43 protein-coding genes (2 of these 43 cut by a window edge) are annotated in these 57,671 nt (G+C 32.9%); 15 read left to right on the top strand and 28 right to left on the bottom strand.

From position 1 onward, the window contains the following. Positions 1-1,092: the 5' portion of a hypothetical protein gene (locus HNQ03_RS00490; RefSeq protein ID WP_173777678.1), read on the bottom strand. The gene continues 84 nt to the left of window position 1, outside the view; only the first 1,092 of its 1,176 coding nucleotides appear in the window; it begins with the start codon at positions 1,090-1,092; the stop codon falls past the left edge of the window. Between the two features lie 374 nt (positions 1,093-1,466). Here HNQ03_RS00490 and HNQ03_RS00485 point away from each other — a divergent pair, with 374 nt between their 5' ends. Next, positions 1,467-2,120 carry a DUF4331 family protein gene (locus tag HNQ03_RS00485; protein WP_173777677.1) on the top strand — a complete coding sequence of 218 codons (654 nt, stop codon included), beginning with the start codon at positions 1,467-1,469 and terminating at the stop codon, positions 2,118-2,120. 28 nt (positions 2,121-2,148) lie between these two features. After that, complete coding sequence (locus tag HNQ03_RS00480; RefSeq protein WP_173777676.1) at positions 2,149-2,694, top strand: DUF4331 family protein; 546 nt, start codon at positions 2,149-2,151, stop codon at positions 2,692-2,694. Between the two features lie 307 nt (positions 2,695-3,001). Here HNQ03_RS00480 and HNQ03_RS00475 read toward each other — a convergent pair whose 3' ends face one another. The 7 genes from HNQ03_RS00475 to HNQ03_RS00445 all read right to left on the bottom strand — a co-directional run bounded on the left by HNQ03_RS00475 (position 3,002) and on the right by HNQ03_RS00445 (position 12,531). Continuing rightward, a complete protein-coding gene (locus HNQ03_RS00475) occupies positions 3,002-4,006 on the bottom strand; it encodes a hypothetical protein (RefSeq protein ID WP_173777675.1) in 1,005 nt (334 codons plus the stop codon). Positions 4,007-4,143: 137 nt separating this feature from the next. Next, complete coding sequence (locus HNQ03_RS00470; RefSeq protein ID WP_173777674.1) at positions 4,144-5,475, bottom strand: quinol:cytochrome C oxidoreductase; 1,332 nt, start codon at positions 5,473-5,475, stop codon at positions 4,144-4,146. A gap of 16 nt (positions 5,476-5,491) precedes the next feature. Then, positions 5,492-6,184 (bottom strand): c-type cytochrome, encoded by a 693-nt coding sequence (locus tag HNQ03_RS00465; RefSeq protein ID WP_173777673.1) that lies wholly within the window; start codon positions 6,182-6,184, stop codon positions 5,492-5,494. Then, the gene (locus HNQ03_RS00460) at positions 6,177-6,698 is read right to left on the bottom strand and encodes a DUF3341 domain-containing protein (RefSeq protein WP_173777672.1); all 522 of its coding nucleotides are present in this window, start codon (positions 6,696-6,698) and stop codon (positions 6,177-6,179) included. Before HNQ03_RS00460 ends, HNQ03_RS00465 begins: the two co-directional genes overlap by 8 nt. Beyond that, positions 6,685-8,079 carry an NrfD/PsrC family molybdoenzyme membrane anchor subunit gene (gene nrfD, locus HNQ03_RS00455; RefSeq protein WP_173777671.1) on the bottom strand — a complete coding sequence of 465 codons (1,395 nt, stop codon included), beginning with the start codon at positions 8,077-8,079 and terminating at the stop codon, positions 6,685-6,687. The genes HNQ03_RS00460 and nrfD overlap by 14 nt, the downstream gene beginning before the upstream one ends. A gap of 21 nt (positions 8,080-8,100) precedes the next feature. Beyond that, positions 8,101-11,151, bottom strand: coding sequence for a TAT-variant-translocated molybdopterin oxidoreductase (locus HNQ03_RS00450; protein WP_173777670.1), 3,051 nt, complete (start codon positions 11,149-11,151; stop codon positions 8,101-8,103). A 27-nt stretch (positions 11,152-11,178) separates the two neighbouring features. Then, entirely contained in the window at positions 11,179-12,531 is a 1,353-nt protein-coding gene (locus HNQ03_RS00445) for a c-type cytochrome (RefSeq protein WP_173777669.1), read from the bottom strand. A 197-nt stretch (positions 12,532-12,728) separates the two neighbouring features. On the opposite strand from HNQ03_RS00445, the gene HNQ03_RS00440 reads away from it, so the two are divergent. Together HNQ03_RS00440 and HNQ03_RS00435 are read left to right on the top strand one after the other, a co-directional pair. Beyond that, entirely contained in the window at positions 12,729-13,259 is a 531-nt protein-coding gene (locus tag HNQ03_RS00440; protein WP_173777668.1) for an SPOR domain-containing protein, read from the top strand. Between the two features lie 105 nt (positions 13,260-13,364). Continuing rightward, complete coding sequence (locus HNQ03_RS00435) at positions 13,365-15,617, top strand: CocE/NonD family hydrolase (RefSeq protein WP_173777667.1); 2,253 nt, start codon at positions 13,365-13,367, stop codon at positions 15,615-15,617. Between the two features lie 30 nt (positions 15,618-15,647). Here HNQ03_RS00435 and HNQ03_RS00430 read toward each other — a convergent pair whose 3' ends face one another. The 4 genes from HNQ03_RS00430 to HNQ03_RS00415 form a co-directional block, all read right to left on the bottom strand. Continuing rightward, positions 15,648-16,919 (bottom strand): DUF6080 domain-containing protein, encoded by a 1,272-nt coding sequence (locus HNQ03_RS00430; protein WP_382404967.1) that lies wholly within the window; start codon positions 16,917-16,919, stop codon positions 15,648-15,650. Positions 16,920-17,197: 278 nt separating this feature from the next. Further along, positions 17,198-18,739: a protein adenylyltransferase SelO gene (locus HNQ03_RS00425; RefSeq protein WP_173777665.1), complete on the bottom strand. Its 1,542-nt coding sequence runs from the start codon at positions 18,737-18,739 to the stop codon at positions 17,198-17,200. A 67-nt stretch (positions 18,740-18,806) separates the two neighbouring features. Next, the gene (locus HNQ03_RS00420; RefSeq protein ID WP_173777664.1) at positions 18,807-20,951 is read right to left on the bottom strand and encodes a TonB-dependent receptor domain-containing protein; all 2,145 of its coding nucleotides are present in this window, start codon (positions 20,949-20,951) and stop codon (positions 18,807-18,809) included. A 51-nt stretch (positions 20,952-21,002) separates the two neighbouring features. Beyond that, positions 21,003-23,129 carry an outer membrane beta-barrel family protein gene (locus tag HNQ03_RS00415; RefSeq protein WP_173777663.1) on the bottom strand — a complete coding sequence of 709 codons (2,127 nt, stop codon included), beginning with the start codon at positions 23,127-23,129 and terminating at the stop codon, positions 21,003-21,005. 185 nt (positions 23,130-23,314) lie between these two features. On the opposite strand from HNQ03_RS00415, the gene HNQ03_RS00410 reads away from it, so the two are divergent. The 3 genes from HNQ03_RS00410 (at position 23,315) to HNQ03_RS00400 (ending at position 25,904) form a co-directional block, all read left to right on the top strand. Beyond that, entirely contained in the window at positions 23,315-24,331 is a 1,017-nt protein-coding gene (locus HNQ03_RS00410; protein WP_173777662.1) for a sensor histidine kinase, read from the top strand. Between the two features lie 14 nt (positions 24,332-24,345). Beyond that, the gene (locus HNQ03_RS00405) at positions 24,346-25,026 is read left to right on the top strand and encodes a LytR/AlgR family response regulator transcription factor (RefSeq protein WP_173777661.1); all 681 of its coding nucleotides are present in this window, start codon (positions 24,346-24,348) and stop codon (positions 25,024-25,026) included. A 137-nt stretch (positions 25,027-25,163) separates the two neighbouring features. After that, the gene (locus tag HNQ03_RS00400) at positions 25,164-25,904 is read left to right on the top strand and encodes a class I SAM-dependent methyltransferase (protein ID WP_317170335.1); all 741 of its coding nucleotides are present in this window, start codon (positions 25,164-25,166) and stop codon (positions 25,902-25,904) included. Here the strand turns inward: HNQ03_RS00400 and HNQ03_RS00395 are convergent. The 6 genes from HNQ03_RS00395 to HNQ03_RS00370 all read right to left on the bottom strand — a co-directional run bounded on the left by HNQ03_RS00395 (position 25,897) and on the right by HNQ03_RS00370 (position 32,957). Next, positions 25,897-26,388 carry a hypothetical protein gene (locus HNQ03_RS00395; protein WP_173777659.1) on the bottom strand — a complete coding sequence of 164 codons (492 nt, stop codon included), beginning with the start codon at positions 26,386-26,388 and terminating at the stop codon, positions 25,897-25,899. The two genes, HNQ03_RS00400 and HNQ03_RS00395, sit on opposite strands and share 8 nt — an antisense overlap. Positions 26,389-26,416: 28 nt before the next feature. Then, the gene (locus tag HNQ03_RS00390) at positions 26,417-27,235 is read right to left on the bottom strand and encodes an FkbM family methyltransferase (protein ID WP_173777658.1); all 819 of its coding nucleotides are present in this window, start codon (positions 27,233-27,235) and stop codon (positions 26,417-26,419) included. Between the two features lie 204 nt (positions 27,236-27,439). Beyond that, a complete protein-coding gene (locus HNQ03_RS00385) occupies positions 27,440-28,225 on the bottom strand; it encodes a (Fe-S)-binding protein (protein ID WP_173777657.1) in 786 nt (261 codons plus the stop codon). Positions 28,226-28,313: 88 nt separating this feature from the next. Then, positions 28,314-29,642, bottom strand: a complete 1,329-nt coding sequence (locus HNQ03_RS00380; protein WP_173777656.1) for a (Fe-S)-binding protein — start codon at positions 29,640-29,642, stop codon at positions 28,314-28,316. Positions 29,643-29,653: 11 nt separating this feature from the next. Next, entirely contained in the window at positions 29,654-30,604 is a 951-nt protein-coding gene (locus tag HNQ03_RS00375; RefSeq protein WP_173777655.1) for an MlaD family protein, read from the bottom strand. 214 nt (positions 30,605-30,818) lie between these two features. Then, the gene (locus HNQ03_RS00370) at positions 30,819-32,957 is read right to left on the bottom strand and encodes a peptidylprolyl isomerase (RefSeq protein ID WP_173777654.1); all 2,139 of its coding nucleotides are present in this window, start codon (positions 32,955-32,957) and stop codon (positions 30,819-30,821) included. A gap of 265 nt (positions 32,958-33,222) precedes the next feature. Here HNQ03_RS00370 and lon point away from each other — a divergent pair, with 265 nt between their 5' ends. Continuing rightward, positions 33,223-35,628 (top strand): endopeptidase La, encoded by a 2,406-nt coding sequence (gene lon, locus HNQ03_RS00365; protein WP_173777653.1) that lies wholly within the window; start codon positions 33,223-33,225, stop codon positions 35,626-35,628. A gap of 256 nt (positions 35,629-35,884) precedes the next feature. Further along, positions 35,885-36,793, top strand: a complete 909-nt coding sequence (locus tag HNQ03_RS00360; RefSeq protein WP_173777652.1) for a DUF4349 domain-containing protein — start codon at positions 35,885-35,887, stop codon at positions 36,791-36,793. 190 nt (positions 36,794-36,983) lie between these two features. On the opposite strand, the gene HNQ03_RS00355 is transcribed toward HNQ03_RS00360, so the two are convergent. The 5 genes from HNQ03_RS00355 to HNQ03_RS00335 all read right to left on the bottom strand — a co-directional run bounded on the left by HNQ03_RS00355 (position 36,984) and on the right by HNQ03_RS00335 (position 42,985). Then, a complete protein-coding gene (locus HNQ03_RS00355; RefSeq protein WP_173777651.1) occupies positions 36,984-38,210 on the bottom strand; it encodes an aminotransferase class V-fold PLP-dependent enzyme in 1,227 nt (408 codons plus the stop codon). A 225-nt stretch (positions 38,211-38,435) separates the two neighbouring features. Continuing rightward, positions 38,436-39,086, bottom strand: a complete 651-nt coding sequence (locus HNQ03_RS00350; protein ID WP_173777650.1) for a 50S ribosomal protein L25/general stress protein Ctc — start codon at positions 39,084-39,086, stop codon at positions 38,436-38,438. Positions 39,087-39,258: 172 nt separating this feature from the next. Continuing rightward, positions 39,259-40,197 carry a ribose-phosphate pyrophosphokinase gene (locus HNQ03_RS00345; RefSeq protein ID WP_173777649.1) on the bottom strand — a complete coding sequence of 313 codons (939 nt, stop codon included), beginning with the start codon at positions 40,195-40,197 and terminating at the stop codon, positions 39,259-39,261. 94 nt (positions 40,198-40,291) lie between these two features. Then, the gene (locus HNQ03_RS00340) at positions 40,292-41,707 is read right to left on the bottom strand and encodes an SGNH/GDSL hydrolase family protein (RefSeq protein ID WP_173777648.1); all 1,416 of its coding nucleotides are present in this window, start codon (positions 41,705-41,707) and stop codon (positions 40,292-40,294) included. A gap of 12 nt (positions 41,708-41,719) precedes the next feature. After that, positions 41,720-42,985, bottom strand: coding sequence for an OmpP1/FadL family transporter (locus HNQ03_RS00335; protein ID WP_173777647.1), 1,266 nt, complete (start codon positions 42,983-42,985; stop codon positions 41,720-41,722). A gap of 272 nt (positions 42,986-43,257) precedes the next feature. Here HNQ03_RS00335 and HNQ03_RS00330 point away from each other — a divergent pair, with 272 nt between their 5' ends. From HNQ03_RS00330 to HNQ03_RS00320, 3 genes are read left to right on the top strand one after another with little or no spacing between them, the layout of a single operon-like run. Then, the gene (locus HNQ03_RS00330; protein WP_173777646.1) at positions 43,258-44,508 is read left to right on the top strand and encodes a PSP1 domain-containing protein; all 1,251 of its coding nucleotides are present in this window, start codon (positions 43,258-43,260) and stop codon (positions 44,506-44,508) included. Further along, complete coding sequence (locus tag HNQ03_RS00325) at positions 44,501-44,965, top strand: gliding motility lipoprotein GldH (protein WP_173777645.1); 465 nt, start codon at positions 44,501-44,503, stop codon at positions 44,963-44,965. Before HNQ03_RS00330 ends, HNQ03_RS00325 begins: the two co-directional genes overlap by 8 nt. A 5-nt stretch (positions 44,966-44,970) precedes the next feature. After that, complete coding sequence (locus HNQ03_RS00320) at positions 44,971-47,346, top strand: penicillin-binding protein 1A (RefSeq protein ID WP_173777644.1); 2,376 nt, start codon at positions 44,971-44,973, stop codon at positions 47,344-47,346. Between the two features lie 88 nt (positions 47,347-47,434). Here the strand turns inward: HNQ03_RS00320 and HNQ03_RS00315 are convergent, their stop codons facing one another. Both HNQ03_RS00315 and HNQ03_RS00310 read right to left on the bottom strand, forming a co-directional pair. Next, positions 47,435-48,124: a potassium channel family protein gene (locus tag HNQ03_RS00315; RefSeq protein WP_173777643.1), complete on the bottom strand. Its 690-nt coding sequence runs from the start codon at positions 48,122-48,124 to the stop codon at positions 47,435-47,437. 99 nt (positions 48,125-48,223) lie between these two features. Beyond that, the gene (locus HNQ03_RS00310) at positions 48,224-49,975 is read right to left on the bottom strand and encodes a TrkH family potassium uptake protein (RefSeq protein ID WP_173777642.1); all 1,752 of its coding nucleotides are present in this window, start codon (positions 49,973-49,975) and stop codon (positions 48,224-48,226) included. 126 nt (positions 49,976-50,101) lie between these two features. Between HNQ03_RS00310 and HNQ03_RS00305 the strand changes: the two genes are divergently transcribed. Beyond that, entirely contained in the window at positions 50,102-51,121 is a 1,020-nt protein-coding gene (locus HNQ03_RS00305) for a quinone-dependent dihydroorotate dehydrogenase (RefSeq protein ID WP_173777641.1), read from the top strand. Between the two features lie 23 nt (positions 51,122-51,144). On the opposite strand, the gene HNQ03_RS00300 is transcribed toward HNQ03_RS00305, so the two are convergent. Further along, positions 51,145-52,389 carry a DUF445 domain-containing protein gene (locus HNQ03_RS00300; RefSeq protein ID WP_173777640.1) on the bottom strand — a complete coding sequence of 415 codons (1,245 nt, stop codon included), beginning with the start codon at positions 52,387-52,389 and terminating at the stop codon, positions 51,145-51,147. 87 nt (positions 52,390-52,476) lie between these two features. Here HNQ03_RS00300 and msrB point away from each other — a divergent pair, with 87 nt between their 5' ends. After that, positions 52,477-52,932 carry a peptide-methionine (R)-S-oxide reductase MsrB gene (gene msrB, locus HNQ03_RS00295; protein WP_173777639.1) on the top strand — a complete coding sequence of 152 codons (456 nt, stop codon included), beginning with the start codon at positions 52,477-52,479 and terminating at the stop codon, positions 52,930-52,932. Between the two features lie 70 nt (positions 52,933-53,002). On the opposite strand, the gene HNQ03_RS00290 is transcribed toward msrB, so the two are convergent. Beyond that, positions 53,003-54,538 (bottom strand): M12 family metallo-peptidase, encoded by a 1,536-nt coding sequence (locus tag HNQ03_RS00290; protein WP_173777638.1) that lies wholly within the window; start codon positions 54,536-54,538, stop codon positions 53,003-53,005. Positions 54,539-54,667: 129 nt separating this feature from the next. Here HNQ03_RS00290 and HNQ03_RS00285 point away from each other — a divergent pair, with 129 nt between their 5' ends. Then, positions 54,668-54,850 (top strand): CPXCG motif-containing cysteine-rich protein, encoded by a 183-nt coding sequence (locus tag HNQ03_RS00285; RefSeq protein ID WP_173777637.1) that lies wholly within the window; start codon positions 54,668-54,670, stop codon positions 54,848-54,850. A 59-nt stretch (positions 54,851-54,909) separates the two neighbouring features. On the opposite strand, the gene HNQ03_RS00280 is transcribed toward HNQ03_RS00285, so the two are convergent. Beyond that, a protein-coding gene (locus tag HNQ03_RS00280) for a TonB-dependent receptor domain-containing protein (RefSeq protein WP_382404965.1) crosses the window boundary here: on the bottom strand, positions 54,910-57,671 show its 3' portion. 247 nt of this gene lie beyond the right edge of the window; only the last 2,762 of its 3,009 coding nucleotides appear in the window; its start codon lies off the right edge, out of view — the gene reads right to left on this strand; the stop codon is at positions 54,910-54,912.

The raw sequence follows: 57,671 nt of genomic DNA, 5'->3' as shown, positions 1-57,671 counted from the left end.
GTTTTTATCTGTCACGTCATATGTTGCATTTACGCTAGATGCGTTTGCTGACGTGGAGTTTGTTTTAATGTTTTTTACATTTAATTTTTTCACATTACCGAAACCACTATTTGCATTAGAGAAATTTTCAAATGTTCCCCAACTTGGATTTGCAGACGTGTCGTAAGCGTTTTTCAAATTTTGACTGCTCAAATTATTCAAGAAGTTTTGTACTGTAGTTTTTGGTTCGCCAGCAGTTTTAGGTTTCGCTGGGTCTTTCGGTACGGTTGTATTGTCAATAGGATTTTCTACGGTTGTACTTGTGGGATTTTCTGGGTTGGTAACTTCTACGGGATCTTCGTCAATTATTTGAATTCTTTGCATGGCTCTAGAATTTACGGCAACACCAACCTTCGTCATTTTATAGGTTTTCTTTGCTGTTTTTACTGTCACTGTTACATCTATTCTATCATCATATATTTTATCTGCAGGCAAATTTGCAAATTTGATAGTAAAGCCTTGAAAATTATTATCAATCATTAAATTTTTTGAACTCAAAACTTGAGATCCATTGCTTGTAACAACCATTGTTGTTTCTAAAGCTGCACCTTTGAAATCTACTGGATTTCCCGTATTATCTACCAACCTCGGAATTATCTGTAAAACCCGTGGTCCTAGAATGCTGTCTATAGCGCTAGGTCTGGTTGTAACGCTTAATGCAGAAGCAATAATTTCGTTTGGATCCTTTTCTATTGCTTTTATATCTTCAAATATATTAAGAACACCTAAAGATGGTGGACCAGAACTTGTCCAAAGGAAATTATTTTGAAGAGCAACTTGGTCTGCAAGTGCGAATATTTCTGGTACTTTTTTGCCAGCAAGAAGTTCTCGAAGAGATTTCATTTGTGCTTCCTCTCCTTCTGCTTGTACACCTAGAGTTTTTAAAATATAAAGTGCTTCATTAAATTTTGTTTGCTGCAATGTGTTGAGACTAGACGTCATATCATTGATACTAGCACGAAAATTTTGTGTAGAACTTGGGTCTACGCTATCCTTTTTGCAACTAATGGTGCAAGTAGCAAATATTATAAATAAAAGTAGAAATTTTTTCATAGCAAATTGTTTATACAAATTTACTAAATCCATTACATATTCTAGATTTTATTTTTATTTCCAAGGATTTTTAATTTAGCATAATGTTTAGGAATAGAAATTGAGAAATTTTTGCCAATCTAGAAAGAGTTATAATTTTAGAAAAAGTTTAAAAATATTTCTTAAAAAATTTGAATAGCTTAATTTAACAACTAATAAGTAGAATATCGTAATATAATTAATTTATTATATTGCAAATTGTATAGGTAAAAAATATTTTTTATTGGGGATAATTTTAATAAAGATTAAACTTCTGAAACTTTAATCACAATTAATAAAACCAATGGAAAGATGTATTCGTAAATGCTAATATTAACAACAATAAATTTTTAAACATGAAAAAAACAAAAATTATTTTAGGTTTATCGCTAGTAGCGATTTCGGGCCTGATCTTTATGTCTGCAGATCACATCGATGCTCCAGCTGTAACGGGAAGTGCAAATGATATCACAGATGTCTATGCTTTTCAAGGAGCAGATTCCAACAATTTGGTATTTGTAGTAAATGAGCAAGGGTTACTTTCTCCAAGTGCTTCTGCTTCTGCTAGCTTTAGTGAAAATGTTTTAACTGAAATAAACATTGATAACAACGGTGATAATGTAGAAGATCTTGTTATCCAAGCTATTAGAAAAGGGAATAAAATGTATTTCTTCGGACCAGTTGCTCCTGGAACTACTGGAACATCTAGTACTATTAAAACTGGATCTCCTTCTGGTAGTGTAGATATTTCTGCTTATGGTGCTGCGCCAAGTATTGCAACAGCAACAAATGGAATGAAATTTTTCGCTGGACCAAGAGACGATCCGTTTTTCTTTGATTTCACAAGGTTTACTGCAATTCTAGGTGGTTCTGCTACGAGTTTCAACAATCCTGGAACTGATACTTTTGCAGGTACAAATGTTTTAGCAACTGTAATAGAAGTACCAAAATCTTTGTTGGGATCTTCTTCAACTATTAATGTTTGGGCAGAAACTAAACAAAAACAATAATCTACACATACACTTTAAATCTAAATTTATGAAAAATAATATATTCAAGATCTTGGCATTATCACTTATGGCAACGGCAGTTTTTACCAGTTGTAATGATAATGATGAATTCATATCACAGCAAACTGATTTTTCTGGTACATTTGTACAAGCTGATCAAATGGGTCGCCCTGCAATAAATACAGTATTCATAGCATCTGGAGCTCCTAAAAATACTTTTAATACGACCATTCCATCTGCAATGGGAGCAGCATATCAGTCAGTTTTTCAAACTAGATTGATGAATTTGAACCCTGCCTATACTACAAATGCTCTTGGCCAAACTGCAGCGCAGTTCACAGGTTTATTAGCTACAGATGTATTAGGAGTTTCAAAAGTTGCACCAACTACATTTTTTGATGGTACCAATGTTTTAACTGGTCGTGCACTTGCTGATGATGTAATTGATACAGAATTATTACTAATTTTTGGTGGACCAGGAGGTACTTCAAATCCTGGCTTAACGAAAGATAATGTAAACTCAAATGATAAACCATTTTTGACTTCATTCCCTTATTTAGCTTCTGCATGGTAATATTTATTTAAACACTTTAATAAGTGTTTTTATCTAATAAAAATGAGCACTTCTTTGGAAGCGCTCATTTTTTTTTATTAGCCAATAAAGTAGTTCTGATTTCAAGATTTACTCTTCATCAACCTTTAATAATTTATCATAAATTTTTAACAGGAGATAGCTTGTATCGTAGATTTGAGATTGTTTAGTAGGTGTATAATAGATTTAATATTTTATTTTAAGGAATTTATACGATGCGCTTGCCTTTTATGATAGACAATTTTTTCCTTTCTGTTGAATGTCTACATCTTGTAGTTGGCTGGAAATGTCAATTTGCTTTTTCTTTAAGATCTTCTTTAAAATATTGGCTGAAAATGATTTGCAAATTAGGGAAGTCTATTTTCTCCCAATATTTTTCTTTGTAATTACTTTTGCTTTTTGAAAATTTTACGTCTTCTATTTTTTTGTTATTTCCGAAATCTATTTCTGTAGCGTGGAAATTGTTGTAAATTATTATTTGATTATAATCATCCTCCGTTTTGTGTTTCAATTTCAAATCTGTGATGGAACTAAAATCTATAATGTCTCGCAATTGTTTTTTGGAATTTTTTTCGAAAGATAAATTTAAAACGGTATTGAAATCATATAAGCGATAACCTAGAAAAGACAATTCTTTTTCTTTCAAAGAAGAACCACTTACTTGCATCACATCTTTTTCTCCTAATTTTAATTCTGCTATTTGTGCTTTATTGTTTTTATAGTCATCCAGATTTGTTATTTTTTTTAAATCTGGTGTTTCCATAAAATTTTTATAGTCCCATAATGAGGTTTTTTTATGAATATTTTCAGCAATGTCTAGAGTATAAATTCTGTATTGCAATACATTTGTACTTTTTAATTTGCCATTTTCTCTTTCAAAAACATAACTTACAATGCCATCTGCATAGCAGTTTAGTCTATTGTTTAAAGTAACATATGAAGTAAAGTTTCCTGTAACAATGATGTATTTTGCTTGATCTCCTTTTTTTATAACTACAGTTTCTATTTCTCTTATTCTATCATTTAATTTTATGATAGAATTTTCGAAAGCGGAGTAGGGAAGTTTTGCAATGGATTCGTTTTCATAAATGAGTTGATATTCTGCTTGATCTTTTGTGATTAGATTTTTATCAATTTTTCCTTCAATATCAGAATATGCTAAAATACTTCCATCTTTACCAAAAACAGATACTTTTGGTAATGGCTGATTGGTAGTTTTAGAAATAAATTGAATGGTTTGAGCATTCAAAATGTTGAAAAATATTATCAGCAGGATCGTAAGTATGGTTTTCATAGAATGAGGATTTTTAATTTTGTTCTAATTATTAGACAATTTTTTCTGTAGATGGTTGTCTGAAAAATCATTTAATAATGAAAAAAGACTGTTAAAATTAATTAACAGTCTTTTTATTTATAGATTTCTAAAATAGATTAGAAAGGATATTCATATATCTCTGATTCCTTCAAGTATGGATTTCCTGTTGGAATTAATTTCAATTTAGATAATGTTGTCATCACGATGAATGTAAATAATCCTATGAAGAAAAGAACAGAACCTATTGTTAAAATTAGTACTTCTGGTGTTTTCCAGTATGCTCCAACTGTTCCCGGCATTACCATATTGAAGTAATCTAAGATGTGACCTAGAATTACAATTACCGCGATAGTACAAACCACTTTGTAATTTCTTTTGATGCTAGAACTAACCAATACCAATAATGGTAAGAAGAAATTTGGAATTAACATTGGAAGATAAACCCAGTAATAATGTTCAAATCTTGCCATGAAATAGTTTACTTCTTCAGGTACATTTGCATACCAATACAACATGAATTGCGCGAACCAAGTGTATGTCCAAAGCATACTTGTTGCAAAAAGGAAAACTCCTAAATCATGTAAATGATTATCATTAAATTGTGGTAAGAATCCTTTCTTTTTAAGATAAACACTTATCAAGATAATTGCAGCAACTCCACTTGTAAGACAACTTACCATAGAATACCAAATATACATAGTAGAATACCAGTGAGGATCTATAGACATCAACCAATCCCATGCCCAAGCTGCAGAACAGAAACCGAAAAATACTAAATATCCAACTGCCCATCTGTATAGTATTTGATAATCTCTTAGGCTTTTAGTTTGATCTACTAATTTTGATTGTCTTCTCAATTTCCAGGTAAGGAAAGATGCTCCGACTACATAAAAAATTGTTCTAAAAGCGTAGAATGGTATGTTTAAGAATTTCTTTTTTTCAAATAAAATCACATCAAAATGATCTGAATTTGGATCTGTTAACGCAGGATCCATCCAGTGAAATAAATGTCCGTTGTGCGTAGCATTAAGAATCATTAAGATAATTAATATGGCACCACCATAAGGAATATATCCACTTATAGCTTCCATTACTCTAGTGATAATAATAGACCAACCAGCGTGTGAAACGTGTTGTATACTGTAAAAAAACATTGCAGCACAGCTTAATCCGAAGAAGAAAACTGCTACCAAGTGAATTGCAGCTAATGGTTGGTTGTGAATTTGCATTTTTGCATGTTCCAAGTGAGCTTCGTGATCTTGTGGACCAACTAGTTCGCTAGAATTAAGAGCAGATGTATGACCAGCGGTATGAACTGCTTCCATCATGTGTTCTACTTTTACATCATCTATGCTATGATTCATAAAATAACCAACAGCAAACAGCACCAAACCTGCAACGAGGAGTGCTATAGAAACTAATTTTAATTTAGATGAAAATTGATACATTTTTACTTCTTTTTAATTATTTAACTGCAGGTGTTTCTGTGGCTGTCGTTGCTACTGCTGCATTTGCTGGAGCTGCTGCATTTTTCTTAAACGCATTCATTACATACATTGCAACTCTCCATCTATCTCCTGCATTCAACATTCCTGCATAACTTCCCATTGCATTTCTTCCATTCATCATTACATAGTGTACAGATGCTACGGTTATATCTCTATCTGCATAAGCTGGAACTCCAGAATAGGCACCGCTTGTTACGATAGGACCTTGTCCATTTCCACCAACACCGTGGCAAGCACTACATGTTTTTTCATATAGTCCTTTTCCTCTTTCGATATCTTTAGCGAAATTTTTAGGATCTAATGGAGAATTTGTAATTGTTTTTGCAATATCATAGCCACCATTATATTGATCTGGTGTAAGTGCTTTGTCATTACTATCCTCTATTACCCCATCTTTGTTTCTAGAAACGGTACCATCAATAGGTCCGAGTCCAGTAGCACCATCGTTTCTTACAAATGCTGGAATTTCATTTTCATGTTTTGAGTACGCATCTTCAGCTTTCATCAAAGGATCATAAGCTACTGGGAAATACATATCTGGAAAATAAACTAATGGTGGATTTTGATTGGGTCCACAAGAATTTAATACCATTACTGTAATACTAAAGAGTGCTGTAAGTTTTATAATACTGTTCTTCATTTTACGCATCTTTTACGGTTATTTCTTCTACTCCTGTGTCTATCAAAACTTGTTTAATGCTTTCTACATCATCAGATATAAATTCCATCATAAATTTATCATCGGTAGTTCTTGGATCTGGATTTTGTGGTGCTGCACCAGGATACATTTTGTTTCTTGCTAAAAAAGTAAGAGACATCATGTGTGCTGCGCAAAATACCATTAATTCAAACATTGGAACTACGAAAGCTGGCATATTGTGAAACCAATCAAATGATGGTTTTCCACCAATATTTTGTGCCCAATCGTGATTCATTGTATAAAAAGTAATCAAACTTCCTACGGTGACTCCATATACTGCATAAATAAAAGCGGCATCTGAAATTCTTGTTTTCTTTAGTCCTAAAGCTTTGTCTAGACCATGCACTGGGAATGGTGTATAAACTTCATTGATGGATATACCCTTATCATTGAAAGCTTTTACTCCGTTCATCAAATCATCATCGTCGGCATATAGGCCGTATATAATTTTAGTGGTGTTCATCTCCTTCTTTTGCTTTATAAGTTTCTCCTGACATTTTCAAAATAGTCTTCAATTCTGCCTGTGCTATTACAGGGAATGTTCTTGCATATAGTAGGAATAATACAGAAAAGAATCCTATAGTTCCTAAAAATACTCCTACATCTATAATAGACGGCATAAACATTGTCCAAGAACTTGGTAGATAATCTCTAGAAAGATTGATAACAATAATATCAAATCTTTCAAACCACATTCCTATGTTTATAATTAATGCCAATATAAATGTTGCAATAATGTTTGTTCTTACTTTCTTGAACCAAAATAGAGCTGGGAATATTAAGTTACAAGAAATTAATGCCCAGAATGCCCACCAGTAAGGTCCTGTTGCTGCTCCTGGAGTAAGGTATGCAAAATCTTCAAATCTACTTCCAGAATACCAAGCGATAAAATATTCACAACCATAGGCTACAGTTACCATACCACCTGTAAGGATGATTACGATGTTCATAATTTCGATATGGTATATTGTGATATATTCTTCTAGGTGACAAACTTTTCTCGCTATTAAAAGTAAAGTTTGAACCATTGCAAATCCTGAAAAGATAGCTCCAGCTACAAAGTATGGTGGATATATCGTGGAGTGCCATCCTTTTATCACGGATGTAGCAAAGTCAAAAGATACTGTGGTATGTACAGAGAATACAAGTGGTGTAGCCAAGCCTGCAAGAACTAAAGAAAGTTCTTCAAATCTTTGCCAGTGTTTTGCCTTTCCTCCCCAGCCAAATGCTAGAAACGTATAGATTTGTCTTGTCCACGGTGTTTTCGCTCTGTCTCGGATCATAGCAAAATCTGGAATCAATCCCATAAACCAGAAAACGGTTGATACGGAAAAGTAGGTAGAAATTGCAAATACATCCCAAAGAAGTGGTGAGTTAAAATTCGTCCATAAAGAACCAAATTGGTTTGGTAATGGGAAAACCCAATATCCTACCCAAACTCTACCCATGTGTATTACTGGAAAGATAGCTGCTTGCACAACTGCAAAAATAGTCATTGCTTCTGCAGATCTGTTTACAGACATTCTCCATCTTTGTCTGAATAGTAATAATACAGCGGATATTAGTGTACCGGCATGACCAATACCTACCCACCAAACGAAATTGGTGATATCCCATCCCCAGTTGATGGTTCTATTAAGACCCCAAGCTCCAATACCTGTACCGATAGTGTAGGCTATACAGCCAAAACCGTAGATAAAAAGGGCTAAAGCAATATATAGTGAAACCCACCATAGTTTTCCTGCTCTTTCTTCTATAGGTCTTGCTATATCCTCTGTAATATCGTGATATGTTTTGTGACCAATAATTAAAGGTTCCCTTATCGGGGCTTCGTAATGTGACATCTGTTACCTTATTATTATTTTTTAAACTTCTTTTTCTTCTGTTCTATTTCTTACTTTGGTGTGGTAGAAAACGTTTGGTTTTGTACCTATCTCTTCTAGCAAAGTATATCTTCTATTGCTTGCATAAAGTTTTCTAACTCCCGAAGCTTTATCATTCATATCTCCAAATTGTAGAGCATTAGTAGGACAAGCTTGTGCGCAGGCAGTATTGAATTCTCCATCCGGTACAACTCTACCGTCTTTTTTAGCTTCCAAAATAGTGAATTGCGTTCTTTGTATACACATTGAACATTTTTCCATTACACCTCTTGTTCTTACTACAACGTCTGGATTTAATACCATTCTGCTGTAGTCATTATTCATTGTGTAATCAAATTTATCATTTAATTGGTAGTTAAACCAATTGAATCTTCTTACTTTATATGGACAGTTGTTTGCACAATATCTTGTACCAATACATCTGTTGTAAGCCATTTGATTTTGACCTTGCTTACCATGTGAAGTAGCCGCAACTGGACAAACTGTTTCGCAAGGTGCGTGGTTACAATGTTGACACATTACCGGTTGGAAAATCACATCTGGATTTTCTGCTGGCTCTATCAAAATATCATATAACTCTGGAACGTTTAAATTTCTTTCAACCTGTTCCTTTGTTTCAATTTTTTCTTTTGCAGAGTAGTATCTATCTATACGCAACCAGTACATATCTCTAGACATTCTTACTTCTTCTTTCCCTACAACGGCAACGTTATTTTCTGCTTGACAAGCTACAACACATGCTCCACAACCAGTACAAGAATTTAAATCTACAGATAAATTGAAATGTGGACCATCTTGATCATCAAACATTCCCCAAAGATCTATTTTTCCAGCTGGCATATCACCATTAATGGTTTGATATTCCAACGGTTTATTCCATCCATGCTTATGGTCATCAAAAGGTACATTAATGAATTCTGCTAAAGGAACTTCCTTTGCTATTTCATATCTACCCATTAATGTATTTTGTAATTGGATACCTGCAAACTCATGCTCACCAGAGACTTTTTCTAAATTTACATTGGTAAGTGCTAAATTGGTCCCATCAAAAATAGGATAAGCGTTTATACCTGTATCTGCTGTTTTACCTGAATCTTTTTTACCATATCCAAGCGCTAATCCCAAAGAACCTTTTGCTTGTCCTGGCTGAATATATACAGGTACATTTTCTAATTTTACTCCGTTTACGGTTATGTTTGCCAAAGAACCATCCAATTGCATTCTACCATTTAGATCGTTTTCGAAACCTAATTCTTCTGCATCTTTTGGAGAAATACTTACATAGTTATCCCAGGATAATCTTGTGATTGGATCTGGAAGTTCTTGCAACCAAGGATTATTTGCTTGTGTACCATCTCCCATGGAAGATTTTGTATACAATACTAATTCTAATTTTCCTTCTTTAAATTGTCCTAATTCTGAAATTGCTTGTGCTAGATTTCCACCTGAATAAGATAAATTTCCACCATTTTCGTTTTCTACAAATCCATTATACAATGCTTCATTAAAAGATTTACCACCAAGATAGGCAGTTGCATTTGCTTTTAAATAATCGTAATAATTGTTATTTGTATTATTTTTACCATTCGTCCAAACTAAAAGAGATTCTTCAATTTGTCTGGATTTAAATATTTTTTGAATAGTAGGTTGTATTAGAGAATATACTCCAGTTTGCGGTGTAATATCTCCCCAAGATTCTAGCCAATTTGCTACAGGAATTGCAGCATTAGCAGCTTGATACATTCCGTTTTTCTTATCAGCAACAGCTATTACATTCGGAACTTTTTTTAATAATTTACCAAAATCTTCAGCTTTTTGACCTGAATATAGTGGATTTACATTATTGGAAATTATAACATGAACCTGTCCTGCATTCATCCAACCCAAAAATTCTTGATATCTTTTTGCGTTAAATTCTTTTAGAAGATTTGCTTTTCCTGTAAAGGCAGTTGATCCTAATTTTTGATTAATAGCATGTGCAATTACATGTGCAGCTTTTGATCCATCTGCAAATACTACTGCATTTGCTCCTTTTGCTTGCAATTCTTTTGCAATTTCTGCAGCTGCTTTATTATTTGTTGCACCTCCATTTAATGCATTGTAAACATCAACTAGAGTTTTGTTTGCTGCACTTGGTTTAAGGCTAATTCTTGTATCTGCATTAGCACCTGTAAGAGACATGTTTGCTTCTACTTGTATGTGGCGCAACATGTTTTCACCAGGTTTTCTTGCTTCAGCGTAGGAAGAATCTAGATTGCTTCCATTATAATCATTCAAGAAATCTGCTCCGAAAGAAACTACTAATTGAGTTTTACTTAAATCATAAACTGGCAAAGCTCTTTGTCCAAATACTTCTTCCGCTGCATCCAATGCTGCTGAATAAGGTATAGCATCATAAGTTACTAGTTCTGCAGTTGGATATTTAGATTTAAAATCTCCAAATAATTTTTTGAAAGTTGGAGAAGCATAAGAATGAGAAAGCAAAACAATTTTTTTTCCGGCGTTTTTCGCTTCAGATAATACTTTTAATGTATAATCATCTACATCAGAAAAAGTTGCATCTTTTTTATCAAGTTTTGGTTGCTTTATTTTGTCATTATCATATAAAGACAAAATACTTGCTTGTGTTCTTGCGTGTGTTTTTCCTAATTGATTTGCAAGAGGATTCGGTTCTATTTTGATAGGTCTACCTTCTCTTGTTCTTACCAAAACACTAGCGAAATCATATCCATCATAAAAAGATGATGCGAAATAATTTGAAATCCCAGGGATTATGTTGTGAGGTTTCACGACATAAGGAATACTCTTAATTACTGGTGCTTCACAAGCTGCTAAAGTAACAGCAGCAGTAGAAAAGCCCATCAATTTCAAGAAATTTCTTCTGGAAGTAGAACCGTTGTTTAATTTCTCAGTATTGCCTAGAAACTCTTCCACAGGAATTTCATTTTGAAACTCTTTTTCTGCCAGTTGCTTGTTCAAGCCTGGGTTTTTGAGTTCTTGGATACTTCTGAATTGTATTTTATTGGAAGCCATTTATACTTCTTATTTAATTAAAAATTATTAATAGTGACATTTACCACACTCCATTCCACCGATAGCACTTACCGTAATTTTACCATTGGAACTAGGATATTGCTTCTTCAATTTATCATGTAAACCTGAAAAATATGCTTGATTGTAGCCATTCGTCATATCTACTTCAGTAGTTCTGTGGCATTCTATACACCATCCCATCGTGAAATCATTTGCCATTTGTACTACATTCATGGTATCAATTTTACCATGACATGCTTTACAAACTACGTCAATTTTATTGTCAGGATTTTTCTTATTGTGCGAGCTGATAATTGCTTGTTCACCAGCTACAACGTGTTGCGCATGATTAAAGTAAACAAAATCTGGCATATTGTGTATTCTTGTCCATTGTACAGGTTTCGTTTTTCCTGTATAACTTTGAGATGCTTCATCCCAACCAGTTGCTTCATAGATTTTTTTAATCTCTCCTGTGTAGAAATCTCTATCTTTTCCTGGCTCAAGATATTTTCCTTTGTATTCTGGTATCATTTTGTGGCAGTTCATACATACATTCATAGAAGGTATTTCTGATACTTTTCCATATTTCGCAGATGAGTGACAAAGCTGACAATCAATTTTGTTAACACCAGCATGAATATTGTGGGAAAAATATATTGGCTGTTCTGGTTTATAACCTTTGTAAACACCTATCCACATTAGCCAGTTCCAAAAGCCATAGAATGCAAATACTGCTAAAGCACCTAATATAATTTTACCAACAACGCTGTACTTCTCGTAGATTTGAGCAAAAGATTTTGCATTTCTAGCATTTGCAGCGGTTAACTCTTCACTTTGCTGAAGCTTCACCAACTGTCCAATTTTGAACATTAAAGCTATTAGTAAACCAGCTATAGCTAATAGAGATACTAGAATTATTTTTGAAGTAGAACTATCTTCTCCGGAAGCTCCTGCTGCAGCACCATCAACTGGTGTAGCTACTGGATCTGGTTCTGGTGGTGGTGGATTGGTAGTATATTCAAGAATATCATCAATGTCTTTATCTTGAAGATTCGGAAACAATTGCATTTCCGTTTTATTGAATTTTTCAAAAACTTCGTTGGCATATTTATCGCCAGAAGCTCTTAATTCTTTGTTATTCTTTACCCATTTGTGTATCCAGTCCGTATCTAAATTTTGATCCGCTTTTAGACGCGCAACTACACCACCCAAAGCTGGTCCTACTAGCTGTTTATCTAATGCGTGACATGCTGTACAGTTTGCCTTAAAGAGTTTTTCTCCGTTTTTGGCATCTCCTTGAGCGTAGATAGGAGCAGTGGAAACTAACAATAGTGCTATTGTTATCAATCCCTGTTTAAAATGCTTTTTCCAACTTATCATTTATATATACTTATGTGAATAAAATTTTCTGAAGAGAATCAGAACACCTATATTTTGAGCAAAAATAAGATTTTTAACATAAAGTTAACAACCAAATGTAACTGCAAATTGTCATATTGGCTAATTTGTAATAATTCTAAATAATAGTGCTTGCCTTAATTTTAATTTATCTTAAATTTGCAGTAAATAAATATACAATGAATTCCCTACATAAAGCAATACTTATCTGCACTATTTTATTTTCTTATTCAACCTTTGCTCAGCAAGTTATGAAAGTTGATACGCTGTCTGGTACAGAATTAAAAATCTCTATGGATCAAAAATTAGTGAGCGATTTTGATAAATTAGAAGATTTTTGCGAGAAGGCTTCTTCCAATACTTTATCAAAAAATATTTCTTCGGGAACTACAAAAAAGAAAATTTATGTTGCAGATCGAGCATTAACCAATGCGGAAATTTGTAGAAACAATCCTAGAATTGCTGGGTATAAGATTCAAATTGCTGTTGTGAAGAGTAATGACGAAGCCAATGAAGTAAAAGCCTATTTCCGCAGAAGATTTCCTAGATTGAAAGTAGAAACAGACGCTTCTCTGAGACCAAATTATAAAATTTTAGCTGGCAGTTATTTCACGAAAAGCAGTGCCGCTTCCGATTTAAAGAGTATCCGCGGTGAATTCAAAAGTGCCGTTAGCGTTCCCTATAATATTTTTTGTGCGGAAGGGAAGTAGAAAATTTGTAACTATTATATTTCTTGTAAATTAAAATATCAATAATTTAAATAATCAGTAATTTTGAAATATAAATTACTGATTTTTTTTGTTTAATACATCCACATGAAAACATATTTCTCCGCCCTTTTAGTATTTATCTATTCACTATCTTTTTCTCAAAATATCTCAATAAAACAATTTGAAAAAATTGATTTTGATAATATTGAAAGCTTGGTACGATATCTATCTGCAGAAATACCTCAGAAATATGTTGAAAAAGACAAAAGTACATACTTCGATAATATTTTCCGGATAAATACGGTTGCAGGGAAATATGATTTAGCTATGAAGCAATTGGATTCTTTAAGAAATATTTATTCTAAAAGTAATCCTTTAAGTGCCAGAATTATCGGCGTACAACACGAGATTTATATTAAAACAATGTTGCATCCAAATTCTAAAAACGATTTCGAAACAGTGTATGAAAGTGAATTTAACAATATTTACAATTCTCTTCCTATTAAATCGAAGATTGTATTACCTCTTTATTTTAAAGGAGATAGTGAAGAATTTAAGAAAAATATTGTTGATCTGTTGAAGAAAGAGTTTATGGGAAAGGATAGTATTAGTATAACTACAGCTTTGGAGTTGTGTAGAAATTATAACGGATTTCTTATTATTAATAAATCTCTTCATCTTGCAAATCAATATTTAAAAGAATTTGATAATGAAAACTTTACCGTAAAAGACAGTGTTCTAATTAAAACAAAAACAGGAAATGAAATATCAATTCGAGTAATACTAAATAACAAAATCAAGAAACCGGAATCTACCATAATTGTTAATAATATCTATGCAGATGAAGACGATATCAATGATGCCAAAGTAAAAACAAGTGATGGCTACAATTGTGTTTATATTTATACAAGAGGAAAAAATTTAAGCAACGATAAAATTGAACCTTTTGAACATGAGCAAGATGACATCAATGAGGTAATAGACTGGATTATAAAACAACCTTGGAGCAATGGAAAAGTGGGAATGATTGGCGGTAGTTATCTAGGTTTTAGCCAATGGGCTGCAACAAAAAAACTACATCCTGCATTGAAAACTATTATCCCACAAGCATCAGTTGGTATTGGAACTATTGATTTTCCAATGAATAATAATGTATTTCAATCCTATGTTTTAAGATGGTTAAATTATGTAACAAACAATAAAACCACGGATACTAAAAGTTTCAGAGATGTAAAAAAATGGAATTCTGTATATAAACAATGGTATGAAAGCGGATTGCCTTTTAATAAATTGGATTCTATAAGTGGAAATGAAAATGAAATATTTCAACGTTGGTTGCAACATCCAACTTATGATGCGTTTTGGCAAAGGATGATTCCCTACAAAGATGAATTTTCTAAAATCACTATTCCAGTATTAACGACTACAGGATACTATGACGCAGATCAATTGGGTGCTTTATATTACTTCAAAAATCATTATAAATATAATAAGAATGCAAATCATTATTTGATTATAGGTCCCTATGATCATGCCGGAGCACAAGGAAATATTAAATCTGAATTATCTGGCTATAAAATTGATGCCGTTTCGGAAATTAAATTAGATGAAATCTGTATGGAATGGTTTGATTATATTTTGAAAGGTAAAGAAAAACCTTCATTTTTGAAAGACAAAATAAACTACCAAGTGATGGGAACTAATCAATGGAAAAGCACTTCTTCTATGGATAAGTTTGAAGAGCATCGTTTGAAATTTTATCTTGAAAAGAAAAACAAACAATTGCAACTTTCTACAAAGTTATCTAATGCAGAAGAATTTTCTAAATTAAAAATTGATTTTAAAGATAGAAGTGATGCAAATGAAATTCTGGATAGTGAAAATGGAATTTTAAAAGATAAAATCTACAGTAAAAACGACCTCGTATACAGTACCGTAGTTTTTGAAGAACCATTTGAATTTACAGGTAATTTTTCTGGAAACCTGAATATCTCAATTAATAAGAAAGATGTTGATTTGCATGTTCAGTTATATGAACTATTGAAAAATGGAAAATACATGCTTCTTTCAACTTATTACGGAAGAGCCAGTTATTCAAAAAACCCTGAAAAGAGAGTTTTGTTAATTCCAAATAAAAAAACTGCGGTACCTATTGGAAACAATGAATTCATCAGTAAAATAATTGAGAAAGGTAGCAGAATTGTTGCTGTAGTTGGTGTGAGCAAAGATCCTTACACAGAGATAAATTACGGTTCCGGAAAAGAAGTGAGCAAGGAATCTATAGAAGACGCAGGAGAGCCTTTGGAAATTAAGTTTTACAATGATAGTTATTTAGAAATTCCAATTGCACACGACTAACAATGCTGCTAATTTTAGATGAAACAATATCTATACTTTATAAAACATCTCCAAAAACAAGAAAAATTCTTGCATCCTATAAATATTATTCATCAATAAAAAGCCTGTCAATAATATTAAAACTACCATTAACAAAGATAAAACGTTGGCAGATTTTCGGTACGCATGAAAAAGCCAACCCAACAATAATGGATATATATAAACAAAATGACCGCCGTAAATGTAAGAGGTATGCAAGCCAAACTTTAAAAAGCAATGAACTGCAATATCTACAAAAAAGGAAATCATCAAAATTTGCACAAATTTATTTTTAAAATTTTTAAAGTAGCTCCAAAATACTAAAATAAGCAAAATCACTACGAAAATATACGGAAGCCAAGATGTGTAAACGTCCATAAAAAGCGCTTTGTATTTAAAGCCAATTTTGCTGTGATAATCTCGCGTTTCCAACCTTGAAAATAAAATATTTCCACCAAAGAACCAAGATGCGATCATATCCCAAAGCGGAACTATTTTTGGTTTAGAAAATTTATCTAGTTGCTCCCCAGATTTATTTAAAAATTTAAGAAAATCAAAATTTATTCTATACATAAAAAGCAGTGCGAAAACCGCCACGGAAATGAAAATTCTGCCTACAGCATTCCCGTTTTTCTTCCAATTCCAGAAAATATTCTTTTCAAATAATATAGGAATATAAATTTTCACAATATTAGTAATCGTTAATCCTCCAATGAAAACTCCTGCGAAAGTAAGTGCAGTTCCATCAACCTTTTTATCGGTTTTTAAATTTTGCGCAGCGTAATAATTAAATAGAATTAAAAAAAACAGGCTGTAAGTATAGGTTTCTGGAGTAAACGAAAGTAGAATGGTAGTAGAAAAAAGCGAGAAAAATAATATCAATACTATAGAAATCCACGTCGGAAGTTGAATTATATTTTTCAAATATTTAAAAATTTGAACAATACTTAATGAAATAGCTAGATTGCTGCATGTTGCCAAAACCATTTTGAAGATGAAATTTACTTTCCCGCCAGAGAAATAGAAGGAGATATTTCTAATAACTTCAAAAAAATAATTGGATAAAGGATGCCGCTCAAATCCGCCTCCAGTTCTTACAATTGCTCTATTGTCAAAACTAAAATAGGCATCCCACGGAATTCTATCATCAAAAATAATAAAATAATGCAGTGCAATGTATCTTCCTAAAATCCCAAAAAGAACGAAATAAAAAGCAAAAATAAGTGCTTCCAATTTCGTGGAAGGGAAGATTAATTTTAATAATGAAACTAAAAATGATTTTATTTTATTCATTTATTTAACAAATAGTTAGGATTTTTGAACGCAGAGTTTTTTAACATTGTTTGAAAAAATTGTTTCGCAGAGCCACTTCATTTGGCAGAGAAAAAGCATAAAGTAAATTTTTTCGATCTTATTAAAAATTTAAAATCACAATTCCATGCTTTAAATGTACTTCCTTACAACTAAATGCTCAATACTTTGCTAGGTGAAATGCCTCTGCGAAGTAAGTGAACAGTATAAAAGTAAAAAAAATCTCTGCGACTCCGCGTTCCAAATTCAAATTAAGAACTGCAAGAAAGCATAGAGCAACCTGCTACTTCATTATACTTTTCGGGTTTTTTTGTAGAAAACTTTGGAAAAATTTCTTTGTATGGATTTTGTAGTGCTTCCCAAAGCTCATTAAACAACTCGTATTTTCCCTCGTTTAATTCCTCTATACATTCAAAAAGCAGATAATTTCGCAAAATAAATTTTGGATTTGCGGTTTCCATTAAGGCTAAAGATTCTCTTTTTGAAATTGTATTTTTTGATAATCTTGTGGAATATAAAAATAGGAAATCGCCATATTTTCTAATGTCGTCATCATTCAAAATTTTGTAAGAAATTTCTTCTAACGGCAAATCGTAGGTCTTTTCTTCCACATATTTTTCTAGATGTTGGAAGAACAAAGTATAATCTAATTCCAGATCCGTCATCAATTTTTGACTTTCTATGAAAAATTTTTCATCTTCTGGCAAAACTTCGTTCAATCCAAATTTGTTTGCCATCATCTTGTCATTCAATTCCCAAAAATAAGAACTATAATCTTCTAATATTTTTTGCAAAAAATCCGCATCTTCAATCAAAGGTTGCAGCGCATTCGCCAATTGCCAAAGATTCCATTGCGAAACTTGGGCTTGCTTGCCAAAAGCGTATCTTCTTCCTGGCAAGTCTGTAGTATTTGGAGTGAAATTTAGATCAAAAGCATCAACCATAGAATAAGGGCCATAATCGATCGTCAAACCAAGAATCGACATGTTGTCTGTATTCATCACGCCGTGTACAAAACCGACGCGAAGCCAATCTACCATTAGTATTGCGGTCTTTTTGCAAACAGATTCAAAGAAATCTTTATATTTTTGAGCTCCGGTGGTAGAAATTTCTGGAAAATAATTTTCTATGGTAAAATCTGTTAATTGCTTTAATAGAGGAATGTTTTTTTGTGCAGATATTAATTCAAAATGGCCAAAACGCAATAAACTTTCACCCGTTCGTAGAATTACAGCACCTTTTTCGTATGCAGGATTTCCGCTGTACATAATATCACGCAGTACTTTTTCGCCAGTGTAGCAAATGCTTAAAGCTCTTGTTGTTGGGATATTAAGTTGATGCATGGCTTCGCTCATCAAATATTCTCGGATAGAAGATCGCAAAACGGCACGTCCATCTGCAGAGCGAGAAAATGGAGTTGCACCTGCACCTTTCCATTGCAATTCTGTAGAATTTCCAGAATCTGCTTTTATTTCTCCAGCATAGATAGCACGACCATCTCCCAATTGCCCTGCCCAATTTCCAAATTGATGCCCTGCATAAGTAGTAGCGTATGGTTCTATATTTTCTGGTAAATTTTGTGCGGCAAGAAAGGGAATATCTTCTTTACTAAATTTTCCTAGACCTATATTTTCGGCTAAATGACTATTAAAATGCAAAAGAGAATAATCTGAAAATTCTACAGGCTTTACCGTAGTGAAAAGAATATTTTTGGTTTGTCTTTGCATCGTATTACCAGAGAAATCTCCAGGAAATATATTTGTGAAAGGATGTTTTATTTTTTCTACATTCATGGTTCAAATTTAACGAAAAATCCTCTCGCCTATACAAGAGGATTTATTTTATTTAAAATTTGAGAAATTATTGCGCTGGTATCAATCCGCCTTCTCCTTCAGATTTAGATTTGTTTAATAAATTTGGATCTTCTTTTGCCAATTTATTCTTAGTTGGCAATTTATAATTTACAGATAAGCCAAAACTTCTGCTATCATTTTTATTATTCAAAAATACGTTTGGAGCACTTGCAATAGATTTTATAGAAGTTACATTGCTGTTGAAGATATCATTCGCAAAAATTGAAAGGCTCAATTTATCTGCCAAGAATTTTTTGGATAAAGTGATGTCTATATTATTCCCAATGGGTTTTATCGGTTGAAAGTAGTAGAAATTTCCTTTCGGTGAAAGTATAAAATAATTGACATTTAATGTTATTTCTTTCGGTAGTAATATTTGCGCATTGGCATTCAAAACAACATATCCTTTGGTATCCAAATTTGGAATTACTTGCTTCTGCCAAGATGCATACAAATAAACGAAGTTAATTTTATCTGGGTTGAATTCAAATTTCATGATTTCGCTCAATGGTTTGGTGAAGAGCATCAATGGAATTGGCAAGCCAACATTGAAATTGTGCATCTGCATTTCTGGAATATTAATCTGCGTATTGGAAATCACATCTCCACTTCTGCTCACCAATTGCGCTACTTGATTTTTGTTGGATGTTACATTATATCCAATAAAGGCATAATCGAAAGCGGAGAGTTTCACTTCATAATTATCAAAAATTGTGGGTTGCAAATTTGGATTTCCAGAAACTATAGAGTTCGGATTTTGAAAAGTGGTATTGTTTGGGTTCAAATTAGAAATACTCGGCAAATTGATTTTTTTGTTATAATTTGCAGATAGTTGTATCTGGTTAGCAACATTATACAAAATACTTGCATTCGGGAAAAGCTTAAATTTCTGAAATGGAATTAAATTTTGGGTTGATGAATTTCCGTTGTTTGTAGAAACTGTAGTTCCAGAAATATCATAATTTTCTGCTCTTGTACCAAGGATGAAATCAAATTTCTTGTAAGAAGTTTGCAGTTCTGTGTAGGCAGAAAGCGTTTGTCTTTTGTAGTCTAAATTGGTAATGCCAAAACTAGAAGTATCAAAATCTTGCTGCTCTGCTAAAGCTCCTATGCTGAATTTTCCTTTTTCTAAAATATTTAACGCTTGATTGTAATCTACTTTAAAATTATATACACTGAAATGAGAGGTATTATCTAACAATATTTGTTTAGATACTAAACTATTCTGCGCAAAATCATTGTTTGAATTACTATACGAGCCTTTAAAATCTAATTTTTTGTCTCTATCTTCAAATCTTTTTTGATAAGAAACTACTGCTTCTTGACGAATATTGAAACTATTTGCCGCATCGTTTGTTTGAAAATTGATGCCGTTAAATCTACCATTGCTTAATGTATAATTGTCATTATTATTATGGTAAATATCATAGTTTAAAAGCAATCTATCTTTGCCAAGATCTACGGTAATTGCAGCTTTGGCAAAATATCCACGGCCAATTCTATCTGTATTTGTTTTAGAAATATCGTCAATTTCACCACGCAACAAACTTTCTCTATAATTTTCGCCAACGTTTAATTGCCAACCAAAATATTTATTTCTTGCATTTAGGTTGATAGAATTGTTGGTTCTACTTTTCCATTTATCATAATTTGTGAAGGTGTAATTTCCGGAATACGTAGCCGAAAGATAATTTTTTGCATTTTTTGACGTAATGATATTCAAAATTGCACCACCAGAAGTTGCAGGAAATTCTGCGCCCGGTTGCGTGATGACTTCTATCTTTTCTACTGCATTTGCAGGCATTCCTTCTAGAAAAGCTGTTAATTCTGTACTGTTGATATTTAATGGGCGACCATCCATATATACCTCCAGAATTTTTCCTTGGTACATCATACCAGCAATATCCGTAACCACCAAACCAGGCAATTTCTTCACGCCTTCCATCAAAGTTCCAGAATTTAATTTGGCCTGTTCCGAGAAATCAAAGATGGTACGATCTGCTTTTTGTTCTACCGCTTTTTTCGTTTTGGTGATGGTTACGGCTTCAATATCTGCAACTTTTTCTGTAGATTTCTCCACAGGTTTTTCTTGCCCGAAATAGAAACTTGCCGAAAGCAGTAATATAGAAGAAAGTAGATTTTTAGAATTCATAGGATTGTTTAAAGCTTATTAGACAAAGAATTATCGTAAATGTTACAAAATTTATTGTGCTCTATCTTTCTCATCAAAATCTATTGCACGATTTTTGGCTTTCAATTTCTCGTTGCCGAAATTGTAGGTTACACTAAAGGTGAATTTTCTTGCATCCCAATAATTATTGAAAGTTTGTAGATTATCTGCAAAATAGATTGTTCCTCTATATCCAGATTGTCGAAAAACATCATTAATAGAAAGATTCACTTGTAAAGCTTTTTGCAATAAATTCATTTTAATTCCAGCACTTAAATTGGCGCTATTTTCAGAAAATTCATTTCCGCTTTTTGAGGGAAGGCTTTGCCAATAATTCAACGATAAAAAGACAGTTTTTTGTTTATTAAGTTGAAATGTATTGTTTGTCGCATAATAGAAAGATTGCCCATTTTGTGGTATCGCATCAAAATTGAAAATTTGGGTATTGTTATAACTGTAAGATGTAGAGAGATTTGTTTCCCAAAATTTAAAAAAAGAATCAGAATAGTTGAGATTGATGCCATACGAGTTTTGATTAAAATAATTTTGAAAGGTACTTACCATATAAATTCCATCAAGAAAACTGAGTTGATCAAAATTATCTTCGCTTCTTTGAAAATATATATTTGCAGAAAATTTACTTTTGAAAATATAATTAAATTCGACATTATGATTAAAAGATGCTTGCAAAACAGGATTTCCCGTGGAATAATTGTAGGGATTAGAATACCATCGAAACGGATTTAAAGCTCGAAAGTAAGGTCGGTTTATTCTGCGAGAATAATTAAGGCTAAATTCATTATTGTCATTGGCTTCATAAGAAATATAGGCCGTCGGAAACAATTTTCCGTAGCTGTTTTTAGAATTTAACTGTGTAGATAGAGAAATACCATTTGTATCTGCAAATTCATAGCGGAGTCCAAATTTTGCAGACCACTTCCCTCCAAATTTTTTGCTCGCACTCCCATATGCAGCGTAATTTCTTTCGTTATAAGTAAATAAATCACTTTTTTCTGGCTTGTTTAGAAATTCATTATTTACTAAATCAAAATACCTAATGTCAGAATTGTTAGAAAATTCACTGTACTTTAAGCCAGTTTCTACTTGTGTTTTTTTAAAATTTAAAGATAAATCTGCTTGTCCAGAATATATATGATAATCTACTGTTGATTGATTTTTTGCCGTTTGCTGATTTGTATTTTCCAAATCCGTGGTTGTGAAATTCACATTTGTTTCTGGAGTGTTTCCATAATAATTAGCAGCGAAACTCAGTTGATGTTCTCCAAATTTTTGATCATAATATAGATTTAATTGCTGTGATTTGATATCAGAAAGATGTTTAGCATCTGTTTCAGTATTTAAAGTATTTATATTTTGGGTGAAATAATTACTCGTTGAATTGATATCCATATTTAAATGTTCTTTTGAAATATCATAGATAAAACCAATGTTGCTATTTTTTGAAGATGCGTAATCAAAAGTCAGATTTAATCCCAATCCATCATTCATATCTCGTCTTTCGTCTCGGCTTATTTCAGAATTATTTCCTATAAAACTATAATTTTCTATTGATTTTTTGTCTGTATCAAAACCTCGAAGCTTTAGCGAGGTTTTTATTTTCTCATTTTGAAAGTTTAATCCAAAAGAACCACCAAAACCAGCATAGGTAGATTGTTTGAAATACGAATTTGCATATCCATTCCATCCTAAATTTTGGTTTTTCTTTAATACGATATTAATGATTCCGCTATTTCCTTGTGCTTCGTATTTTGCAGGTGGTGTAGTAATCACTTCTATTTTCAAAATATTTTCGGATCGAATTGTTTTTAGGTAATTCATTAATTCTGAACCAGAAAGATGGAGCATTCTATCGTTTACCATTACAGAAACACCACTTTTTCCTACAATAGAAAGCAAACCTTTGTCTTCATCTATTTTCAATAATGGTGTACTTGCCAAAACTTCTATTCCAGAACTTCCCTCGGAAATCATGGAATTTTGTACATTATAAACAAAACGATCTACTTTTCTTTCGAAGGTTTTTTTCTTTCCTTTGATAGTAACAGTTTCTATGTTTTTTGTTTTTGTTAAAGTATCTTTAGTTTGGCAAAAAATATTTTGAAATAATATAGTAAAGAGTAGAATAATTATTTTTTTCATGTTGATCAAATTTAATAGTCATAGAATCTTGCTTTGATGGGACAAAATTAATTCTGTTTAACTTCAAATAAAATCGACTTTAGACCAACTATTATATTTATCTGTTAACTAATTTTTTATCGGATAAAATAGCATGTTCGTAGAATTTGACATTTCTATTTGTTTTAATAATTTTAAATTTGAAGATGAAAAAACGTGATTTTATTTTTCTACATTTATTCTTTTGGGCTCTATATCTTATTGGAAGTATTATTGTTCCTCATTATTTCTATAATGAAAAATATCTTCTACTTGATATTTCATTTTTTATTGCAAGTTTTATATGCTTTTACATCAATTATTTATTTGTAGTCCCAAAGTTATTTGATGTCAATCGCTTATATAAAGTAGTTATTGGATTTTTTATTAGTGCTATAGTTTTTGGATGTGTTAGATATTCAATCGAAGAAATTTTACTTCCAAAGTTAGTTGGATATGGGAATTATAATGGAAAAGTGAACATCAGTTATTATCTGTACAACAATATATATTGGAGTTCTGCACCTATTTTCATAAGTACTGTTTTTTGTTTATTCAAATTGTTTTCAAGTTCTGAAAAAGAAAAACAAGAATTAATAACAACGACCAAAAACGCTCAACTTCAAGCTTTAAAATCTCAAATCAACCCTCATTTTATTTTCAATTCTTTGAATAATATTTATTCACTGGTCTATCAAAAATCAGATAATGCATTGGTGGCGATAGAGGAATTAAGCCAATTGTTGAGGTACAGCACAAAAGATTTAGAAAAAGATTACATTCCTCTAGAAAAAGAAATTGGATATATTCACAGTTTGATTGCCCTCGAAAAATTAAGAATAAAAAACCCTGAATTATTAAATATAGAGAATAACATTAATCATCCGAAATTAGAAATTTCACCCATGCTTTTAGTTCCATTCGTAGAAAATGCTTTCAAACATGGAGATTTTAAAGAAAAAGGTTTAATTTTAAAAATAAATGATCAAGATGAAAAATTGCATTTCTATCTTCATAATTTTAAAAATAAAAAGGGAAAAGATGCTGTGTCTGGAATTGGGATTGATAATGTGGAAAAACGGCTAAAAATTCTTTATCCAAAAAATCATCAATTAAAAATTATCGAATCTGAAACTGAATTTACAGTAGATTTAAAAATAAATTTGCGAAAAATATCAGAATAATAAATTTATTATTGATGGAAAAAATAAAATGCATCATTCTTGACGATGAACCTTTGGCAATTTCTTTGCTAGAGAAATATGTGCAGAAAATCAACTATTTAGATTTAGTTTTTTCTTCGGAAAATCCAATTTCAGTTTTAGAATATATCAAAAATAATGAAGTAGATCTAATTTTTTTAGATATTCAAATGCCGCAATTATCGGGTATAGATTTCATGAAAATTTCAGGCGAAAAATTGAAATATATTTTAACAACCGCTTATTCCGAATATGCTTTACAAGGTTATGAACACAATGTTGTAGATTATTTATTAAAACCAATTTCTTTTGAACGTTTCCAAAAAAGCACCTTGAAAGCTCAAGAATATTTTCAAATAAATGAATCTGGTAGCACTTACTTTTTTATAAAATCTGGTGGACAACAAATAAAAATCAATTTTTCTGAAATTTTATGCATAGAAAGCATTAAAGATTATGTTTGCATAAAAACTGAAAGTGAAGAGTATGTTTATCTAGAAACTTTAAAATCATTAGAAACACTATTGCCGAAAAATTTCCCCAGAGTTCATAAATCTTTCATTATCAATTTGGACAAGATTTTAAAATTCAATAGTAAAACAGTTACTATTATTTCTGAAAAAGAAATTCCGATTGGTGAGACGTATAAATCTCAAATGTTTTCTGCATTAAAATAGAATATGTTGAGTTTTTAAATATTATCTTTGTTAGCATACCAGTTTTTTCACAAATTAACTTTAACATGCCTAAAAAGATTCAAAAATTCATCAGTTTTTTTCAGATTTTTCTTCAGAAACCCTATTTATTGAATTTAGTGATTAATAGTCAAGATGTTTTCAAAGAAAATTTCTTGAAAAAATATCCTAATTTCAATAGTTTACCGCAGGTTAATATTCAAGATTTAAATGAAAGAGGAAGTGTAAATACTGTCGAAAGTTTTCTTCTTGATGGTGGCTCTTTGATCACGGATCTGCAACTTTTGGCAACTTTGGCAAATCGAGAAACAGTAAATTCTTACTTTGAGATCGGAACTTGGCGCGGCGAAAGTGTGCATAATGTAGCGAAATATGCAAAAGATTGCACAACGCTAAATTTAGCTGAAGAGGATATAATAAAAATAGGTTTAGGCGAAAAATATGCTGCACAACACGCCATACTTTCTAAGAAAAATCCCGAAATTCTGCACTTAACGGGCAATACTTCAATTTTTGATTTTAAAAGTTTAAATAAAAAATATGATCTTATATTTATAGACGGAGATCACTCTTATGATATGGTTTTGAATGATACTCAGAAAGTTTTTCAACATCTAATACATGAAAATACTATTGTTGTATGGCATGATTATGCTTATAGCGCGCAAAAAATACGGTATGAAGTTTTTGAGGCTATTTTGGATGGAGTAGGTGTAGACAATCATCAATATCTGTATCATCCAAAAAATACGATGTGTGCTATTTTCACAAAAGAAAAATTAACAAAAAGTACTTTTGACAAAATGCAATTTCCAGAAAAATTGTTCACTATCAAATTGGAAGATGTGGAATTTAATTAATATAAATACCTGCCCAACTTTGTTTCAATGGTAAAAGGAAATTATTTAAAAAATCTACGTATGTATTTTTAGAAAAATCAAAAACTTCTATTTCTTCAGAGATTTCTTTATTTTTCAAAGCTGCACGAAAATCTTGTAATTTCATGGTTTTTACTTCGTCATTTTCCACGAAACTTGCTTTCATTCTATCAAAAAATCCTAATTGAAATTCGGAGTCTAAAGATCTAAAAATTTGTCCAAGACTATCTATGCTACAACCAGAAGCAGCTTCTTGCTCCTCGTCTACAGATATAATCACAAACTGATTTTTCACAATTTTAAATGAAGCAGAAAGTGGTTTGCCATGTGCTGCCCAAGTTGGAAGAAAATCAAATATTTTTTCGGTAATTATTTTTGCTTCTTTTGCTGTAAAAGGTCTGGAAGCTGGATAAATAATAATGCGAAAATCTTCTGTTTCTGTGATGGTTGTTGCTTCTATTTTCATTTCAAAAGTTTATGATTCGGATACAAATTTAGGCATTAAATTTAAAAATAGCATTGTAAGAATTCTGATTTCTACTTAATTCCTTAATTTTGGAATAGCCAATTTTCGCTAAAAGTTCTATAATTATGGCCTCAGACTGATTGGCATTTTTTAATGCTATATCATTTACTTCCATTATTAGTGTTGGTTTTAAATTTTTCAAAACATTTTGCATTCCAATCAAAGCTTTGTATTCTCCACCTTCTATATCAATTTTTATCAATTTTATTTCTAAAATTTTATTCTCTTTTACAAATTCATCTAAAGTTGTGCAATCTACACTTAGTTTTTTATTAAAATCTTTGAGGTATGCAGAGGCCATTCCAACATTGTTTTCATTATCATCATAGAAAATTTCTAATTTTCCAATCTCATCAGAAATTGCGAGATTTTCTAAGTGAATATTGTTGAAATTATTAAATTTTATATTTTCACCGAAGATATTATAATTTGGAAGAAAGGCTTCAAAGGAGAAAATTTCACCACTTTTTTCAAGAATTTTAGATGCATTTAACGAAAATAATCCGATGTTTCCACCGATATCTACAAATGTATCTCCTTCTTTTAAATATTGATAAAGAAAATCAATTTCGTTTTTTTCGTAGTCTCCAAGAAAATAGATTTGCTGTTGGATCCAATCGTTTAAATCTAAATGAATTTTTATATTATTTCTATATAAAATTTCCTTTTCTAATCCTTTGAAGATTTGATGTCTTCCAAAGAAATGTTTGTGGAAAAAGAAATATTTTTTGGAGAAAAATTTGATTTTAAATAATGATCGGAAAAAAATAGCCAGAAAACTTTTCATAGAAATATTTATTGATAAAATAATTATCTCGTTTTGTTGATATTAAAAAGTAAACCAATACCTACTATTAAAAGTAAAATACTCACAATATTGTCGTTCAAAGTTGTATCATTAATTTGGAAATTATTTCTAGAAAATTCGAAAATAATTAAAATTATAGAAACAATGATTAAAAGATAAGGTATGTTTTTGGCTATTCTCACGCTATAAATCTTCCGCTTCTGCCAGTAATTCTGCAATGTCTTTTACGGTTACTTCTTCGTTTTTATTGAAGTGTTTTATACCGTCGGTCATCATTGTATTACAAAAAGGACAACCTGTCGCGATAATGTTTGGTTGCAAGCTCAAAGCTTCTTCCGTGCGTTCTATATTGATGTCTTTATCGCCTTTTTCTGGTTCTTTAAACATTTGTGCTCCACCAGCGCCGCAGCATAATCCATTAGATTTGCAACGTTTCATTTCTACCAATTCTGAATCCAATTTTTCTAAAAGTTGGCGTGGTGCTTCGTATTCTCCATTTCCTCGTCCTAAATAGCAAGGATCGTGGAAAGTAATTTTTTTACCTTTGAAAGCGCCGCCTTCTATTTTCAATCTTCCTTCAGACATTAGTTGTTTAAGAAATTGTGTGTGATGCATCACTTCATAATTTCCGCCTAAACCAGGATATTCATTTTTGATGATATTAAAGCAGTGCGGACAAGCCGTCACGATTTTTTTTACGCCATATCCGTTTAAAATTTCGATGTTGGTATGTGCCATCATTTGGAAAACAAACTCGTTCCCCGCGCGTTTTGCAGGATCTCCATTGCAAGATTCTTCTTTGCCAAGAACAGCAAATTCTACCCCAACTTTGTGCAAAATTTTGCAAAGAGCTTTGGTTATTTTCTTAGCTCTATCGTCAAAACTTCCTGCGCAACCTACGAAGAATAATACTTCGGGCATTTTTCCTTCGGCAGCATATTCTGCCATTGTTTTTATAGTGAAATCCATAATTTAAATTACCAATTAAACAACGAACAGGTTACCAATTAAAAGGACTTGCTACATTGTTAAATTACTACATTGTTACATTAATATCTTATTCCGTTGCCCAATTTAAACGATCTGCTTGATTATAAGCCCAAGGTGCACCGTTGTTTTCTACATTTGCCATCATGATATTGAGTTCATTTGGTGCAGCAGATTGTTCCATGACCAAATATCTACGCATATCTACAATGATGGAAAGTGGGTCTATCAAAATAGGACAAGCTTCTACACAAGCATTGCAACTTGTACAAGCCCAAAGTTCTTCTCTCAAAATATGATCGTCCAACAGTTTTTTGCCATCGTCTACAAATTTCCCGTTTTTGTTGATGTTTTTACCAACTTCCTCCATTCTATCTCGCGTATCCATCATGATCTTTCTTGGAGATAACTTTTTCCCAGTAATATTTGCTGGACAAACCGATGTGCATCTTCCGCATTCCGTACAAGAATAGGCATTTAGAAGTTGCACTTTATTTAAATCGAAAATATCACTTGCACCAAAAACTTCTGGTGTTGCATTTGGATCTACTTCTGGCGCCGCTGCATAAGGATCTGCATTAGGATCCATCATTAATTTTATTTCTGCTGTTACGGAATCCAGATTATTAAATTTCCCCATGGGATTTAAATTGGAATACCAAGTGTTTGGAAATGCCAAAATAATGTGCAAATGTTTGGAATAATAAAGATAATTCATGAAAAATAAGATTCCCACAATATGAAGCCACCAAGCTGATCTTTCTATAATTTCTAATGCAGATACACTGATATTATTAAACATTGGCGCCAATATGTTAGAACTAAAAGGGAAACTTCCGTGTGCAGCTAGCGCACCTTTTTGTTGCAATACCCAATCAGAACTATTCATCGTAAGAAATGCAACCATCAAGACTGCTTCTATGATCAAAATCCAGTTTGCATCTTCTTTTGGCCAACCAAAAAGTTCTTTCATTCGGAATCTTTTGATGCTGTAGAAATTTCTTCTGATAAAGAATAAAATGACCGCAATCAATACCAAAACTGCCAAAATTTCTAAGGTTGCCGTAAGAAATGAATAGAATCCATCTCCCAAAATACCTGCGAGAAAACGGTGTGTTCCGAAAATTCCATCAATGATGATTTCTATTAATTCTACATTGATGATGATAAAACCTACATAAACAATAACGTGTAAAATACCAGCTATTGGCCGTTTCACCATTTTAGATTGTCCCATTGCAACGCGGCCCATTGTTTCCCAACGTTTGCTAGGATTATCAGATCTGTTGATGTTTTTACCTAATTGAATGTTGCGATAGATTTCTTTCAAACTTTTATAAAAAAGCCCGAAACCTGCAATTAAAATTATTAAAAATATAATATTGTCAATATACTGCATATTGAATTGTTTTATTCTTTAGTTGATTTTCCAAAAACTGAAATATTGATGTATCTCTTTGGATTTGTTTTTAAGTCTATGATCAAATCGTTCAAGTTTTTCGATGTTTGTTCCAGATTGTTATACAATTGTTCATCGTTCACCATTTTACCTAAACTTCCTTTACCACCTTTAATATCTGAAATTACAGAATTTAAATTATTCACTGTTTTATCTAAATTATCTACAGTGTTATTAAGCTTTTTCACATCTATATTATCAGCAAGGTTGCCATATTTTCCTACAGCTGAATTTGCAGAAAGTACGGCAAGATTTGCATTGTCTAGTACTTTTTGCACTCTTCCATCATTATTGGACATTAAAGCGTTTGCATTTCTAGAAGTGCTTTCAAAAGCGGCTACTGTTCTGTTTAAATTTATTAAAAGAGATGTAATTTCTGCTCTGTTTCCATCATTTACCAGTTTGTTTGCATTGTTTGTAAGAGAATCTATTCTGCCTAAAACATTTTGCAATTGATCTTTTACTGGTTTTATCTGTGAAGAAAGTCCGCTCAGCATATTTGGTTTGTAAGCGCCAGAAAGTGTATCTCCATCTTTTGCAATAGGACCACCATATACCATGTTGATTCTCATTTGTTTACCAGACATCAAGCCTGGTTCAAAAATCTCTAAGGTAGAGCCTTTTGGAAATTTAAATTCATCATCTACCGTTACTTTTATTACAAAATGTATTTTTCCAGATTTATCTGTAATAGGCATAATATTGTCTACCTGACCAACTTTCAATCCATTTAAAGATACTGGACTAGAAGCTTCTAATCCTTCTACGTCGTCATATTTTGCGTAATAAACATCATCTGTGGTGAAAAGGCTTTTCCCTTTCATAAATTGGTAGAGCAGCACAAATCCTATTATAGCAATTAAAGCAATAAGACCTGCTTTTATTTCTTTACTTATTTTCATATAGAGTTTTATCTATTATTTTTATTTATTTTATAGTATTGCAAACGGCAAAAATCGTTAAAAACCAAGCGCTTAAAGAGATTCTATCTTTTGAAATTTTTCTCGGTAGCAAATATAAGACAATTTACGCAATCTAGACGGGAAAGTATTTCTTGGATTCACAAAAAAAGCGACAAAATAAATTGTCGCTTTAGTTTTTATATTTCTAACGAAATTATTGAGCTTGTTTATCCCAAACCTCTATTCTATAATCTTTGATATCTGCATTGTCTTGTAGACTTTTCAAAAATTGTTGATTAAAAGTTTGTGCATTTCGTGATTTTGTACTTTCCAAAAATTCTGCAAGTTCGCCAGGTTGTTTGTTTACGCTTTCAGATTTTTTCACAATCATGAAAACTCCTGTCATACCTTCTATTGGCTGAGAAATTTTCCCTTTTGCAATTCCAAATGCTGCACCAGCAATTTTTGGCTCCAACATTCCGTTTACTTGTGGATTAATCATATTCACTTGAGCAGATTGTTTTGCACTAGCAAAAGTTTTTGCAACTTGATCTAAAGAACTAGGTTTAGATGCGTTTATTTTTTCAATTATTTTTTTAGCAATCAGTTCATTTTTCACGGTAGCTTCTATTTCGTCTCTTACAGATTCTCCGTTTACCAAACCTTTGTCTTGTCTGCCATTTAAGAAAACAACTATTTTATCTCCTGTTCCATCTACGGTTACAAGATCTGTATCTCCTTTTTCACGTTTTTTATCAAAAGCCCAAGATATTACCTCTCCATCTTTTGCAGTTCCCAAACCATCTATACTTCCTTGGAAACGTTTTACTGTTTTTGGATTAGAATAATTTAAACTTCCTTTTTTTGCAACATTCACAAAATCATTGAAAGATTTGCCATCAATTTGCTGTATAAATTTTCTTGCTTTTTTATCAACTTCATCAGTTGTAGCTTGTGATGCACGAATAGATTTCACAAGATTAGCAACTTTATACGTCATTGCTCCAGATTTTTTTTCTTCAATGTTGATGATGTGATATCCAAATTGCGTTTCTGCAAGTCCGAAAGTTCCTGATGGGTTTGCACTTAAGAAGTCTAAATATCCTTGTGCAAATCCTTGTTGGTCTGAAGTTGTCCATCCAATTTCTCCATCTCTCTCTACTGCATTTGGTTCGTCAGATAATTTTAAACCTTCCGCAAATTTTGCAGGTGTAGCTTTTATTACTGATAATAGACTATCCGCTATTTTTTTAGCTTGCTCTTTCGTTCTTGTAGCTGTAGATCTTTCTGACCCAGCATAACCAATAAGAATATGCTTTGATCTAGAAGAATCTGAAGGTTTTTTTCCTATTAATTTAGATACTACATATACTTCTTGTTCTTTGAAAGGACCAAAAGTTTGCCCAACGCTTGCAGTTTTCACCCAATTGCCGATACTTGGTGGCAATTGCTCTGCACCTATATAAGCGCTATTGAAAGGTACCTCAGAATTTAATGTGATGAATGTAGAATCATTAGTTGTATTCTGAAAATTTTCTACTCCATCTGCAGTTCCATCAAACAATTTTTGGATATCATTTTTCACAATGGTTTCATCTCCAGCACTTGGTTTTGCTGGAAAAAATACTACTCCAAGGTTCACGCTAGCATCAGTTTTGTATCTGATAGGAAACCTTTTTATATAGTTTGTCAGATCTTCTGTGGTTACTTTTGTTGGATTTTTTTTATTGAATGCGTTATAGTCAATTTGCACATAGTCTATATCTGCTAATTGATCTCTTTGCTTCATCAATTCCTGCGCTTCTTTTTTGCTTACAGTAATTCCAGAGTTTATATTCGTGCTAACCTCCTTGTACATCATTCTATACTCAATAGATTTTCTATTTTTCATCCATTGGTTATAAGCTTCAACTTGGCCACTAGTTTGCAATGCTTCTACTCTTCCTTTAATTTCTTGCAGTTTGAAGTTTCCTTTTTCATCAAAATTATTTTGATCTTGCGCAAAATTTGGATCAAATTGAAGTTGACTCCAAAAGAAATCATCCGTCATGGTGAAACCCATTTTTTCAAATTGCTGCTTGATCAATTTGCTTTGCACCAAAATTTGCCAAGCTTGTTCTTCTAATCCTGTAGAAGGCTGCCCTTGCTGTTGCGCTTGTTGTTGAACTACATACAATTGATCATTGTATTCGTCTCTGGAAATTTCCTCTCCATTCACTTTTCCCATCACACTTGGATTTTTTCCAAATAATTTGTCAAAAGTATCTGGGTTTACCAAAAATGCTAATAATGCAAGTGCGATGATACCCATTAAAAGGATTGGTCTCTTTCTAATTTCTCCTAATATTGCCATAGTAGTAAATAGTATTATTTATCAATGGGCGAAAATACACTTTTTTGAATTATTAGAGAAATTTGAAATCGTTTAATTAAAATAAATTTTCACATTAAATGTTTTTAAATTAATTTAAAATGAAAATTTGGCTACTTTTATATAATTAAAACCAGTGGCATAACTATTGAGAATGTACATAAAGTAGTTTTTAATAGTTATTGAAAACTTTTTAATAAATCGATAACAAAAATATTGGTGACAATCTGTCACCCAATTTATATATATGGAAGAATTTGAAGACATCAATTTTGATGATATCGCAGACGATGGTTTTAGTATTGTAACTGAAGAGATAAATATTGCAGATTTTATGGAAACTAAAGAAGATGATAAACAAACCATCTTCCCGATTCTGGCTGTGAGAAATATGGTTATGTTTCCGAATGTGGTAATACCAATAACGGCAGGTAGAAAAAATTCTATCAAATTATTGGAAGATGCTCAAAAAAAAGGTGAATTGATAGGAATTTTAAGTCAAAAAAATTCTACAGTAGAAAATCCTGAAATTGCAGATTTATATGATATTGGTACCTTGACCAAAATAATAAAAATAATAAAACTGCCAGAAGGAAATGTGACGGTAATCACGAAAGGGTTTGGAAGATTTAAAATAAAAGAATTTTCTCAAACGAAACCCTATTTTAAGGCAAAAATCACCAAACTAAAAGATACACCAGCCAAAAATAAGGAAGAGTTTGAAGCGATAATGGATAATATAAGAAACCTATCTAAAGAGATTGTTTCTAAAGATGCGACAATACCAGATGCAGCAAATTTTGCGATTAGCAATATTACAGACCATTCAGATTTATTGAATTTTATTTGCACCAACGCACAATTCAAAACAGAAGATAAGCAAATGCTACTTTCGGAGAAAAATCTTGCGACAAGGGCTGCAAAATGCTATCAACTTTTGCATGAGGATTTTCAGAAATTGGAATTGAGAAACCAAATACATGCTAAGACTTCTAAAGATTTGGATAAGCAGCAAAGAGAATATTTCCTCAATCAGCAGATAAAGACCATCCAAGATGAAATTGGCGGAGGTGCAGAATCTGATGCAGAAGAATTGCAACTGAAAGCCAGTAAAATAAAATGGAACGATGAAATTCAAGAACATTTTGAAAAAGAATTGGGCAGATTACAAAGGCAACATCCTAATTCTCCGGATTATAATGTGCAAAGAAATTATTTAGATTTCTTCACAGATTTGCCTTGGGAGAAGTACAGTAAAGATATTTTTGATATTTTGAAAGCTGAAAGAGTTTTAGATAGAGCGCATTTCGGTCTCGAAGATATCAAAAAAAGAATTTTGGAACATATTGCTGTTTTAAAATTGAAAAACAATATGAAATCTCCCATTTTATGCTTGGTTGGTCCTCCAGGAGTTGGAAAAACTTCTCTCGGAAAATCTATTGCAGATTCTCTTGGTAGAAAATATGTACGCGTTTCTCTTGGTGGTTTGCATGACGAAAGCGAAATACGTGGTCACAGAAAAACCTATATTGGAGCGATGGCTGGTAGAATTTTGCAATCTATCAAAAAATCTGGAACTTCAAATCCTGTGATTGTTTTAGATGAAATAGATAAAGTAACCGCAAGTGCACACGGAGATCCAAGTTCTGCATTATTAGAAGTTTTGGATCCAGAGCAAAATCATGCTTTCTATGATAATTATTTAGAGCTTGGCTATGATTTGTCTAAAGTAATGTTCATCGCGACCGCAAATACACTTTCTACCATACAATCTCCACTTCTAGATAGAATGGAAATCATCCAAATTGCGGGTTATACTTTGGAAGAAAAAATAGAAATTGCCAAAAGACATTTGATGAAAAAGCAATTGGCAGAAAATGGTTTGACTGCACAATCCTACAAACTTGGCTCCGCAGAATTGAAACACATCATAGATGCACACACTTCGGAAAGTGGCGTAAGAAGTTTAGAAAAAAAATTAGCAGCTATTTCTCGTTGGGTTGCCTTGCAAACGGCGATGGAAAAGGAATACGATCCAAAAATAACCATTGAAAAAATAGATGAAATTTTGGGAGTGCCTCATCAGAAAAATTTAAGCGAAATAACTGATGTTCCGGGAGTTGTAACTGGTCTTGCCTGGACAAGCGTTGGTGGAGATATTCTCTTCATAGAAAGTATTTTGAGCGAAGGAAAAGGAAACCTTACAATGACGGGAAACCTCGGAAATGTGATGAAAGAATCTGCAACCATTGCTTTAGAATATATTAAGGCAAAATATGCAGACCTTGGAATTTCTCCGGAAAATATTAAAGAAAAAAATATCCACGTTCACGTTCCAGAAGGAGCAACACCCAAAGATGGACCTTCTGCTGGTATTGCAATGTTGACTTCTATGGTTTCTAGTTTTAGAAATATAAAAGTGAAACCTCATCTCGCAATGACGGGAGAAATCACTTTGAGAGGTAAAGTTTTGCCTGTTGGTGGTATCAAAGAAAAACTTCTTGCGGCAAATAGAGCTGGAATAAAAGAAGTAATTTTATGCGATGCCAACAGAAAAGATGTAGAAGAAATAAAGAAAGACTACATCAAAAATATGAAAGTGAGTTATGTGAAAACCATGAGCGAAGTTATAGCTTTAGCCTTGGAAAAGTAAACCACTTTACAATCTAATGCAGCCTGATATATTATTGTTAATATATCGGGCTTTTTTTTGCCTAATAAATGGGTAATGATACTATAAATTGATAAATTTTAGTTAAATATTTATTTTTTATAAATATACAATTCGTTGGCTATCAGAAGTTTTTAATTGTAAATCCGAGTTTACAAGTCCAAAACAATGCCCATACAAAGTTTGTAGAAAATTCCTGACGACATTTGTGATATACAAACCCACAAAATTATTCGTCATGAAAAAATTTAAAACAAACTTACTTGCAATTTCTTTAGTCGCAATCTCTGTTATTTCTTGTGCAAAACACGAAGGATCTACCATGAATATGGAAACTTCCAATGTTGCAACCGAAGCAAAAATGGTTTCGGATAGTGTTTCCGTTGCAGCTTCTCAAACTGTGGAAGGTAGAAAATTTGTGAAAACTGCTGATGTAAATATGGAAGTGAAAGATGTGTATGAAAGTAGCATTTTCATCGAAAAAAAATTGCAAGAATTGAAAGGCTTTGTAACTTCTAGCAATCTAAATGCAAGAGTTCTTTCCGAAAAAACCTACACAACATCTGATGAAAACGCAATGTTGGTTCGGAAATTTCAGACTGAAAACAGCATGCAAGTTCGTGTACCTTCGGAAAACCTTGGGCAGTTTCTTACATTCATCAATGATAAAAAAGTGTTTCTTAATAGCCGCATTATTTCTGCAGAAGACGTAACGAATAATGCAAAAATTGCAGATTTAACCAATGCGAAATTGGCGCAATCACAAGAAGTAATTGATAAAATGAAAAATGATAAGGATAAAGTGGACCTTATCAATCAAAATTTAAGCGAGCAACAATCTCAAGATGTAAGCAATATTACATTAGCAGATGATTTAAAATACAGCAGTGTAACTATCTACATCCAAGAGCCATCTATAAAAACCGCCGAAATTGCGGTAGTAAATACAAAAGGAGTAGATCAAAAATACCAAATGAATTTCTTCTACGAGTTAAAAAATGCTTTGCAGCAAGGTTTCTATTTTATCCAAACTTTCGTTGTAGGATTATTTGCTATTTGGCCATTTCTTTTAATTCTAGGTGCAGGATTTTATTTCTGGAGAAAGAGAAGAAAATTGGAAGTTACTAGTCCAAAATCAGAGGAATAGATTTTAAAAAACTTTTTACCATTTAGGTAGATGAAGGAGTTAAGTTTCATAAAGAAAAAAATCTAAAGATTTTTTGAAACGCAGAAAATTTGCTTACAAATTCTTAATGATCTTAATTTCTTAACACTACTTAATGGTAAAATTTTCACCAAGAAAATCTTGATTCTAAAATCTTGGCTCTTGGTTCTTTTTAAGAAAGCATTCTTTGCGCTTTTTTCACGCCATCTACCAGAATATCAATTTCTTCCATGGTATTATAAACTGCAAAACTGGCGCGAACTGTACCCGCAATTTTGAAAAATTCCATAATGGGTTGTGTACAATGATGTCCCGTTCTCACGGCGATTCCCATTTTATCTAGAATCATTCCGGTATCAGAAGCTATTCCTGTTCCTTCTAAATTAAAAGAAGCTACCGCAGTTCTGTGGGCTTTTTCTGCATAAATTTTTAAGTTTTCTATTTTCAGAAGTTCTGCTTGAGCATAATGCAACAATTGATCTTCATGCTTTTGCAAATTTTGAATTCCAGTTTCATTTACGAAATCTATGGCAGCTCCCAAAGCAATATTTCCACCAATGTTGGGCGTTCCGGCTTCAAATTTAAAAGGCAAACCAGCGTACGTTGTTTTTTCAAAACTACAAACAGCAATCATTTCTCCACCTCCGTGAAAGGGTTGAAGTTCATTTAAAACAGATTCTTTTCCGTAGAGAATTCCCGTACCTGTAGGTGCGTACAACTTATGACCAGAGAAAACGAAAAAATCGCAATCCATTTTTTGTACATCAATTGCAAAATGCGTTACAGATTGTGCGCCATCAATCACAATATAAGCGGCGGAATTTGCACGAATCATTTTAATCATTTCGTCTACAGGATTGATAACTCCTAAAGCATTGGAAACCTGATTAAAAGAAACAATTTTGGTCTTCTCGTTTAAGTTTTTTTCTAAAAAATCCAATTGCAAAATTCCGTTTTCATCCATGGGAATTACTTTCAGAATTGCACCTGTTCTCTCGCAAAGCATTTGCCAAGGAACGATGTTGGAATGGTGCTCTAGATAAGAAATAATGATTTCGTCGTCTTTCTTTATTAAATTAGAATTAGACAAAGCGTAGGCAATCAGATTGATACCTTCCGTGGTTCCTTTGGTGAAAATAACTTCATAATCGTGCTTTGCATTGATGAAGTTTTGTACTTTTTTCCGAGCATCTTCCATTTTTTCCGTTGCGCGCTGGCTCAAAGTATGGATTCCACGATGCACGTTGGAATTGATGGTTTCGTAGTATTCTTTTATAGAATTGAGAACAGAAATTGGTTTTTGGGAAGTAGCCGCATTATCCAAATAAACCAAGGGTTTTCCGTTGATATTTTGGTGTAGAATAGGAAACTGGCTGCGGATTTTTTCTATATTGAACATAATTCTTATTTAGACTCGTTCAAATTTACGGAAAATTTGGGGGAAATGGGTTTGTCGAGTTATGATAAAAATCGGAAATGTGATAAGATTTTTAATCCACATCTACGGTTTCAATGCTAATATTAAATGGTGAAAAAATATCATGTCTATTAAAATAAAATTATTCACCAAAAAAAATCCCGCTCCAAAATTTTGAAGCGGGATTTATATGTAAAAAAAGTTTCCTTATTCTGCTGCAGTATCTTCTGCAGGAGTTGCGCCTTCTTCTGTAGAAGTTTCTCCTTCTGCACCTTCTTCAGTTTCTTCGTCATCATCATCTGCTCCTTTTATTGCAGTTCTTGCAGTTCTTACGGCTACAATTACTGTATTGTCTGGATGCATCAATGTGTAATCAGTAGTTTTCACTTCAGAAGCGTAGTATTTCATACCAATTTTCATTGGCGTAATATCAATTACTACCTCATCTGGCAAATTGCTTGGCAATGCTTTCACTCTTACTTTTCTGTAAGGTTGACGCAATACACCACCATTCACAACACCTCTAGAACGTCCTGTAAGTCTTACTGGAACTTCCATAACCACTGGTTTGTCGTCTCTTAATTGGTAAAAATCAACGTGCAAAATTTTATCCGTTAAAGGATGAAATTGGATGTCTTGCAAAACTGCTGGGATTGTTTGTCCGTCTACAATTAATTCAACAGTATGCGCTTCCGGAGTATAAACCAAAGATCCCAATGTTTTCTCATCTGTAGAAAAATTGATCGGTTCTTGTTCTCCGTAAACAACACAAGGAACTAATTCAGCATCACGTAAAGCTTTTGTTGACTTTTTGCCCACGTTTTCTCTTTTTGTACCTGTAATTGTAATAGATTTCATTTAATATATTTAAAAAATTATTTATAAATTTCACTTTTTTGGGCGTGCCCACACCAAATTTTAAAAAATTTGCTGCGGTCGGGCTATATATTTCAATCTTTTTTTTAGAAAAAAAAAGGATTTCCATTTCTATCCCTCACGCAATATTCGCTTGTAGCATTGGTTTTATCCGTTAGATAATAAATTTACTACTGATGGATTGATGCTCGTGCACCATCTTCATTACCTCTGCGAATAATGGGGCGCAAGATATTACTTTTATTTTAGATGTGCAATCACTTTTTACTGGAATAGTATCTGTAACGATAACTTCCTCTAGCATAGAATTTTCTATGTTTTCATAAGCTTTGCCAGAAAGTACACCGTGGGTTGCCATTGCTCTTACAGAAAGTGCACCTTTTTCTTTCAAAATTTGGGCTGCTTTGCACAACGTTCCGGCTGTATCAATCATATCATCTATCAAGACGACGTTTTTGCCTTCTACATCACCAATCAAAAACATTTCTTCAATTACATTGGCCTTCTTTCTTTCTTTGTAGGCAATTACTACTTCTGCACCAAGATGGCTTGCATAGTTTTTTGCTCTTTTTGCACCTCCCATATCTGGTGAAGCAATAGTAAGATTTTCTAAGTTTAGGCTTCTTATGTAATCTATAAAGATTGTAGAAGCGTACAAATGATCTACAGGAATTTCAAAAAATCCTTGTATTTGGTCTGCATGAAGATCCATGGTCATTATTCTGGTTGCGCCTGCTGCAGTTAATAGATTTGCAACCAATTTTGCTCCAATTGGCGCTCTTGGTTGGTCTTTTCTATCTTGTCTTGCCAATCCATAATAAGGTAAAACCGCTGTAATGCTTTTTGCAGAGGCTCTTTTTGCCGCATCTATCATTAGTAGCATTTCTAGCAAATTGTCTGCTGGTGGAAAGGTAGAACCAATTAAAAAGACTCTTCCTCCGCGAACGGATTGGTCTAAAACTGGCTCAAATTCGCCATCGCTAAATTCTTGAAAAATAATTTTGCCCATTTCCTGTCCATAATGTTCTGCAATTTTTGCAGCAAGATGGTGGCTGGTTCTAGTTGAAAATAGATAACTTGCTTGTTCGGACATAATTTTTTTTTGAAGTTGCAAATTTATTAAAAATAAAACCCACTCAACAGAAATTGAGCGGGTTTATTTATTTTAATGCAAATTAACAATAATTTTAAGGGAATTTAACGCCAGAATATATGTTTACGTTAACCATCGGAATTGTGCTTCCGTATTGTTTATTAATGGATTTTAGAAATTCATTAGCAATTAATGCATATCCTCTTCCTGTAAGATGTACACCATCTAAAGAAAATGCTCCACCTGTAACGAATGTTGCAGTAAAACTTGTTCCATTATAATTAATTCCAGAATTAGTTGCCATTTCTTTTAATTTTGAATTTGCATCTACATAAGCAAGACCTTTTGCTGCTGCTGTAGTTGCAATTATATTATTAAAGGCTGTAGTAGATGCTAATACTTTCACAATTTCTTTTTCTGTAAGTACTCTATTATCTGCCAAAGCTGTAGAAGTTCCACCACCAGCTGTTAGAAGAGGTGAAGTAGTAAGCAAGATTAAATCTTTAGAAGTCGTTTGTCTATAAGAAGGTAACATTAATGCTCCTAAATTTGTAAGATCTTTATCATTAATAACTGCACCATTTGCAATACCAGCTGTAAATTTTATCAGCCTAGATTGGTATTCTGCATCTGTAATTAAATTTGCAGCTTTAGCTTGCGCCAATCCGCCGTTATACGGTGCATATGCAGCATTTAATTGTGTAATTTGTGCAGCAGTTAATGTACTGAAAGGCATTGCTGGAACTCGAGTGAAAAAAGGTATTGAGGTAACATTTGGTATGTTTGCAAGTACACCTTTCGCACCGTTTGCAGTTAACCCGTTTACAATCGTGTTATAAACAGAACTAAAAGTAGCAGTAGGTGTAAGTGCATCTGTGCCATCTCCTCCAGTTGTAGCGTATCCCAATACATCATTATTCCCAATCCAAAGAGAGAAGAATGTTGGGTTTTGAGCAACAACATCAGTTACCACACTCGCATTTGGAGAAGATGCAAATCTAACAAAATATGGGTTTGCCGTTCCAAGTGCTAAATTTGCAGGATTTCCATATCCTGGAGCCAGCAAATGAAAAGATTTTGCACCAGGAACACCCATGTTATTGAATGATTTTCCTGCTCCACCAATTATATCTAAAGCTGCTGCAGGAGCACTTGCAACTGGCGAAAGTGCACCACCGATAACTTTTAATTCTAACTTACCGCTAAAACCAGGAATATTCGTAAATCCACCTGTGTTATTTGGCATCATTGGTTGCGTGAAAGTACCGCCTCCTGCTAGTGCAAATTGTGCAGCCATCATAGAAGGGAAAGATTCCTTTTGTCCATCTGAGTATAACGTACCATCTCTATATCCAGAGGTAAGGGAATTTCCTACAGAAACAAATTTTGAGAAATCTGCATTTCCTTTAGTAACCTGAATGTCTGCTAGATCTGTTTCAAATTCTGTTTTACAGCTAAAAGTTGCGAGCAAACATGCAGCTGCGAAACTTGTTAAAAATATATTTTTCATATTAAATTCTAATTATTTTACATTATAAGAAAGTCCAAGCCCAAAGTAGTATGCTTTTGCTTTTGCTTGTCCACTGAAACCATTGAAAGTGTTATTAAACTCTCTAGCTTTTGGCAAAGCTAAACCACCAGCTACATCTAGACCAAAACCTTTAGCAAAATTAAAACCTAAACCTGCTGTAAATACATTCGTATTAAATGAAGGTGTTTCTGCTTGGAAATTGGCTCCATTGTAAGGAGATTCATCATAATAATATCCAGCTCTACCTACAATCATATCTGATAATCTGTATTGAGTACCAAATCTGAAAGTCATTGTATTTTCAAAATTTTTCTGACTTACTAAAACCGTGTTATCTGCTTGGTTTCCTATAGGTGCGTTTGCAAAATCTAGAGTTAATTTATTATATCTTTCCCAACCAGTATAATTGAAATCTGCAGAAACTTGCCATCTTGGTGTAATCTTATAAGTTGCACCTAAAGTAAATTCATCTACAAGTGGCAAAGTAGCTGTAAAGGTATCTTTACCGTTTGCATCCAAACCTAAAGTAGAATATAAACTTTGGTTGATATCAAAAGAAACTACACCATTTTTAGCTTTCACATCTACTGGAGATCTGTATGCTACACTCACATCCCATTTGCTGTCTGGTTGAAAATAGAAACCAAAACCAAAACCACTTCCCGTAGCTTGATCATCAAATAAATTTAAAGTTCCTTTCGTAGATGATGCATCTAATGGTTCTCCATTCAATTTGGTAGCTGCTTTATCCCAATTTACAGTTCCTTTTGCATAGATGTAGCTACCTCCGAAAGAGATCCACGGTGCTAATTTAACAGAAACCATTGGTTGAAAATAAAATGATTTTAATTCTAATCTCTGCACTATTTCTCTTCCTGCCCAATCACTTGGCCATTCTATTGTGCTACCAAATGGAGTAGAAAAACTAAAACCTACAGAAACTTGATCTACTACTTTGTATGCAACTGCAGCGTAGATAGGAGTTCCAATTGGATTATCGGTTTTTGAAGATTCTAAAGTGCTTAAATTTTGATATTTCACGATAGATTTTGCTCCAAATCCTCCAGCTACAATACTAAATTTTGCAGGGATGAAAGACATTCCCGCAGGATTGAAGAAAGCAACACTCGCATCTTCTGCATGTGCACTTGTATGTGCTTGTGCCAGTTGTTTCACACCTTGTAAGGATACACGGAAACCACCTGCAAACATCATTGCGCCAGATAATAAGGCTGCTGATAATAATATTTTTTTCATAAAATTATAGGATAATATTACACCAAATATAAAATTAATTTGTGTAACAATGTTAATTTTCCTTAAAACATTTAATTTTATCTTAAAATAAACTATGCTACGAATATTAAAAAATTCGTATTTGTTTAATAGTCAGCTTATTAAATTTTTAAATTTGACTATTTTGTTCAGTCTTGAAAATTCATTTAATAATTATAAAAAAAGATAAACTAAAAATAAAAAATTAAGATAAAAAAATTATATTAAATTTGCACATATATAAAATAAAAAATATGAGTTGTGGATGCAAAACATCCGGAGATTCTGCTCATAACTGTGGAACCAAATCTGCAAGTGGCTGCGATAGCGTGGATACTTGCGGAAATAGCTATAAATTAAGTGTTTTTGATTGGTTGTCTAACGTTAGCAATCCTACATCTGCCAAATGTGATTTGGTAGAAGTTAGATTTAAAAACGATAGGAAATGTTTTTTTAGAAATGAAAATAATTTGCCGCTTCATATAGGAAGCATAGTAACAGTAGAATCTAGTCCGGGACATGATGTAGGTGTAGTAAGCCTAACAGGAGAATTAGTAAAAATTCAAATAAAAAAGAAAAATATCCACCAAGATGATATTTTAAAAATATACCGACTTGCCAACCAAAAAGATGTAGAAACGTGGCAAACAACGCGAGAAAAAGAGGAGCCAATAAAAAAAGAAGCTCGTAGAATTGCGTCTAACCTGCGACTACAGATGAAAATATCTGATGTAGAATTTCAAGGCGATGGTGCAAAGGTTACTTTTTATTATACAGCAGAAACTAGGGTAGATTTTCGACAATTGATCAAAGAATTTGCGGGTACTTTTCGCACAAGAATAGATATGAAGCAAATCGGATTCCGCCAAGAAGCCGCAAAATTGGGTGGCATAGGATCTTGTGGAAGAGAGTTGTGCTGTTCTACTTGGCTTACGGATTTTCGATCTGTGAATACAAACGCTGCTCGATATCAACAATTATCTATCAATCCGCAAAAACTTGCAGGACAATGTGGAAAATTGAAATGCTGTCTTAATTATGAATTAGATAGTTATATGGATGCCTTGAGTGATTTTCCGCCTCCAAATACAAACCTTCAAACAGAAAAAGGAAAAGCTTTTTGTATAAAAATCGACGTTTTTCGAAAAAAAATGTGGTTCGCATATGCAGAAAATACGCATACTTGGTTTGATTTGGATGTAGCAGAAGTAAACAAGATGGTAGCGCTTAATAAAAAAGGCGAAAAAGCAACTGCTTTGGAAGATTATATGACGAATGAAGTTGTAGTGAAAGCTGTAGACATAATTGGTGAAAATACTCTGGATCGTTTTGAAAATAAAAAACCAAACAAAAACAGAAATAATAGAAATAAAAATTCTGGACCAAGGCCACAAGCTCAAAATGTGAAAGTAGCACAAAACGTGAATAAAGACGCGCCGCAAACTAATCCACCAAAGAAAAAATTTAAAAAGAAATATCCACCAAAAAAGAATAATAATGAATAAAATAGTTGCTGTTTTATTTACGATGATATTTTTAACAGCTTGCAAATCCGATGATGCTGATATTCAAATGAAACCTATCAACAATGCTTGGAAAGCGAAAGCAGAGCAAAAATTTCAACTGAATATTGATGATGCTCAAAATGTAAAAAATATTATATTTGTAGTAAGAAATAATAACGATTATCCGTACAGCAATATCCGTTTTATCGTAAATTTAACGGATTTAAAGACAAAAAAAAAGCAAACAGATACGCTTAATTATATTCTTGCAAGACCAAATGGAGAATGGTTGGGAACAGGTTTTGGGAATACAAAAGAGATATTGTTTCAATACAAAACGAATTATAAATTTCCAGCAAATGGAAATTATGAAATTGGCATGATACAAGCTATGAGAAAAGATACCTTGATCGGAATAGAAGATATCGGCATTAAAATACAAAACATCAAGCCATAAATACTATGGAAAATAATAGAAACAAAGGAAACAACGGTAATAATAATTTTCCGCTTCCTCCTAAAAACAAAAAAAATACTGGCTGGAAAAAATGGGTCCGTCTTGTTTGGCTTGGATTTTTTGCAGTTGTAATAGGCATTTCTGCATTATTTTTTGCAGTTTCCCAAGGTTTGATGGGAGAAATGCCAGAAATAAGCGAAATAGAAAATCCAGACATCTATGTTTCGTCGGAAATTTGGTCTTCTGATGGTGTACTTTTAGGTAGATTTGAAAAAGAAAAAACCATACCTGTAGTGTATAGCGATTTGCCACCTTATCTTATATATGCTTTGCAAGCAAAAGAAGATGAGCGTTTTAGAGAGCATTCTGGGATAGACATGAAATCTATCGCAAGAGCAATACGTTTCGGTGGAAATCGTGGTGGAGGTTCTACTATTACACAGCAATTGGCAAAATTACTTTTTACAGGTACTGCCTCTCAAAATAAAATAGAGAGAGGGATTCAAAAACTTAAAGAATGGGTAGTTGCAGTAAGCATTGAAAAAAGATATACCAAAGAAGAAATTATAACGCTCTATTTTAATAAATTTAGTTTCGGAAATAATGCCAATGGGATAGAAATGGCATCTAGAATTTACTTTAACAAAACTACAAAGCAGCTAACGTTGCCAGAAGCAGCCATGTTTGTAGCCATGTTGGAGGCACCTACGGCTAACAATCCATTGCGAAAACCAGAGAGAGCAAAGCGCAGAAGAGATGTGGTTTTAGATCAAATGTTAGAAACCAAATACCTTACGCAAGAAGATTATCAACGAGCAATAGACTCACCAATTGTAACAGATTATCATCCAGTGAAAACTGTAGACGAAGGAAATTCAGCGTACTATAAATTTTATTTAAGAAAAGAAATTGATAAGTATCTTAAAGAGAATGAGAAAAAAACGGGTAAAACTTTAAATCTGTATAAAGATGGTTTGAAGATCTACGTAACGCTAGATTCTAAAATGCAAAAGTATGCAGAAGAATCTATGAAAGAACATCTTACAAGTTTGCAAGCAAGTTTCGATCGTGAACAGAGAGGTAGAAAAGCAGCGCCATTTTATTATCTAAATCCTGAACAAATAGACAGAGTAATGATGTCTGCCATTAAAAGGACTGGTAGATACAAACAACTAAAAGCTGCAGATATGTCTGAGGATTCCATCATGATGGAATTTCAAAAACCAGTAAAAACATCAAGATTTACATGGAAAGGAGAAGAAGAAGTAGAAATGTCGCCTTATGATTCTATTCGCTATCACAAGCAAATTGCCATGGCTGGTTTGATGTCTATGTCTCCTGCTACAGGCGAAATAAAAGCTTGGGTTGGTGGTATCAATTGGCAGCATTTCCAGTACGATCATATTAAACAAGGGAAAAGACAAGTTGGATCTACTTTCAAACCCTTTGTTTATGCAGCAGCAATTATGAATCTTGGTTTAACGCCTTGTTCTACGATAAATGCCGGAACCTTCAATGAAGGCGGATATAGAGTTCCTGGAAGAGGCGGAGACATGACATTAAAAGCAGCTTTAGCAGGATCCATAAATCCTGTAGCGGTAAGATTGATGCAGAAAACTGGACCAGATAATGTGATTAAGTTGGCAAGAGATTTAGGCGTAACAAGTGATATGGAGAGAAATCTAACGACTGCTTTAGGATCTGCAGATATTACAATTTACGAGATGCTCGCGGCATATTCTACATTTGCAAACTACGGAAACTATGTGAAGCCAGAAATGATTTGGAGAATTGAAGATTCCAATCAAAGAGTAATAACGGAAGTAAAACCACTGTACAAAGAAGTAATGAACGAAAAGTATGCATACACCATGATAGAACTAATGAAAGGTGTAGCACAATTTGGTACAGCTTCCGGAGAATTGGGAAGACGTGGTATCAGTAAAGCGGTAGAAATTGCTTGTAAAACGGGTACTACACAAAATAATTCTGATGGTTGGTTCATGGGAATTACGCCAAAACTAGCAACCGGAGTTTGGGTAGGTTGGGAAGATAGAGCAACGCATTTCAGGGGGACTGGAGAAGGACAAGGTGCAAAAATGGCACTTCCTATTTGGGCAATATTTATGAAGAAAGTATGGGCAGATAAATCTTTGGAAATTTCTGCAGACGATAAATTTGTAAAACCTTCGGATTGGCAAGGTGGATGTGATGATCTTAAAGGAATGACTGGTGGATACGGAGACGATGGTGGCTACCAAACCATAGATCAATTGAAAAATCCTACAATTTCTGAACCTACAACACAGAAAGCTAAAAAACCAGAAGAAAGTCTCAACGAAAAAATAAATAAAACAGAAGATATAGATTTTAACAAATAATCTTCGTCTTTGTAAAGTTATTTAAATATTATTTTTGTCTAGTCTTATTTATTTTAAAAGTAAAAAAGGCTAGACAATTTTTTTTCTCCTAATTCTGATCTTTTATAAATTTTTTGATGTCTTCGTTTTCGCCATAAAGCACAAGAATATCTCCACTTTCTAGTATAGCGTCGTAGGTTACAACACCTTGTACTTCATTCACTCTTTTCACCTTTCCGAAGATGTTTTTTTCGGCCGTTTTCTTGATGATGGTTACAAACACGAGATTATAATTACTTCTAAAGCCAATATCTTCAATTCTTTTCCCGATGCAGCAATCTGGCAAAGCAATTTCTACAACACTATATTTACCAGAGATCTCAAAAGATTCTACCATTCCTTTTAAAGACAGTTTTTTAGCCCATCTTTCAGCAGTTTCTTCTTCTGGATGTACGATGGTATTAATATCCATCGCTTCCAATATTGTTTCGTGAATAGGATCTATCGCTCTACTGATGATTTTGTTTGGGTGCAATTTTTTCACCAAAGCAGATGCCACTACATTTGCACCACGATCTTCGCCAATAGCTACTATCACTACATCTGTATCTTTAAATGGTAAACCCTTCATCGTATATTCATCCGTTGCATTCATGCAGATAGCGTGAGAGATTTTTTCTTTCACACCTTCTACTTTATTGTAATCGCTATCAATCCCGATTACCTCATTACCCATTTTAGTCAGCTTTTCAGCTAAAGAAAGTCCAAAATTACCAAGACCAATTACTATATATTTCATCTGTAAATTATAATTTTTTTAAAAGCTTTATACTATAGATTTTCGAACTCTGTATTTAAATATCGAAAATAACAGTGGCTATTTCATTTATATTAAATATTAATTAATTAAAATTTCCTCTTTTGGATATCTATAATTAAAATATTTTTCACTTTTCATTACGGCTATTAACAAAGAAAACATACTTACTCTACCGATAAACATTAAAGCTATGATGATTACTTTGCCATAATCTGATAAATATGGCGTAATATTAATAGACAAACCTACTGTAGAATAAGCAGAAAATGCTTCAAAAGCAAGCGCCAAAATATCTTTATCTTTTTCTACAATTACCAAGAGGAATATACAAAATCCTATTATTATTAAAGACAGTGCGATGATGGCAAATGCTCGTCTGATGCTATTATCACTTATTTCTCGTCGAAAGATTTCTGTGCGTTTTTTTCCACGTGCTAAGCTCAAAATATTTAAAGTAGCAATAGCCAAAGTACTCGTCTTTACACCACCTCCAGTAGAAGCAGGAGAAGCTCCCACCCACATTAAGAATATGCAAATAAGCAAAGCTGGAGCTCCAATTGACGTTAAATCTACCGTATTAAAACCTGCTGTTCTGTTGGATGCCGATATAAAAAATGCTTCTACTATTGCTCCAAAAGTAGAATGGCCTTTTAATACTCCATCTTTTTCTAGTATATAAATTAAAGCCGTACCACCTATTAATAAAATTAAAGTAGTTGCTAAAATAATTCTAGAGTTTAAATTCACGACCCAAGGAATATGTTGTTTTTGTTCTTTTTTAAAATAAATAAGAATATTTTTTATAAATAAATGACGAAAATATTTATAAACATTGTAAACAATAGGAAATCCTAATCCACCAAATATAAATAATGCAGCAATGATGAGGTGTAGAGAATAATTAAACTGATATCCTCGCTCATATAAATTTCCGCTTAAAGTAGAAAAACCAGCGTTGCAAAAGGAAGATATTGAATGAAAAACAGAAAAGAAAATTCCTTGATTCACAGAATTATTCAGTAATCCTAAATCCAAAGTGCTATAAATAATGACCGCACCAAAAAATTCTATGGTGAGCGTGATGATGATAATTCGCTTCAAAGTATTAAATACATCTCCCAATTTATCCGAACTCGTCATTTCGCTTAATGTAATCTGGTTCGCATAAGAACCTGTACCACGGAAGAAATAACTGAAATAGCTGGCAAATGTCATTATACCCAAACCACCAACTTGTATTAAAGTCAAAATGATTATTTTTCCGAAAGTCGTGAATTCTTTTGAAGTATCCAAAACCGTTAATCCTGTTACGCAAACCGCACTTGTAGCTGTAAACAAAGCATCTAAGGGCAAAATTCCCTTTACGGTTGCATTTGGCATCATCAAAAATCCAGCACCAATTAGTATAATGCCGAAAAAACTTAGGATGAATAATTGCGCAGGATTGATAACAGCTTTCTTAAAATCTATCTTCAAACTAGAAAAATCTCGAAGAAAACAAGAAATTATTAATATATAGATGATTCTTTTATTAAAGAATGAAAAAGTAGTGCTTTCCCAGAAGCTATATTCTATACGAGCAATGTAGTAGAGAAGGATGAGCAATAGTACTCCAATTTCTAAGTAAGATATTTTCTTTAAAAAATTCTCCTTTTTTCTAATATTATATAAGATAATGTTGACACCCGTTAGAATGAAACTAAAATCGTAGAAGTAAATTACGTTCGTTTTATACAGCAGTTCTTTGTAAAATCCTGCCTCGAAAATCATGATTCCGAGCGCAATAAAACTGGCATAAAAAGAAATGAGATTAAGATTTTTTGTCCACATTCTTTGAAAAAAATTTTTACAATATTTAAGAGTACGAAAGTAAACAATATTCTCTAATTGAAAACGTGTTTTACAAAATAGTATTTCGCGAAATAAATCTTTAAATTTACAGCTCACAATATTTCTATGTATAAAACTATTTTAAGGCCAATATTATTCTATTTTGATCCAGAAAAAGTGCACTATTTTTCTTTTTCAGTTTTAAAGAACTTTCCTTTTTTGGCAAAGGTATTTTTGCAAAAACCAATTCAAGATAAAAGATTAGAGCGAGAAGTTTTTGGATTGAAGTTTAAAAATCCAGTTGGTCTTGCAGCCGGATTTGATAAAGATGCTAAGATGTTTCAAGAATTGTCAAATCTTGGATTTGGTTTTATAGAAATAGGAACGCTCACGCCGAAACCACAAGATGGAAATCCAAAAAAACGTTTGTTTCGCTTGAAAGAAGATGCTGCAATCATCAATAGAATGGGTTTTAATAATGGTGGAGTAGATGCAGCCGTAGAAAGATTGCGCAAAAATAAAAACGTTTTGATTGGCGGAAATATCGGTAAAAATAAAGTGACACCAAATGAGAATGCGGTGGAAGATTATACAATCTGTTTTGAGAAATTATTTCCCGTGGTAGATTATTTTGTGGTAAATGTAAGTTCGCCAAATACGCCAAACCTGCGAGAATTGCAAGATAAAGAACCTTTGACAAAATTGCTTTCTACCTTGCAGGAATTAAATTTAACAAAGAAAAAGCACAAACCAATTCTACTAAAAATTGCTCCAGATCTTACCGACGAACAACTTTTAGACATTATTGATATTGTAAAGATTACCAAAATTGCAGGGGTAATAGCTACGAATACAACCATTTCTAGAGAAAATTTAATCTCTGAAAATAAAACAGAAATGGGCGGACTTTCTGGTAAACCGTTAACCAAGAGATCTACAGAAGTGATCAAATTCCTTTCAGAAAAAAGCGGAAAAGCCTTTCCAATCATTGGTGTTGGTGGAATACATTCTGCCGAAGATGCGCTAGAAAAACTAGAAGCAGGCGCAAGTTTGGTGCAATTGTATACTGGTTTTGTATATGAAGGACCGCAACTTATCAATGATATTAATACGGCAATTTTGCGGAAAAGCGTTGTTGGAGCTTAAAATGCTAACAACGCTGTGCCAATTTAAAGAAAGAACTCTGTAATTGTATAAATAATTAACCCAACTAAACCTCCAACCAAAGTACCATTCACGCGGATAAATTGCAAATCTTTACCAACCTCGAGTTCTAGTTTTTCGCTCAATTCTCTGCCTTGCCAATTTCCTACTGTTCCACTTATTAATTCCCCAAATTGATGCGTGTTTTTCAAAATATATTTGTACGCAGTCACGCGAATCCATTGGTCTATTTTATTTTGTAGTTGAAGATCGGATTGTAAATTTTGAGCTAAAGTTTCGATATTCTTTTTCACATAAATTTTCAAAGTTGAGGCATCATTTTGAAGCTCATTTTGAAGGGTCTTTTTAATGGAAGTCCAAATATTTTTTGCATATTCTTGCAATTTGTCCTCGTTCAAAAAATTGTTTTTTACGGTTTGCAATTCAGCTTCCCATTTTTCATTTTCTTGTAATTCTTTGGAAAATTCAAAGAGTTTTTGGGTTATTTCCGCCCGAAGTGAATGGTTTTCATCTTGTTCTATTTCTTCAAAATAATTGGAAAGTCCACTTGTGATTTTTGTAGCTACAGCATCATCTACAAATTTTGGAATAAGTGTAAAACTTTCTTTTTTCACCCTGCTTTTCACCAATTCTTGGTTGGCCAAAATATAATTTTTGATGAGCGTAGAAAATTTTGTAATTAATCTTTGATGATCGTCTTTCTCTAAAATATAATCCATCCCGCTGCCCAAAAGCTTGTTTACTTTAAAATCTTTCGTCATTTCTTCGGCTTTAGATTTAATGAAATTCACGACCGTTTTATCTTCCAGTTTTTGCAAAATATCTAGAAATATGGAGGTGATTTGGGTTATCAATAATTCTTGGTTTCGTTCCTTGGAAAGCCAATCTCCTGCTAGATGAGAAATTTTTAATTTTAAAATATAGGGCTTGATGTTCTTTGGGGAAAGAAAATTGCTCACTACAAAATCTCCTAAATTATCCCCAATTTTTGCCTTGCTTTTTTCTATTAAATTCGTGTGCGGAATTTTCAAACCCAAAGGATGATGAAAAAGGGCTGTAACTGCAAACCAATCTGCCAAAGCACCAACCATTGCCGCTTCGGAAAATGCGCGAATGTAACCAAGCCAATGATTATCAAATTTTTTTTGAAAAATAGTGGTAGCTACAAATAGTAAAGTCATGAATAGAAAAAGTGCAGTGGCAAATGTTTTGAATTTGCGCAATTCTTTTCTTTTTTGATCATCGTTCATGCGTTAAATTTACAAAAATAGTATTTGAATTTGTTACCAAAGTATGTACATTTGTTTTTATAATTAATTCATTTAAAATAATGTATAATGGCAAATAATCAATTTTTAAAAGAAAATCCTTATTATTCTAAAACAGATAAAACAAAATTAGATATTCCCAATACAGAATGGAAAACAATCTTGAATTCAGAATTGTATAATGTAGCAAGAGAAGCGGGAACTGAAAGGCCACACACTGGTGTTTATAATAATTTTGATGATTTGGGAGAGTATTATTGCGCTGTTTGTGGCAATCACTTATTCCGATCGGATGCAAAATTCTCTTCAAGTTGCGGTTGGCCAAGTTTTTTTGAAGCAGATGCAGAAGGTACAAAATATGAAAGAGATACTGCTTTTGGCTGGGAAAGAGTAGAAGTGCTTTGCAAAAGATGCGATTCCCATCTCGGTCACGTATTTGATGATGGACCAAAACCAACGGGAAAAAGATATTGCATGAATTCTGTGAGTTTAGAATTTGTAGCAGATACAGAATCTAAAGATTAAGCTAATTCAATACTAAAAAATGCTCCAAGATATACTCGGAGCATTTTTCTTTTACCTTTTTTGACCACATTTATTCAACAACAAATTTTTTGGTACCTATCAATTGGTTTTCTTTATTATAAATTACTAGATAGTAAACTCCTGTAGCATATCCTTTCACAGAAATAGATTTGCTCTTAGTTTTTGCTATAGTTCTACCATCTGCAGAAATAATGGTGAAATTAAATTCCTTATTTCCTGGTACATTCACAAACAAAATATCTTTCACCGGATTAGGATAAATATTGAAATCCTCTACAAAATTTTCTTTTGTGGCCAATACAGTTGCTGTTGCAAATTGCGAAACTACACACGCAACTCTTAAAAAACCATAGATTTCATAAGAAGGTTGAGGTTGACCGATTGCAATTCCTGTAGGTTCCGAGTTATAATTTACACCAGGATTGCTCCAGAGATTTCTCCTTGTGCAGCTTATTCCATTTGCACTGCATTCGTTGTTGTACGCCATTATTGTTCTCCATCTTGTAGATGTTGCACTAGAAGTTCCCCCAGTGATGGCCGTTCTATTCGTATATCCTTTGTGGTGGCTACAAGGATTGGTGCTCGTGCTCACATACCAATCATGATTCATGCCCATATTATGTCCCATTTCATGAGCGAGGGAATAATTGGATACTACACAGCCAGAAATGGTAACCGTATAAGCGGAATTGCTGTTATAATTTGAAGAATTTGTATTTACATATCCCAAACCACAAGTATTTGTAGGAGAAGCAGTAATTAAACTTACTAAATCTGCTCCATAAGTTGCTCTCAAGGTTTGTGCATCATCCAAAAATCCGTCTCCAGAAGTTGCTAATCTAGATAAATCTGTATTGATGCTTCCAGATTCTACGTAAGAAATTTCACCTGTGTAGACAAGATTGATTGTTACATTTCCTGCACCACCGTTTTGCAGAGAATTATTAAAATTGGTGATTGCTGTTGCAACAAAAGAGTTGCTTTGGGAAACGCCACCATATATTGTTTTTGTATTTCCGGTATAAAGCACCATTACATCTACCGTAGAATTTCCGCAAACTGGAGATAATCCACAAACATCTGGATTTGCTAAAATATTTTTATTTCCAATGATGTTTTCTGGTGCAAGTACAGTATCATTTGGATCGTCTTGATCAATTAATGTTTGCTCATTAACTAAAGAAACTGCCAAAATAGAAGGTGCAGTTTGCATAAAAATTATTTTATCTCCATTAGAGCCTGAATACATTCCTGTAATTACTTTGTTGTACTCAGAAAATACCAATTCTGCATTTGCATCGCCCACGATTTTATAAACTGCAGAATTACTTTGATTGCTGTATTGATACTTCTTTTGAAAAACTGCCGATATAGTATTTCCGTTGGGCAATTTGATGTTGAAATCTTGGTTTATATTCGCAATGTTCTCCGAATAATAGGAGGTCGAATGGTAAGATTTCGCCATTGTTGTACTTAGTTTTTCTGTGACAGAAAGACTGTTTTCATTTATTGGGTTGAGCAATAAATTTTGCTGAGCAGAAAAAAATCCTGCCATCATCAAAGCAAAGAGTGTTAAATTTTTCATATCGTATGTTTTGCATAAAGTTAATAAATTTTGTTTATATAAAAATCTTTCTTTTTATAATTAAAAAATCACACACCTAAAATCTAAAATAAATTATTAATTTTATTTTTTAAAAATAATATTTAAATTATGCTCGAACATTTTTACACTTGTCCGTATTGTTGGGAAGAAATTTCTGCGTTGGTAGATTCATCAGTAACCGAGCAAACTTACATAGAAGATTGCGAAGTTTGTTGCAATCCTATAGAACTTCATGTCGTATTTGAAGAACAAGAATTGGTGGGTTTTGATGCGATAGATATTGAGCAATAGGAAATAAAAAAGTCACGAAATAGGTATTCGTGACTTTTTTAATATTGAAATTATTTATTTTAAAACTTCACATCCAAACCAACATAAGCATTGGTTGGCATGATTGGAGCGTATACCATTCCACCATCAAAATAATTGCTGAAAGGATTTTGCGCATCAATTATTGGATTGTCTTGCATGTAGCTCGTCAAGTTTTCTGCACCAATGTACAAACGAATTTTATCATTAAAATTTCTTGCAATCTGTGCATTCATCGTAAAATAAGATGGCGAATATTTCGCTAATTGAAATGGTGCAGGATTATTGCTTAAATCTGGTAAACGCTGTTCGCCAATTAAATTTAAGGTCGTGTCAAAAGTCCAATTTCCTTGCTTTTCATTCTTGTCTGTGGAATAAGCGAAGTTGGCAAAACCTCTATTTTTAGAGATAAAAGGAACTTCTCTTTGCCCAGAAATGTAGTTTGCTTCTACTTGATAATATTTGTATGCCACACGAACATCAAAATTTTTGAAGGGAGTAAAATCCCATTGCGTTTGCAAACTATTCGCAAAAGAATTTCCCGTTAAATTATAAAAAACTAAACTTTGTGGAGAAACATCTAAATCTGCAAGAACTTGATTTTTAAAATCTGTGCGAAAAAAATCTGCAACAATGGTAGATTTTCTATCAAACAATTTAAATTCTTGTTGTAAGCTTGCTCCATAATTCCACGCTATTTCTGGTTCCAAACCATAGATGTTTCCTGTTCCATTTAAAACTGAAAAAGTTCTGTTGGATGCCATATAGTTTTGACTTTCTGCAAATATATTCGCCGTTCGAAATCCTCGTCCTGCAGATAATCTCAAAATTGTTTTCGGTGCAATATCGTATTTAAAATTCAACCTTGGAGAAAATTGTGTGCCCGCCAAATTGTGAAAATCTACTCTTGCTCCAGCTACCAAAGTGTATTTTTCGCCAGTCAAAGTATATTCTGCAAAAACGCCTGGTACAGTCTCTGTTCTTTTATAATTTTGGGCAATGTAATCTTCATCAAATGTATCATATAAAAAACTAGCTCCAATTTTATATTTATTATTTGTATTTCCAATGATGCTTTCAAAAATTAAATTAGAATAAAAGGTGTTTTGCTTTCCAAAATAATCTCTCAAGCCGAAAAAGCTATCTTGTTGATGGTAAGTGTATTGGTTTAATAATCCTATGCTTTGATAAGGTTTTCCCTTGAAAACATAACCCGTTTTATTCCACACTTGAAATCTAGAAATATCTATTCCAACTCCATAAGCTGTTTGCTCGCTTTGATCTAATTGTTTGTTGAAGGCAGTTTGTCCAGCATTTCTTTCATCTTTCAAAAAATTGATACCGAAATGAGAACCAAATCCGCTATTTTCTAAATCATTATAATTTAAAAGATAAGCTGCATTGATCTGGCTTCCTGTTGGTTGATCTAGAAAACCATCGTCGTTATAATCTTGCTCTGCAACGGTAGCGTTTCCGTGGAGCAATATACTTTGATTCCATTTTTCTGTAAGAGCAGATGTATGTGTTAAATTTATTTCTCCACGTCCGTTCATATCCCCGAATATATTCAAATTGGTTTCTGGTTTTTCGTTGAATTTCACCAATTCTGTGTTTATTTGTCCCGTAATACTTTCGTATCCGTTTACTACAGTACTTCCACCTTTTGTTAATTGTATTCCTCCAATCCATCTTCCAGGTATAAAATTGAGACCATAAACTGTTGCCAAACCACGAATTTCTGGTAATAGTTCTTTCGTCAATGCGGTGTATTTTTGGTCTAGACCAAGCATTCTCAATTGTTTTGTTCCCGTAACGGCATTGCTGTAAGAAACATCTACGGTTGCATTGGTTTCAAAACTTTCAGAAAGGTTGCAGCATGCTGCTTTTAGTAATTCTTTTCCAGAAATATTGTAGGTTAAGCTTGCATTCTTTTTGCTCAGAGCAGTTGGATCTTTTGAGCCCAAAATAGTAACTCCTTCTATATTTTTTTCTTGTTGAATTTTTTTCTCTTCTGTAAGTTCCTCGGTTGTTTCTTTTTTTTCAGTGGCACTTTTCACGTGTCCATTTTCAATTTCTACTTTTTCACCATCTTTGGGAAATGCAGAATCCCGATCATACAAACAGCAATCTGGTAGCGCATCGTATGTTGAATCTTTTGCTTTGTACATTTCATTATCATGACCGGCATCGGCAATTTTTTGTAAAATTTCATTTGCAGATACCTTCGAAGCATCAAAATCCATGGTTAGTTTTTGGTATTCTAAATCCCAAGTTGCAGATGTTGCACCTGCTTTTTTTGCCGTCGTCTCTATTCTACTTTTGCACATTCCGCAATGTCCTTTCACAGAAAATTCGTTGGAGTTTTTGATCGCAATACTTTTCACGTGTCCATTTTCAATTTCTACTTTTTTACCATTTTTGGGAAATTCAGAATCCCGATCATACAGACAGCAATCTGGCAGCGCATCGTAAGTTGAATCTTTTGCTTTGTACATTTCATTATCATGACCTGCATCGGCAATTTTTTGTAAAATTTCATTTGCAGATACCTTGGAAGCATCAAAATCCATGGTTAGTTTTTGGTATTCTAAATCCCAAGTTGCAGATGTTGCACCTGCTTTTTTTGCCGTCGTCTCTATTCTACTTTTGCACATTCCGCAATGTCCTTTCACAGAAAATTCGTTGGAGTTTTCTATGTTAGATGATTCTTCTGTTGCATTTTCTCTATCGTACAAGCAACAACCAGGAAGTTTGGAATAGGTATCTGTTTCTGCTTTATAAAGCTCATTATCATGACCAACTT

The organism is Frigoriflavimonas asaccharolytica, from assembly GCF_013294015.1.
GTDB lineage: Bacteria > Bacteroidota > Bacteroidia > Flavobacteriales > Weeksellaceae > Frigoriflavimonas > Frigoriflavimonas asaccharolytica.
The sequence above is the reverse complement of the archived record's forward strand: the minus strand, read 5'-3'. Positions and strand labels throughout refer to the sequence as shown.

What these genes read in the sequence shown, in the direction of transcription:
- HNQ03_RS00485 (WP_173777677.1), top strand. Translation starts at nt 1,467, where the DNA reads ATGAAAAAAACAAAAATTATTTTAGGTTTATCGCTAGTAGCGATTTCG.
- HNQ03_RS00480 (WP_173777676.1), top strand. Translation starts at nt 2,149, where the DNA reads ATGAAAAATAATATATTCAAGATCTTGGCATTATCACTTATGGCAACG.
- HNQ03_RS00475 (WP_173777675.1), bottom strand. Translation starts at nt 4,006, where the DNA reads ATGAAAACCATACTTACGATCCTGCTGATAATATTTTTCAACATTTTG.
- HNQ03_RS00470 (WP_173777674.1), bottom strand. Translation starts at nt 5,475, where the DNA reads ATGTATCAATTTTCATCTAAATTAAAATTAGTTTCTATAGCACTCCTC.
- HNQ03_RS00465 (WP_173777673.1), bottom strand. Translation starts at nt 6,184, where the DNA reads ATGCGTAAAATGAAGAACAGTATTATAAAACTTACAGCACTCTTTAGT.
- HNQ03_RS00460 (WP_173777672.1), bottom strand. Translation starts at nt 6,698, where the DNA reads ATGAACACCACTAAAATTATATACGGCCTATATGCCGACGATGATGAT.
- nrfD (WP_173777671.1), bottom strand. Translation starts at nt 8,079, where the DNA reads ATGTCACATTACGAAGCCCCGATAAGGGAACCTTTAATTATTGGTCAC.
- HNQ03_RS00450 (WP_173777670.1), bottom strand. Translation starts at nt 11,151, where the DNA reads ATGGCTTCCAATAAAATACAATTCAGAAGTATCCAAGAACTCAAAAAC.
- HNQ03_RS00445 (WP_173777669.1), bottom strand. Translation starts at nt 12,531, where the DNA reads ATGATAAGTTGGAAAAAGCATTTTAAACAGGGATTGATAACAATAGCA.
- HNQ03_RS00440 (WP_173777668.1), top strand. Translation starts at nt 12,729, where the DNA reads ATGAATTCCCTACATAAAGCAATACTTATCTGCACTATTTTATTTTCT.
- HNQ03_RS00435 (WP_173777667.1), top strand. Translation starts at nt 13,365, where the DNA reads ATGAAAACATATTTCTCCGCCCTTTTAGTATTTATCTATTCACTATCT.
- HNQ03_RS00425 (WP_173777665.1), bottom strand. Translation starts at nt 18,739, where the DNA reads ATGAATGTAGAAAAAATAAAACATCCTTTCACAAATATATTTCCTGGA.
- HNQ03_RS00420 (WP_173777664.1), bottom strand. Translation starts at nt 20,951, where the DNA reads ATGAATTCTAAAAATCTACTTTCTTCTATATTACTGCTTTCGGCAAGT.
- HNQ03_RS00415 (WP_173777663.1), bottom strand. Translation starts at nt 23,129, where the DNA reads ATGAAAAAAATAATTATTCTACTCTTTACTATATTATTTCAAAATATT.
- HNQ03_RS00410 (WP_173777662.1), top strand. Translation starts at nt 23,315, where the DNA reads ATGAAAAAACGTGATTTTATTTTTCTACATTTATTCTTTTGGGCTCTA.
- HNQ03_RS00405 (WP_173777661.1), top strand. Translation starts at nt 24,346, where the DNA reads ATGGAAAAAATAAAATGCATCATTCTTGACGATGAACCTTTGGCAATT.
- HNQ03_RS00395 (WP_173777659.1), bottom strand. Translation starts at nt 26,388, where the DNA reads ATGAAAATAGAAGCAACAACCATCACAGAAACAGAAGATTTTCGCATT.
- HNQ03_RS00390 (WP_173777658.1), bottom strand. Translation starts at nt 27,235, where the DNA reads ATGAAAAGTTTTCTGGCTATTTTTTTCCGATCATTATTTAAAATCAAA.
- HNQ03_RS00385 (WP_173777657.1), bottom strand. Translation starts at nt 28,225, where the DNA reads ATGGATTTCACTATAAAAACAATGGCAGAATATGCTGCCGAAGGAAAA.
- HNQ03_RS00380 (WP_173777656.1), bottom strand. Translation starts at nt 29,642, where the DNA reads ATGCAGTATATTGACAATATTATATTTTTAATAATTTTAATTGCAGGT.
- HNQ03_RS00375 (WP_173777655.1), bottom strand. Translation starts at nt 30,604, where the DNA reads ATGAAAATAAGTAAAGAAATAAAAGCAGGTCTTATTGCTTTAATTGCT.
- HNQ03_RS00370 (WP_173777654.1), bottom strand. Translation starts at nt 32,957, where the DNA reads ATGGCAATATTAGGAGAAATTAGAAAGAGACCAATCCTTTTAATGGGT.
- lon (WP_173777653.1), top strand. Translation starts at nt 33,223, where the DNA reads ATGGAAGAATTTGAAGACATCAATTTTGATGATATCGCAGACGATGGT.
- HNQ03_RS00360 (WP_173777652.1), top strand. Translation starts at nt 35,885, where the DNA reads ATGAAAAAATTTAAAACAAACTTACTTGCAATTTCTTTAGTCGCAATC.
- HNQ03_RS00355 (WP_173777651.1), bottom strand. Translation starts at nt 38,210, where the DNA reads ATGTTCAATATAGAAAAAATCCGCAGCCAGTTTCCTATTCTACACCAA.
- HNQ03_RS00350 (WP_173777650.1), bottom strand. Translation starts at nt 39,086, where the DNA reads ATGAAATCTATTACAATTACAGGTACAAAAAGAGAAAACGTGGGCAAA.
- HNQ03_RS00345 (WP_173777649.1), bottom strand. Translation starts at nt 40,197, where the DNA reads ATGTCCGAACAAGCAAGTTATCTATTTTCAACTAGAACCAGCCACCAT.
- HNQ03_RS00340 (WP_173777648.1), bottom strand. Translation starts at nt 41,707, where the DNA reads ATGAAAAATATATTTTTAACAAGTTTCGCAGCTGCATGTTTGCTCGCA.
- HNQ03_RS00335 (WP_173777647.1), bottom strand. Translation starts at nt 42,985, where the DNA reads ATGAAAAAAATATTATTATCAGCAGCCTTATTATCTGGCGCAATGATG.
- HNQ03_RS00330 (WP_173777646.1), top strand. Translation starts at nt 43,258, where the DNA reads ATGAGTTGTGGATGCAAAACATCCGGAGATTCTGCTCATAACTGTGGA.
- HNQ03_RS00325 (WP_173777645.1), top strand. Translation starts at nt 44,501, where the DNA reads ATGAATAAAATAGTTGCTGTTTTATTTACGATGATATTTTTAACAGCT.
- HNQ03_RS00320 (WP_173777644.1), top strand. Translation starts at nt 44,971, where the DNA reads ATGGAAAATAATAGAAACAAAGGAAACAACGGTAATAATAATTTTCCG.
- HNQ03_RS00315 (WP_173777643.1), bottom strand. Translation starts at nt 48,124, where the DNA reads ATGAAATATATAGTAATTGGTCTTGGTAATTTTGGACTTTCTTTAGCT.
- HNQ03_RS00310 (WP_173777642.1), bottom strand. Translation starts at nt 49,975, where the DNA reads ATGTGGACAAAAAATCTTAATCTCATTTCTTTTTATGCCAGTTTTATT.
- HNQ03_RS00305 (WP_173777641.1), top strand. Translation starts at nt 50,102, where the DNA reads ATGTATAAAACTATTTTAAGGCCAATATTATTCTATTTTGATCCAGAA.
- HNQ03_RS00300 (WP_173777640.1), bottom strand. Translation starts at nt 52,389, where the DNA reads ATGAACGATGATCAAAAAAGAAAAGAATTGCGCAAATTCAAAACATTT.
- msrB (WP_173777639.1), top strand. Translation starts at nt 52,477, where the DNA reads ATGGCAAATAATCAATTTTTAAAAGAAAATCCTTATTATTCTAAAACA.
- HNQ03_RS00290 (WP_173777638.1), bottom strand. Translation starts at nt 54,538, where the DNA reads ATGAAAAATTTAACACTCTTTGCTTTGATGATGGCAGGATTTTTTTCT.
- HNQ03_RS00285 (WP_173777637.1), top strand. Translation starts at nt 54,668, where the DNA reads ATGCTCGAACATTTTTACACTTGTCCGTATTGTTGGGAAGAAATTTCT.